Below are 52,669 nucleotides of genomic sequence, written 5' to 3' on the forward strand. Positions count from 1 at the left end.
TAAAGCCTGGGGTGCCGATGGTTGCTGGTGTTTTTATCATTAACACATCATTGGGTTTTACTGTGATTAATGCGCCTAAATTGCGCATATCTACAGAGCCGTCTTCACGTTCTTGTGGTTGCAGCAATCGCTCACGAGCTAAGGCAACTTTTCGGGTGATAATGGCATTTTCACCGTTAATGGCAGGTTTTCCACAGGCGATAACGCCTTCACAGCTTTCCCCTGGTGGTAAAATGGATAAGCGTTGTATAAGCGCCATAATTTTAGGCTTACTTAAGCCCATTTTTATTTTTTTACTTTTTAGGGTGTTGAGGATGTCCGGGAGGGTGATATCTTTACCTCCCCAAGCAGAGGTAATCTTCATGATAGCCTGCATTTTATCGTCTGTCACCGTAATGTTCACGGTGCCATCTTTGCGCTCGGCGATAGCAAAAAATAACTCATGATCTCCCGGTTTTTGTCCACACAGAGCATTGGTTTCTGTTATGGCTTTATTAATAACCGGTTCGATAGGGAAAAGCATCGCAAAGTTGGGTGCTTTAAGCAAAGCTTGAATGTCTTCTACTGACACCGGGCCATGAGTATTTGGAACTAACCTAAGCTCTGCTTTTGATTTATCTGCACTAAGCGTAATGACTGAGGGCTCTAACATAACATCCTTTGTTTTCTATTTTTTTGTTTTTATTTTTTATCCACGATCAGGCTATAGAGTAACAATCAAAATGGTTAAATAATGTGAGACATTTTGCCTTTGAGCCAATTTAGCTGATATTGACGTCCATTTCCAGCAGTAAACCAGCATTAATGCTCATGTAAGTAGAGCTTATACTTATTATTTTCTGCAGGTACATTTACCTTGCCAAAGTAAGTGGCAATCGTGTCTGAATAAGGCAAATGTCGATTGGCGACAATCAACCAAATCCCTTTAGGTGCCAAACTCATGGCACTGTGCTTTACAAATTGCGTTGCAATATCTGTGGTGCTCGTTAAGCCATCATGAAAAGGGGGGTTAGAGATAATGCCATTAAATTGCCCTGTGATGTGATTAAAACCATCTGAAGCATAAACCGTTGCCTGCATGTTATTCGCAGCAAGTGTCAGTTGGCATGAGGCAAGTGCCATGGCGTTAATGTCGATGCATTCAATCTGTAGTTCTGGATTGGCCTTTAATAGCGCAGCACTTATTACTCCGGCTCCACAGCCAAAGTCTAATACTCGGCCTTGCAGGTTATCTGGCAAATGTGACAGCAGTAGCTCTGTACCCTGATCGAGGCGTTTTTCACTAAATACCCCTACAAGGTTACAAATGTGTAGCTGTCCTTGGGGGGTGTCTAATGCATACTGGCTCACCCAATCGCTGAGCAATAAGGGCGGCGCGCAGTGGCGTAAATAACTGGTGTAGAGCAAACAGTGGCGAGCATTGTCTTGTTTTATTGGTGCAGAAAAGTATTCTGGGGTTAGCTTGGCAATAGATTTAATTCCGCCTTTGTTTTCGCCGACCACCATCAATAAGCCATTGACATCTAAGTGCTGTGCAGCCAACTGTAGCAAGTAACCCATTAATGGTTTGGCTTTAGGAAAATAGATAATGACGCTGTCGAATTTTTTACTGGCGATAGCCTCTGGCAGTTGATGGCCAAAGTAGCAGCGCAAGTTGTCATTGGCATAAGGCAATAGTGTTTGATGATGATTAAAATCAAAGGCCAATGCGGTGACATGACGTGCCGATTCCAAGCATTGACTCGCAAAGGTATCAGCCTCGTAATTGAGTATTAACACATTTTGTTGCTGATATAGTTCGCTGTTTCTGATTAATGCTTGAGACGGATTCGTTAACACAGGTATTACTCGCGGTAAAATTAATGGTAAACAGCCTTCTAGTGGCTTGTTGATCTTTCAAGGTTGTGTTTGCAGCCAATGGTTGGCCATTGCTGCATATAAAATGGCTGCATATAAAATGGCGGCACAGACTTTGAGGTGTCGTTACGTTACACAAGAGTCGATAACGCCATAATATTCTAAACAAAACTGCCCTAAGTGGGCGGTTGAATAGGTGTTAACTTGAACCCCATTCAACCAGCAAAAATCAACCGGCCCTAGTTATTGTTGTGTGGCTGACTCAGGCAGTAAACTCAAGACTTTATTGGCTATGTCTGTGTTGTCCTGATGCCCACCAAACAGTCTTGCCCCTGGGCCAGATGAAAAGACCTGTACGTCAACCGCAGTATGACCTCCACTTGTCCAGCCTGTATTTGAGCGCACATCAATCAGTTGGCGAAGAGCCACAGTCAAAGGCTCATTGCCTTGCATACGTGCTTCATCTAATGCGGTTAATTCGGTTTCGCTTGGTTTAAAACCCATTAACTCAGCAACAAGGGGTTGCCATTGTTCGCTTGCTATAGCACGTGTGGCTATCTCATCTGGGCTTGCTTTGACTTTGTGAAGTACGTCAGGGTGCCATTCGTACTTATCATTAGCACCTACAGACAGTCCGCCAGTATTGTGGTCGGCAGTAATCACTACTAGCGTGTCTTTGCTTTCACGCACATATTGTTCAACTACTTCAATGGCGGCGGCAAACTCGTCCATTTCAGCCATTGCTGTCGCGATGTCATTACTGTGGCCAGCCCAATCGATTAAGCTCCCTTCAACTAACAATACAAACCCTTGTTGGTTTTGTGACAGCAGCTCGATGGCTTTCTGGGTCATTTTACTCAGCTTATGACCTTGTTTGTCGTTGATAGCCCAAGGCAATTGTACATCAGCAAATAATCCTAATACTTTTGGTCTTGTTACAGCCTCAAGTTGTGAAAACTCGTTGAGGTGTTGGTAACCTTTGGCGGTAAATTGTGCCAATAATGACTCAGAAAAATACTGCTGCCCACCACCTAAAATAACATCTGCATCTGTGTTTAAGTAAGCCTGTGCGATGTCTATGTAATTGCTGCGGCTTTCATTATGAGCCAAAAATGCTGCAGGTGTAGCATGGTTAACTTGTGATGTCACCGCAACACCAGTGGCTAAACCTAGTGCTTTGGCTTTTTCCATTAATGTTGGCAGCGGGCGCTTTTCAATGTCTACACTAATCGCACCATTATAACTTTTAAAGCCGGTTGCTAATGCTGTTGCAGAGGCCGCCGAGTCGGTTACATAACCGCTGACGGAAGCTGGGTAAGTACTCGACATTCCCACTAATAGCCGATCAAATACTGTTTGCTCGACTTCTTCTGTTTCGGGGTTATCTTTGTAGTATCGATATGCCGTGGTGTAAGCCGGCCCCATACCATCACCCACCATGATGATGATGTTTTTGGGTCTGGCAGGTCCTGCTGTTGGCACGTTACTGTTTAGTGAGCCTGTTACTGCCGCAGGACTTATCATTTCATCATTAGCCATTACGCTTGGCGCACAAAGGCAAGGTATTAACAATAAGTAGCTTACAGAGCGTTTACACGTCGCTAAAAAATCCATGATGAGTCCTAATAGGTTAAGCGTTAATACGCGCTTCAATGGCATCCATTAGCATGCCGGTAATATCAACATCAAAAGCCGCTTCAATTTCTTTGATGCATGTTGGGCTGGTGACGTTAATTTCAGTTAATTTGTCACCAATCACATCTAAACCGACAAAAATTAGGCCACGCTTTTTGAGTTCTGGCCCAATTGCACGGGCAATTTTCCAGTCGCTTTCTGATAACGGTTGTGCAACGCCACTGCCGCCAGCCGCTAAGTTTCCGCGTGTTTCGCCTTTCATTGGAATGCGGGCTAAAGCAAAGGGTACTGGCTCCCCATCAACCACTAAAATGCGTTTATCGCCTTGAGTTATCTCTGGAATAAAGGCCTGAGCCATTGCGTATTGCTGCCCATAATGGGTGAGTGTTTCAATAATCACCCCAAGGTTAGGGTCGTCTTTTTTCACACGGAAAATAGAGGTGCCGCCCATGCCATCGAGTGGTTTAAGGATAATATCTTGCTTGAGCTGATGAAACGCGCGGATACGTTTAGCATCGCGTGTCACAATGGTTTCGGGGGTGAATTCAGCAAACCATGACGTGAACAGTTTTTCGTTGGCATCGCGTAAGCTTTGTGGCTTGTTAACGATTAATACGCCTTCTTCTTCGGCGCGCTCTAACATATAAGTTGCGTAAATAAACTCGGTATCAAATGGTGGGTCTTTACGCATTAAGATGACATCAAGCTCAGACAGTGGCGTATCTGCTGCTTCACCTAGGGTAAACCAGTCATTGGCGTCTTGCTTAACGGTTAATGGACGCATGTTGGCCATGGCTTTGCCATTAACCATGGCTAAATCGTGCATTTCCATATAAAACAATTGATAACCACGTGACTGTGCGGCTAATAACATCGCAAAGCTTGAATCTTTTTTGATATTAATGTCGCGGATGGGGTCCATTACAATGCCGAGTTTAATCATGGGTATGTCCTTAAAGATATGGGGGATAACATTGGTGTAATATTAACCAATATCGCCAAATTTAACCTGTAACGCTGTAATTGCTGTTAGCGATGCAGTTTCTGTACGAAGCACTCTTGGACCAAGCAAAATATCAGTAAAGTGGTGAGTTTCTGTCATGGCAATTTCTTCTTCTGACAAACCACCTTCAGGGCCGATTAAGAGTCTGACTTTGTGATTATCTGGGTTTAATTGTAAGCCATTTATACCGTGAGAAGCTCGTGGATGTAAATTGAGTTTAACAGCTGTTGTTTGCTCTTCACACCATTGGGCTAAAGTCATCGCGGGGCGCACAACAGGTACAATACTACGACCGGATTGTTCACAGGCACTAATCACAATTTTTTGCCACTGTTGTAGTTTTTTATCTAGGCGTTCACCGTTTAATTTAACCCCGCAGCGATCAGAAAATAGCGGTGTAATAGTGGTAACACCAAGCTCTACTGATTTTTGTACCGTAAATTCCATGCGGTCACCGCGGGAGATCACCTGGCCTAAATGTAAGTCAAGTGGTGACTCACTCTGATTGGCCTCACAGCTTAAGACCGTGACAGTAATGGATTTCTTACTGACATCGGTAATTTCGGCTAAATAGTCATTACCGTCGCCATTGAATAAGCTGATGTTGTCGCCGTTACCCATGCGCAATACACGGCCAATATGGGCGACACCGTCGTCGTCTAATTGCACGGTTTGCCCCTGTTGTAAGTTGTCTATGGGCTGGTAAATGCGTGGAACTCTCATCAATGTCGACCTTATTTTATCAATGCTTCAAATACTCGCTGGATATTTAGCGCAGCAAGCCGTTATTTTGGCATTGTTTGAAGACAAAATCATTATGATTACCCTGAGTGGCAGCGATTAAGCTATCACGTTGGCATTCTGTGGCTGAAACCGGCTGCATTTTGTTCCATGCATTAAACAGCTTTTGCTGGCTGCGGCTAATTTGTAAGCCATAGGTTTGCTGCATATAAAGATAAGTGCGGGCAATGGGGCCACGTGATGGTGTTGGTGGCTGAACTTTACGACCTTTAAAGTCAACAATCATTGCGCATTGGCCATATTGATCTGGTTTGCCATTCCAGTCACTAAAGCGATAATTACTGCGATCGCCGTTCACTTCACCGATAGCGGGCACCAAATTATGTAGGTCAGCTTCCATCTTTTTAAACTGGTCATTATTTTTGCCGCAGTTTTTACGGCCGCCGTCTTGCCAGCATTGGAGCTGGTGGCCAAATTCCCATGCTGGCACCACATGTTCCCATTCAATTCTATTTGCCCGAATGATTTGTTTGCGTACTTGATAACCGCAGCTGGGATGATCCGCTTGCCATAACTTGCCACTGATGTTGATATCACAACCACAGTAAAAGGTGCTTAGGGGGAAGTGTTGCTGATATATCTTTTTTGCAATCGTTTTAGCTTGGCTAAAACTACGAGGATGCTCTGCTGCGTTGATTGTTGTTGAAAAAATGCCGCATAAAAGCGACACCCAAAAAATACTTGAGTGATAGTAAGATAAGCGCAAAATAAACCCTAAAAAATAAACAAAAAATTAATAGTGCGGAGTTAATCCGTCATTTTGCGCAGATGGTAAGGCATCGCTTGCGATGACGCAATTGATAATATCTTGAAGACTTTGTGACAATGCGTGCTATTTCACGGGTTGGAGAGTTTGCTTACAACGACGGCAACGATACTGTGTTTGCCCACGTTGAACCCGATTATGACGTCTAATGGAGAGTGAGGTATTGCCGCAGCCACAAAAATAGTCAAACTGTCGACCGCTTACGGATTGAACGTTGAGTTGATGAGTCGTTTTCGGCACGACTTTAAAGGCGGTCGTCATAATGCTTTGCCACTCTTTGCCATGAGGCTTTACCCGGCCAAATAGCTGGTAACACAATAGATGGCTTATTTCGTGAGGTACCACTTCGTTCAAAAACACCTGTGGATTTTCTGCTAATAGAACCGGATTAAAACGTAAGCGATTGGTTTGTAAATGAGCTGTGCCTGCGCTTTTACCGCGTAAAGTAAATTGCACAACAGGGCGTGCAAAGGCTCGGTTAAAGTGGCGCTCAGCGAGCTGATAATCACATTCTACCTTAGCTAATATTTGCAACTGTAAAGCAGACTTGGGGTGACTTTCTGCAATGTCTGCTTTGTGCATGTTAGTGCTCGCTTTTACGCTGGCTTTATCCTGAGAGGTTCGAGCACGCAGTGCAAGATTTAATATATTTTTAAGCATGTTTTCGTTTTGGGCCTGCGCCGTGTTTACTCAGCTGTTACGCATTAACCGTAAGCCAATAGTGGTGACTGTTATAAAGAGGTTGCTGCTGCGGCTATCATCGCTTTGATTTGCTCAACAATTTCAGCTTCAGTTTGGGCATCATACCCTTTAATGCGTGGCGTATGAATGTGGCCTACAGGTAAGTTCAAGTTAAATTGATCCCGTAGTAAAATACTGCGGTAGGATATTTCATTCGATAAATATCCACCACCCGATCCCTCCACCGAAATTTCATTTTGTAATTCCGCTAAAGATGATGCAGTAAATTGCCCACGAGAAAGGCTTCTGACTTGGCGGTTATCTTTTACTGTCCAGCGGCCTTTAACGGCTTGCATTTGTTCAACAGGCAATGAAAATTGCACAAATTCTGGTCCGTTAAGTTTGCCATCGTTTGATGTGCCGCCATTAAAGAGTGGCGCCTTAGGGTTGCGATGACTGGCCCCAGTTAATACGTTTAGATTGTCCGGTGCATCCGCGCTACGATTGCGGCCGGGAAAGCGTTCAATGTCAAAGTTGTCACGACCCATACTAATAGTAAAAAGCATGTCTAAACTATTATTACGGTAAAATGGGGTGAGTAAAGACTCGATAATGCCGTTATCAAAATCGTTGAACCGAACCGGAATCATCACGGTTTCAATTTGAGCCACTTTGCCATTGACGTTAAAACGATAACCGTCTAACGCAAGAGCCGCTAACCCAGATGGATTGCTTTGTCCTATATTGCGATCGAGAAAAAACGGGTCGAACCCTGTGACTAAAATATGAATATGAGTGTTGGGATCAAATTCGATGTCGCTAAAACCACGAGAGGATTTTTCTACCGCATTGACTAAAATTTCTCGCTGCCAATCAGCAATGTTAAACCCGGCTCTGTCTTGCTTAAGGGTGTTACGCATGCCGAGGCGGCTCCAATATAAAGAGCGATCGTCATCATGGCCAGATTGCACGTCGCGTACTGCTTGTTGCCATAGTCGATGGCCTTGTTGAGCGGCCATTTCCGTGACAGACAGTTCGTCTGTTGCTTGCTGTAGTTTAACCTCGAGGGTTTCGTTAATGGCTTGGTAACGGTTAACGACGTGTGGCAATGTCTGCCCCGCTTTAGATACACGCATTTCTTCAATGTTTTTTGGCAGTTGGCCTGCAGTGGCTGTATGAGATAAAGCGAAAAACACCACTGTACTTAACATAAGCAACGCGTTGCGATTAATCATCACGATTCCTTAAGGACTGCTATGCCCTTATTTGGGTTGTATTAAACAAAGTCAAAAACGAACTCTAATTGACAGTTATAACACAGTTGCTGTGTCGATTTAATAGGGAATATGGGACTCACTATTATTTAAGTTGCTGACTTAAATTGAATAAGTTTTGTGGCCGTTAAACTTTACAGTTTCTTTAATGTTAAGGCTGATATTGACTAGTAAAATGGCGTCAGTGAACCATAATGAAACCATAACAAGATATAGCTGAGACAGAGAGGTTTTATAAGTGTGTAGTTTGGTGGTTCTGGGGAGAAAACCAAGCTGAGCTTACTCTGTTGCAAATGTGCCATGGTTCTCCATTGCAAATGGTATTTTGTGGGGTGCTTTAATAGATGTGAGTCACTTTTCTGCATTTATATGAATGTTACATTGTTCGGTTATATCTATGGATAAGATGCACCAACTAATCGCTGATTAGTCATTGATGTGCTCACCGTATCGAAAGGATATCAACATGGAACCATTACTATTGGCAGGATTTCAGTGTAATGAGCTAAATGACGTACTTTCTCAACTGCAGTTTAAGCTTTATTACATTCAGTCATACAATAAACAACAAATACCTTCTGATTGCTCACTTTGCTTAATCGATTTACGTAAAGGCAACATCATCAATGAGATTAATTATTTGGTGAGAGAGTTAGACCCCACAATTCATATCATAGTGTTAATTGATAAACCTCAGCTAGACAATGCCGACATTACAACGTTTATTGCTCAATTTGCCTGGGATTTTTGTACCAGCCCTATTGATCCTGAAAGATTGGCAAAATGTTTGGGGCACGGTATTGGTTTGTCTAAGTTAAAACAACAGCATCAGCCCGCTGAAACTGATTCTCCCTGTAATGACCCTGAACAGCCCGTGACACAGTCAGCAGTTATGCAGCAGTTATTTAAGCAAGTTGAACGCGTTGCGCCTACTGATATTCCAGTGCTGATACGAGGCGAGTCTGGCACGGGTAAAGAATTAGTTGCTACCAAACTACACCAGCAGTCTACTCGAAAAAACGGCCCCTTTGTTACCGTAAATTGTGGCGCTATGGCCGCAGGTTTAGTGCAGTCGGAGTTATTTGGCCATGAAAAAGGTGCCTTTACTGGAGCAACGAGTAGTCGAAAAGGAAAAATTGCCCTTGCTGATGGTGGGACGTTATTTCTTGATGAAATAGGTGACTTACCTGCCGAGCTACAAGTTAATTTGTTACGGTTTTTACAAGAGGGCCTGTTTGACTCTGTTGGTGGCAGTTCACCTCAATCTAGCGATGTACGCATTTTAGCGGCAACCCATGTCGATTTAGAAAATGCCATTGATCAAGGTCAATTTAGATTAGATCTTTATTATCGGTTAAACGGAATTACGATTGAAACCCCAAGATTAAAAGATCGACGCGATGATATTATTGGTTTGGCAAATCGCTTTATTCGTATTTATTCAAACGAATATGGCTTTGCAACAAAACCGTTATCGCAATCAGCAGTCCATGCTTTATTAAATTATCCCTGGCCTGGAAATGTCCGAGAGTTAATTAACCGGGTGCGTCGAGCGGTAGTATTGAGCGACACGCAACAAATAAGCGCACAAAACTTAGAATTAGCAAACATCGATAAAAAACGACACATGGCGTTATCGCTTAAAACATTAAAAGACACTGCTGAGAAACAAGCTTTACAACAGGCTATCTTGATTGCTGATGGTCAGGTTGAGTTAGCGGCGAGTTATTTAGATATTTCTCGAGCCACTTTTTATCGATTAATGGACAAACACGGTTTACCACTCGTTTAACGTAAACTGACAGCCTACCTCTTATTTTATGTTTCAAGTCTTAATTTTAAGATTTTGCCCTAAAGAGAAATGTACCTCTAATTCAACCACCTAGCGTTTTATTATCTCATTTTTGAGACATATTTTTTTTGCCTTAAAATCTATCTATATGAAATGTATTGGTTTTTCATGCTGGCACGAGGGTTGCTATCTCTTGGTATCAAGTATGGAAGGAACATCTTATGGATATCATTAGCCCAGTACATTGTCGGTTGCTGCCATTGTCATTAACGCGACTAATGCAATTAAGTTTGCTGTTACTGACTGCGCAATCTCAAGCTGATGATTCGAGTTTGATAGGTTCGCATGTGGTACAAAGTGCTGCTGGTCGAGTGAGTATTAATCAGGCCGCTGGTCACTTTAATATTCAGTCTAACAGTCATGCATTGGGTCAACGTACTGAGATTAACACAATCAATTACACGCACCTGTCTCAATCCACTTCACTGTTAGAGGATGGTCAGGCACTTAATTCGGTGATTGAGAGTAAGGCATTTACTCAATTTCAAGGGTTAGCCAGTGTGAATCAAGTGAGCGGTGAGCTCAACATGCAGGCCAATATTGGCACAATTGCCATGGACTCCACACTCGAAACCATCATGGGCCAAGGCTTAAGTGATTCGGCGTTAACTCATGTGGCAAGCCGAGCTAGCCCGTCAACTTATCAAGTCTCACATTATCAAGCCGAAATTGCCCCAGACAGTTTTTTGGATGCACAAGGCGTCATGCAAATTAATCAGATTTCTGGCGATAAAAATATTGCCATTAACCAATTCTCGCTGCAGTTACCCAGTGGGAATTAACCATCATCGATCGGAGGAAAGGAAGATGAAACAGCTAACTCTAGTGCTAAGTATTGCAGCAATAATGAGTGGTTCTGCATATGCAAATGGAATGACAGAAACAGACAGTAGTGTTGAATTAGATAAAAAAGTAAAAGTAACCAAAAATTTAAGTTATGAAGGCGCCATAACCATAGAGGGTAGTATTTCTGCCAATGGGCTGGGTATGGCGGTAGTGGAAAATGTGCAAGAGTCCAGTGCCAACATGGTTGTTGACTACTACCATGAGAATGATGCGCAAATTACCGGTAACGCGTTTGAAAATTCAAGCGGTAATATTGGCGTAAACCAGGCAGCTGGTGAGTTTAATGCACAATCAAATTCTGCCGCGCTTGCAGCAATTGATGCCGGTTTTGCATTTGGCTCAGGTGATGCTGAAATTTTCAGTACCCAGGTTGGGGGATTTAATACAGTATGGAATGACGCTTCAACCAACACATCGACCATTGACGGCGCTTCATTTATGAATGCAACCGGTAACATAGGTGTCAATGTGGTTGCGGGGAGTAATAATCTGCAAGCCAACAATATGGCTGCATCGACGTATAGCGGTGCACTCGGTGAGGCGAGTGTCTCAAATGTTCAGCAAACCGGTCATAACTATTCAGATAATATTAGCGTGGTGCAAGGTTCAATAGAATATGCCCAGGTTAACCTTGATTTAAATGCAGAGGGCAGTTATGGCGGCACATCTGCTTTGGCTGAAGCATATTACCCTGAGGTTATTCTAGAAGGTAATGGTGAGCACAATTCTGGTCCGGGTGAAGTTGTTGGCCATATCGACTTTGATACCGAGAACCCTTCAGGTGCAGAAGTCATGACCTTTGATGAAGAAGGTGATTTAGCCCTAAATGGTACTGTGAGTGGTGTATTACCTTATTTTGTTGAAACCGTCACTCAACAAACCAGTAATGCTTCTTTGTTAGCGGGAACCGCTTTCCAAGGGGCATCGGGTAACATTGGTGTTAACTTGGCAAGTGGTACAGGTAATTTGCAGTCTAACAACCTGTCGTTAGCAACAATGAATGCGACTCCAGATCTTATTTCAGTTGAATAGCGCGCATTCTATCTAAACGTTATGAATAAGGCAGGGGGGTAACCCCCTGATTCATATTATGAGTAACACAACTTCAACGGTATTGGCCTTATTGATCTTGGTTGGCTTTGTTCTCCCGACTCGCTGTTTTGCTGCCAGTATCCCATTAACGGGAGTGGTGCCTGGTATGGGGACATACGCTAAGCCGATTCAAAGTATTCGTGAGCGCAAGTTTGAATATGTTATTGAACAAAAAACGGATTTTTCATGTGGCGCTGCGAGTTTAGCGAGTTTGTTAAAGTTTGCTTATGATCGCCATGACATTAATGAACAAAAAGTACTTCTGGGCATGTTAGAACATGCCGATTTAAGTTTGGTAAAAGAGCAAGGTTTTTCACTGCTTAACATGAAGCATTATCTGCAATCCCAAGGGTTAAGAGGGCGCGGCTATAAAGTCGGTGAAGCGGAGATGTCGTTGTTAAAAATCCCTGCAATTGTCCTGCTCAATGATGGGGGCTACAGCCACTTTGTGGTGTTTCGTCGCCATGATGACGGCGAGGTGTATTTAGGTGATCCCGCGCTGGGTAATCGGATTATGAGCATGGATGAGTTTAAGCAAAAATGGAATGGCGTGGTGTTTGTGGTGATAGGCCAAGATTATCGACGTGATAATCCATTGTTACACCCTCGAGCAAAACTGACATTCAGAGCGCTGGATCCGCTTTCACCTATGACCGATGCACAGTTACTCGAGTTTGGTTTTTCGCATTCAGATATGCTTTAAGGAGGAAGGTATGAAACTAAGCATGATGCTATTACTGACTATTGCTTCGCCAGCTATGGCCAGTTCACCTTCATTGACGGTATTTCAACACAGCCAAGTGTTAACCGATTTTGAATTAGACTCAATGAAAGGTAAATACACGAATAATGGCCAAGATTATTATTTTGGCTTACAAATGCAAACTCAGTTTATTCAAGATAATGGCGTTCAGCAGCAAGTGGGAATGCAAATTGAGGTGAGCCAAGTCAATAACCTACCATCAATCAATATTACCGTTAGCGATCCTCATGCCGTAGATAGCCAACAAGATTTTCAGCTCGATTCGTTAGGGCAATCAGCAGGTTTACAGCAACGCATTCAAATTGCGGGCAGCGACAATCTAGCGGTAAATGAGTTAGACATGGCTCAGGGACGATTAACACCGCTGCCACTGGGGATTCAGGTGTCTGTTGGTACCACGCTGGTTAGCCAAAATGGCAACACGACATTTTCTGTCAATGGCAATACCTTGGGTTATCAAGTTGAACTGGCATCGGGTAGTGCAACTCAAGGCATGAGCTATCAAAATGGCAATGGCCAGTTGGTGCAAAGCATTTTTATTGACGGACTCAGTCATGGTGTCATAAATCAGTCTACACTGAGGTATGACGGTATGCCTGTGGGACCAATAGAATCCAATATACTTGGTAGGCAAATCAGTGATTTAACTGCTTTCGGATTTTAATTCATTTTGTACAAGCCAAGGATGTATTTATGAATAAGAAATGGACCTCAGCTGTCGCAGTGGTATTGCCAAGTTTGTTAGCAATACCCGCGTACGCTGCAGACACTCATTCCCAAGTCTCCTCCGCTGCCACGCTATCTGAGCAAGACATTGCCGAACTTAAGCAGAAGCTGATCCAGTTGAATCAGCAAATTAAACTACAACAACAAACGATTAACCAGATGGCCCAGCAGGTTCTTAAACAAGAAGCATTAATAAGGCAGACTACTACGCCTACATCAAGCCAACAAACCGCTCCGCCGCAAGTTGCGCAACGACCACAAACTGAAAACACTCAACAAGCCTCAACAACACAAAACAGTGCTGAACGAAAAAAAGCACCAGACAGAGCAAGAAGTACTGATGACGTACTGCAAGAAGCCCATAATGTCTTTACCCGTAAGTTTACCGTTGAGCCGTCATTTACTTACAGTTATTACAGCCGTAAAGATCTTATTCTCAGAGGTTTTTTAGCCCTGGATGCGATTTTTTTGGGTAATTTAAATTTAGATCGCATTCGAACTAACACCACTCAATTTGATCTTACTACGCGTTATACATTAAATGATTATTGGCAATTCGAAATAGGCTTGCCCTACCTGTATCGCTGGAGTCAATATGATTCCGTTGGGGAAGGAAATTCTAGTCAACGTTATGAAACAGCAAAAATCAGTGGTGGCCAAATAGGTGATATGACCGCAGCCGTTTATTATCGCTTAAATACCGAATCCTATGATTGGCCTGATTGGGTGTGGAACGTCAAGGTTCGCGCCCCGACGGGAAGAGATCCATTTGGTATCGCACTGGAGACATCTGACACAGGTAATTTAACCTACCCGACTGAAATGGCATCGGGCTCGGGTGTGTGGAGTGTGTCTACCGGCTTTAGCCTAGCCAAAACTTTTGATCCGGCTATCGTCTTTTTTAACGTTAATTATGGCGCAAGTTTTAAAGAAAAATTTGATGATCTTTCTGGCGCAGCAGGCAAAAGCCCTGGCGAAATTGACCTGGGTAACTACTTTGATTACAGCTTAGGCTTAGCATTTGCCGTGTCTGAACGCATGAGTTTAAGCATGAGCTTTAATCAACGTTTTTACAGCAAAACGAAGCAAAGGCCTGAAGGCGGAGAATGGGAAAAAATCCCTCGAACAGACACGAACACCGCCAGTTTAGGTATTGGTGCAACATTAGCTTTGTCACCTAATTTGTCAATGGTGACCTCCATTGGTGCAGGTCTTACGGAAGACTCTCCAGACTATCAAATTAGTTTACGCTTTCCTTACCGTTTCTAGTCGCTGTTGTGCTTTGCTGGTTGAATTTTGTCTGAGTTAACAAGGTTTTTAGCCGAACCTTTCAGGCAGATTTTGTTGGCCATTTTTACTGCGTTATCGACTTTTTATGTAGAATAACGACACCTCAAGGTGTCTGCCGCGCACGTGTTTATGAGTCATGGCCAACAATTGGCTGCAAAAACCTTGAAAGATCAACCGACCCTAATTGATGCCCTCTAGCAGTAATATGGTGTGAGCTGTGCGAGGGCATAGCCCTGTGTTATCCCATCATCGAGTGCAACGATTCTTGGCTGGTATAGCGTTTTGTGAAAAAGTCTAAAAATGCGCTAATGTTTGTGGCAAGTTGACGTCTACTTGAATATACCCCATAGACTTTAAATGACTCCATTGGCCAGTCTTGTAAAATAGGTACAAGACTTCCTGATGCTAACTCTTGCTTACAGCTGGTGTTAGACAACATCGCTATGCCAAAATCATCGAGTGCCAATCGTTTTACCATACTGGCACTGTTTACTCGTACTTTACGTTTAAACGTAGCCATCATTTTACGATTCCCTTTGCCAAGTGGCCAAATGGGGGCAGACAAGGTGGTTCCCAACAATATACCGTCATGTTGAGCCAGTTCTTGTGGTGTCGCAGGGGTGTTATATTTTTTTATATAACCCGGGCTTGCGACTAAAATAGGTTGGCGCTCAAACAATAATCTGGCGACCAAATCTGATGATTGTAGGGGACCATATTTTATGGCGATATCGTAACCTTCACCCACGAGTCCTACATCGTTGTCGGTAAATTGAATGTCGAGTTCAATATTAGGGTATAGGCGCATAAAGCTGGAGCATAAATGACCAATGACGTCTTGGGAAAATGACACCGGAATGGCAATGCGTAATGAACCTGAAATATCAGTATGGGTATTCTCTATTATGGCTTTAGCGGCTTCAATTTCGTGACTAATAGAATCACAGTGCTGAAAAAACAATGCGCCAACTTGCGTTAGGCTTAAATTTCGGGTGTCTCGTTGTAATAATCGCACCCCAAGTTGCTCTTCTAATTGGGCAACTTTACGACTAATTGTTGATTTAGGTTGTCCGATGTCTCGTGCAGCTTGAGAGAAGCCTTTGGCTCTTACAACCGCTGCAAACAGCATCATACCGTTCAAATCGGGCATTTTAGTCTCACTGTCTCATTAATGGAACAAAGCGTCCATGGTAGTTTATATGGTAATTTGCCCACTAACAAAGTTATATTTACGAGCTATAAAAATTTCAGAGGCTATATAAGCAGAGGATCTAAGGATGACCAGCAAAAAGCAGCCCGCTAACAAAACTCAAGCACTATCGGCTGACCCACTTTTCTTACAAGCTGAACACTTGGCTAAAGATTTTTCATTATTTCCTGCTCATAACAAGCAGAGTTTATCTGAAGAGGTCAAAGGGCTATTAAGTGAAGACGCGATTCAAGCAAATTTAAAAAGTTTGGCGTCTTTGGATGTTGACGGTTATGTGGCTAAAGTAATTCAGCCAACATTAGATAAAAACCGCCATGGCGCGAAGCGTATGATTGCAGACTTAAAAGGCAAAATGATTGCTGAAAGTCATGCAGGTCCGTTTTATCGTGCTGAGGTTGAACTTAATTTTGGCACGCGTACTCGCCGTATTGGTTTTATTGCTCAAGAGCGTACAACCGCCAATGGTGCGTGGATGCCTGAGCATCATCTTGCTGCGTGTAAAGCGATCCGTCACTTTGCCCAGTTGTCTATGCCTATAGTGTACTTAATTGACACACCGGGCGCCGATGCCGGGGAAGTTGCTAACAGCCAAAACCAAGCTCATTCTATTTCTAAAGCCATCGCTGAAAGTGCCAACGTTGACGTGCCAACCGTGGGTATTGTTATTGGTGCGGGCTATTCAGGTGGTGCTATCCCACTTGCTGCGGCTAACATTTTATTGTCGGTTCGTGATGGTATTTTCAACACGATTCAGCCACAAGGTTTGCAAAGCATTGCGCGTAAGTACAACTTGTCATGGCAAGAGTGTGCTAAGTCTGTAGGGGTATCGCCAGAAGAGCTTTACACCTCTGGCTGTATTGACGGCATTATTGATTTTTCTCCGTCAGACAAAGACGAACGTCAGCACAATTTACGCCGCGCCATTATTAGTTCAATAGAAGCGGTTGAACGTGCTGCAATCAACTTTGTGCGCGACTCAAGCGACTTAAAAGAGCATTATGAACGCAGTTTACAGCGTTTTTTAACCCCTTCTAAAAACTTACTTACCTTAGAAAATAATACGGGTTTGTCGGTCGCAAGCGACCCGACGATGTACCACAATATTTTTGGTAGTGCTTATCGTTATTTACGTTACTTGACCCTGCGCAGTCGGATCCACTCGATTTCGCAAGAGCAATATGGCCGACTATCAAAAGTCAGTGTGCCTGAAGGTGACTTGTTAGAGCGTATTAAGCAAGAGCAGGAGCGGGTATTCCAGGCATGGTTAACGAACCCTGACAAATTGGTTTACGACGAAGAACTTAATAAGCTTTGGGCTACCTTTAGTACCAAACGTGGTGAAATTTCAACTGAACGTAATATGATTACGCGCTTTATTTTGGGTGAGCCAAAAGAAAACTACAAAAAAGCACGTAAAGCATTGTTATTTAACATTGGTTGGTCTTTGTATCACCGCTGGAAAAGTAACGCTGCTAACAACTTCAATGGCTTAATTAAACATTTAGAGTCGTTACCAAAGTCGGCGACTCAAGCACCATGGCCTGAGCTAAATCAACTGACGGTACTGGATATCGTTGTTAACGATGAATTGCGTGAAGATTTTATTTGGCAATGTCATAACGTGCTTATCTTTAACGCGTTATACGACAACGTAGTGGGCAGCCTAGCGTCGATTTCGAAAGAAGCGATGATGTCTAAAAGCTTGTCACGTGCATCGGTTGACAAATTATTGCACAAGTCTATCGACAATGCGTTATCGACTAACGACAAAGCTAACGACAAGAATAAGTTCTATAAGTGGCTTAAATACTTCATGGATCAGTCTAACCGTGCTGAGTTGCTAACACGTGTTGAACAATGGAAGAGCGTGGGTTTCCCACAGTTAAACGATTCATTATTCGTAATCTTGACTTACTTTTTCGAACGCTTATTACCTGAGTATTTTGACAGTGAAGAAGATCACGACAAATACACAGGCACCATTAACCCTGTGCGTATTGGTCGTCGTAAGGATTTCTGGAACCGCTTAACTATGGGTTACCAAGACTTACTGATCCAAAAAGTGCTTCGCGAAGAGAAAAAGCAAGGCAAAATGGGCTGGGAAAATGTCATCAAACATTTCTTTACGAAGTTTGATGAAATTGACGCCGACAAAATGTCAGCCAACTTGCTTAACTTCCCTGGTTTCCGTTTATCAATTGAAGATGCCATTGATAAAAAAATCCGTCCTTGCGGTTTAATAACCGGCTTAGCTGACTTTAACAACAACGGTGCTAAGTTACGTGTGGGGGTTGCGGTATCAAACACGGCTTTCCAAGCGGGTGCATTTGATATGGCCAGTGCTGAGAAATTCAGTGCGCTACTAATTGAGTGTGCTAAGCGCAAATTACCGGTTATTTGTTTTATTAGCTCCGGCGGTATGCAGACCAAAGAAGGCGCTGCTGCACTGTTTTCTATGGCTGTAGTAAACGACCGTATTACGCGCTTTATACGTGATAATGAATTGCCAGTATTGATGTTTGGCTTTGGTGACTGTACCGGTGGTGCACAGGCAAGTTTTGTGACTCACCCATTGGTGCAAACTTATTACTTGTCTGGCACTAACATGCCGTTTGCAGGGCAAATGGTAGTACCAGCTTATTTACCGTCAACAGCAACTTTATCTAACTATTTATCAAAAGTGCCGGGTGCGATGACTGGGTTGGTGCATAATCCATTTAGCGAAACACTAGATGCCCAGTTATCTGGTATTGACCCGTTAATGCCGTTACCAACTGCTAAAATTGAAGATGTTATCAGTAAGGCATTATCTTCACTTGTGCCAGAAGTCACCGAAGTGGTTGAAGAGATTGTACAAGACGATCCACGTGCCCTAATGAAGCCAATCGCGAAAGTGTTGGTGCATGCTCGTGGTTGTACAGCGGTTAAATTGATCCGTAAAGCACACGACAACAATATTAATGTTGTTTTAGTGGCATCTGATCCAGATATGACCTCTGTGCCCGCTGATATGCTTAAAGAAAACGATAAATTGGTGTGTATTGGTGGTAACACCTCAGATGAAAGTTACCTTAATGCTTACTCAGTATTAAAAGTGGCTGAATATGAAGATGTAGACGCATTACACCCAGGTATTGGCTTCTTATCAGAAAGCCCACAATTTGCTGCCTTATGTGTTAATAATGGCGTTAACTTTGTTGGCCCAAGCGTGCACTCAATGACGACCATGGGTAACAAGTCTAATGCTATCCATACTTCGCAAGCTCACAATGTACCGGTTGTACCAGGTAGCCATGGTATTTTGAGCAACGCAGAGCAAGCGGTTAATGTAGCTTCTGAGATTGGCTATCCCGTGCTGCTAAAAGCGGTACAAGGTGGTGGCGGTAAAGGTATTCAGGTAGTTAAACGCCCTGAAGACATGATTGGTTTGTTCCAAAAAACCTCTACCGAAGCAGCTGCAGCATTTGGTAACGGCGACCTGTACCTAGAGAAATACGTGACTTCTTTACGTCATATCGAAGTGCAATTGCTACGAGATAAGTTTGGCAATACCAAAGTATTGGGTATTCGTGACTGTTCGGTACAGCGTAACAACCAGAAAGTGATTGAAGAGTCTGGTTCTACAATGCTACCTGAAGAGCTTAAGCAACGTGTGATGGAGTATACTCGTGCGCTAGGTGATGCAACCGATTATATGGGCGCGGGTACGGTTGAGTTTATTTATAACCTTGATGCAAATGAAGTCTACTTCATGGAAATGAACACTCGCTTGCAAGTAGAGCATCCGGTAACAGAAGCCACTTCAGGTATCGATATTGTAAGTGCTCAGTTTGATATAGCTGCAGGACGTTCAATTGAGAAGCTAGAACCAGTGGAACAAGGTTATGCAATGGAAGTGCGTGTTACTGCCGAAAAAGCAGCCTTAGACAGTCACGGCATTCTGCAGTTAATCCCTAACCCAGGTAAAATTACTGAGTGTGTATTACCGCAGCGTGATGATGTTGAAATTATTTCGATAGCTGAGTCAGGTAAAGAAGTGTCGCCATATTACGACAGCTTAATTGCCCAAATCATTATCCGTGGTAAAGATCGTGCTGATGTGGTTGCTAAGATGTACGCCTATTTAGATAGCGTAGTGATTAAAGGCATTGCGACTAACATTCCGCTGTTGAAACAGATCCTTAAAGATCCAACGTTCAACGAAGGTGTGTATGACACTAACTACTTACCACGCTTAATGGCCGAGCTAGACATTCCAGCATTAATTGCTGAAATGGAAGCCGCGGCTGAAGCAATACCTGTCGATACTGAATCGTTACGTGTAGGTGAGAGTAACGAGCTTAAAGTATTGGCACAAGGAGCGGGTATTTTCTATACCTCACCGGCACCAGGTGAAGCTGATTTTGTTAAAGAAGGCGACATTGTGACAGTTGAGCAAACCTTAGCGCTGACAGAAGCGATGAAGATGTTCTCGCAGGTCACGTTAGCCGGCTTTAACCGTCAAACCGGTGTACTTTATCCAGAAGATAAAAAGTATCGAATTGAGCGTATTCTTAATAGTAACGGCCAACAAGTTTCACAAGGTGATTTACTGTTTGTAATATCCCCTGTCGAGGCTTAACGAAACCTTGTTAAGAGCTAAATAACATACCCGCCAATTGGCGGGTATTTTTTTGTCTCGGTTTTCTTGGTATGGACTACACTTTTGTGAGGATTGGTATAAATCGATTGTCCAACTATCAGTTTGATATAAATATCATTGAGTATCAGCATTGTTTAATAGCAAGGGAATGACATTACTTGGCTCATTGCAAATAGTTGTACTTATTTGCATTGTTTATGGGCTAGCCTCGGGCGCTTTTGCTTATGCACCAGCGGCTAATTCGGCTACTTTGAAAGAGGACCATGTGATCCGTTATTGCGTCGATCCTGATTGGTTGCCTTACGAGGCAATAATTGACGGGCGCCATACCGGAATATCGTCTGATTATTTAAGCTTACTGACAAAATATACCGATTTGAGTTTTGTGTTGGTCCCAACGTCATCTTGGCGACAGAGTTTAGCGTTACTGCAACAAGGTGAATGCGAGTTAACTCCAATGCTGAATCAAACGCCAAAACGTGATCGGTATTTGTTATTTAGCGATGTCTTTTTTAAATCTCCGAATGTCCTTGTGTCACTGAAAACAGAGCCCTTTTTACAAGGTTTTGAACATATTGGTCAGCGATCGCTTGCCATTCCTAGTGATTACCGGTTAGTTGAGTATATTCAGCAGTATTACCCTAGTATCGATACCGTGTTAACCCAAAGTGAGCGTGAAGGCTTGCAAAAAGTGGCTAAAGGCGAAGTCGATGTATTTGTTGGCTCAATGTTTTCAGTCAATGCTTACATTCAGCAACAAGGGTTAACCTCATTAAAAATTGCGGGCTGGGGGGGACCAGAAGACGAACTACGTCTTGGCGTTATACATTCTAAGCAAGGGTTGCTTAAAAAGATAAATGAAGGCTTAGCCAACATCACCCATGGCGAACATATTTCGATTTATAAAAAATGGCACAACATCACAGTGGTAGAAGACATTGATTACAGTGTGGTCTATCAGGTACTCGCTGCTCTAGGTGGATTCATCCTGTTTTTATTGTATCGCACGATCTGCATGGCTAAGTATAACCACCACCTCAGTGCAAAAAATAAAACACTGCAAAAATTGCAACATGAACTTGAGCAAAAAAATAGTGATCTGGATTTTTTGGCTCAGCACGATCCATTAACGAAGTTATACAACCGTCATTACTTTAACCAAACCTTTTTGAATGACGAACGGGCATATCGTAAGGATTGTGTCAGCTTAATCATTATTGATATCGATTTTTTCAAAGCGATTAACGATATGTACGGACATGCGATTGGCGATAAAGTACTGGTGCAGGTTGCACAAGTGCTTCAAGCATCTGTGCGTGACGGTGATGTTGTTGCCCGCTGGGGCGGTGAAGAGTTTGTGATTGTCTGTAAACATCTTGATTTACAAGGCGCGGCAGATCTGAGCCAGCGCATTGCAAAAGAGCTGACTCAGTTTTCGTTCCAGAACAATATTAAAGTCACGTGCAGCTTTGGTGTGGCACAACTTGGCGAAACTGAAACCATTCAAACCTGCTTTGAGCGCGCTGATAGTGCTTTATTTAAGGCTAAGCAATCGGGTCGTAATACCTACTGCTGTGCTTAGCCCAGCGATGTATAATACCATTTCCATTAATTATGTGACCAATCAGAGCCACTCAGACTTTTCAGTTTGAGGCGCATTGTTGAAAGAATGGTTATTCCCTTTTAAGGCGATGCAACAAAGAAATGGACAGTCTGAGTGGCTCCTACAAGGCGGGTTTCTGTGCCTTCTATACTGCTTAATAGCATTTTGACGTAAGACTGCATGGACGCAGGAGGCAGAACAACGCAGGAGCAGTTGTCGACGACTGCATGGACGCAGGAGGTAGAACAACGCAGGAGCAGTTGTCGAGAGCAACTATGCCTACAATCCTATTACTTGCCTAGAAGACACAGAATTCCCGCTGAATGACCAGATAATTGCTGGAATTGGTATAATTACGTTTGCTTTTAGGTTGGGATTTCAGTGCTGGTAGACCTCATTGGTCAGTACTGTTTAGCCAGCTACTCCGACGGTGTTGTAAGTTTATGTAGACAACACCATTATGCGGGTAAAAACCTTAGCACATTAGTGTCGGTGATTTTACCTGGCAATGTTACGATGGCATTTGCTTGTGATGATTTGAGCCATCGTTGATAAATTGATGAAATATCAGTTATACCCGTCCTCATTCATCATATTTAAGTGTTCTTAATCGACGATGATCGTGCGTTAATTCAAATAAAGTGCGCTTATTGACGTGTATTTTGAATCGAAAAGACATAATTCTTATTTTTTATCGTGAAATCTGCTTTGGTTAAAAAATAATCTATTATTTTTAATCTATTGTTTTATAGTAACTAACTAGTATTTTTTGATGTTTTTTTTGCTAAAAACAAATAAATATTGCAACAGCCATTTGCGCCCAGCAAGGTTCCAATTTACAATATGCGCCTTAATAACCTGATGTGCGGTGTGTCGGTTCCTTTTCGCATGCTCCGTCTACTTCTTAAACTAATCATTAAAGTTGAATCATGACCGAATTATCCAAATACAGAAACATTGGTATCTTCGCTCACGTTGACGCGGGTAAAACCACGACCACCGAGCGTATTCTTAAGCTAACCGGTAGGATCCATAAGATCGGTGAAGTACATGATGGTGAATCAACCACAGACTTCATGGAACAGGAAGCTGAGCGCGGTATTACCATTCAGTCAGCAGCAGTAAGCTGTTTCTGGAAAGACCACCGTTTCAACGTTATCGACACCCCAGGCCACGTTGACTTCACAGTTGAAGTATATCGTTCGCTTAAAGTGCTTGACGGTGGTATCGGTGTATTCTGTGGTTCAGGCGGCGTTGAGCCTCAGTCTGAAACTAACTGGCGTTATGCTAACGATTCAGAAGTTGCGCGTATCATCTTCGTAAACAAGTTAGACCGTATGGGTGCTGACTTCTTACGTGTTGTTAAGCAAACTAAAGACGTATTAGCGGCTAACCCATTGGTTATGGTTCTACCAATTGGTATTGAAGATCAATTTACTGGTGTTGTTGATCTATTAACTCGTAAAGCACACGTATGGGATGACTCTGGTTTACCAGAAAACTTCGAAATTCAAGACGTGCCAGCTGACATGGTTGACATGGTTGAAGAATACCGTGAAATGTTAATCGAATCTGCCGTAGAAATGGACGACGATTTAATGGAAGCTTACATGGAAGGTACTGAGCCTTCTATCGAAGACATTAAGCGTTGTATCCGTGCCGGTACTCGTACTATGCACTTCTTCCCAACATACTGTGGTTCTGCCTTCAAAAACAAAGGTATGCAGTTATTACTAGACGCAGTTGTTGATTACCTACCAGACCCAGTTGAAGTTGATCCACAACCATTAACTGACGAAGAAGGTAACGAAACTGGTGAATTCGCAATCGTTGATGCAGACGCGCCATTAAAAGCGTTAGCGTTCAAGATTATGGATGACCGTTTTGGTGCATTAACATTCGTACGTATCTACTCAGGCCGTATCAAGAAGGGTGACACCATCCTTAACTCTGCTACTGGCAAAACTGAGCGTGTTGGCCGTATGGTTGAGATGCAAGCCAACGAACGTAACGAACTTGAATCAGCACAAGCTGGTGACATTATCGCTATCGTTGGTATGAAAAACGTACAAACTGGTCACACTTTATGTGATGTTAAACACCCATGTACGCTTGAAGCCATGGTGTTCCCAGAGCCAGTTATCTCTATCGCTGTAGCGCCAAAAGATAAAGGCGGCAGTGAGAAAATGGGTATCGCTATCGGTAAAATGATTGCAGAAGATCCATCTTTCCGCGTAGAAACTGACGAAGATTCAGGCGAAACCATCCTTAAAGGTATGGGTGAGCTTCACTTAGACATTAAAGTAGACATCCTTAAGCGTACTTACGGTGTTGAACTAATTGTTGGTGAGCCACAAGTTGCTTACCGTGAAACTATCACTGCTGAAGTTGAAGATAGTTACACGCATAAGAAGCAGTCTGGTGGTTCTGGTCAGTTCGGTAAGATCGACTATAAAATCCGTCCAGGTGAAGCAAACACTGGTTTCGTGTTCAAATCATCAGTTGTTGGTGGTAACGTACCTAAAGAATTCTGGCCAGCGGTTCAGAAAGGTTTTGGTAGCATGATGAACACAGGTACTATCGCTGGCTTCCCAGTGTTAGACGTTGAATTCGAACTTACAGATGGTGCTTTCCACGCAGTTGACTCGTCAGCTATCGCGTTCGAAATCGCTGCAAAAGGCGCATTCCGTCAGTCTATCGCTAAAGCTAAGCCGCAACTTCTTGAGCCTATCATGAAAGTTGACGTGTTCAGCCCAGATGACAACGTTGGTGACGTAATTGGTGACTTAAACCGTCGTCGCGGTATGATCAAAGATCAAAACGCTGGTGTTACTGGTGTTCGTATCAAGGCTGACGTACCGTTATCAGAAATGTTCGGTTATATCGGTTCATTACGTACTATGACTTCAGGCCGTGGTCAGTTCTCTATGGAGTTCTCACACTACAGCCCATGTCCTAACAGCGTTTCTGAGAAAGTTGTTGCTCAGGTTAAAGAACGTAAAGCTGCAGAAGCTAAGAAGTAATTCTTACCTTTTCGCTAATAATAAACCGCTGCTTATGCAGCGGTTTTTTTATGCCTGCTATTTAGCGCTATCGTAAAATCAATGATGTTAACACCTTGCGCATTAATAAGTGACCACTCAGAATGCGTCCAGCGGTGTTAGATTAAGGCGTCGCGATACAGTCATTCGCCTTGTTTAAGCCCTTTTAAATTCTCGAAAACAGATTACTTACTCACGCGCAATGGTATAACCAGTAAGCATGATCACATCATTTTGCTGATGGGTATTAAATAAATCATAGAGATAAAAAAGCCGCTTGTGGTGTAAGCGGCAAAGTCAGTATCGGGGGGATATTAACTAATTAAAGGTATTCTCAACCAGTTGCTGCTTGTTTTCAGCTTGTGGTACATGGCATTGATCGCAAAAGTAATACATGCCATTTACTGTCCCTTTATCGTCTATCACATGTGATTTATCGACAGGCGTTGCTTTCATGCGTTTGGCTTTATCCCAGCTGTGACAAGTTAAACAGCCATTTTTATCCGCACTAATTGAGTAAGTGGCTTTGTGCGGAATAATCGGTGGCTGATGCACAAATGTGCGTTCAATTGATTTACCACGAGTTGGATACACTGGCATTTCATCAGCGGGTCTCACGTCTGTTACTTGCGTGTCACCTGCCAGTGACGACAGTTTTACCGTTTCAGGATTAGCATGTGCTTGCTGGCCTGAGTAAGTGCTAATCGCGAGCATTACCGCTGCTAAAGTGATTAATTTTTTCATAGCTGGCTCTCCACCTTAAGAGGAATTCTGTTCGAATATTTAGAATTAAATCGGTTTTCATATTGGAATACGCGCGGTGCACAAACATCAATACAGCGACCACAAAGGGTACAGTCACTGTCGAGTATAAGCGGTTGAGTACTGCCTTTTTTGAGCACGGGTTTTAACACCTGACGCTCAGGGCAAACAGTAAAACAGTCCATACAGTTATTGCATGCATTGGCCCGAACAGCAGCAATTTTTATGGGACTCATTTTACCGACCAATGAAAATAACGCGCCTGTTGGACACAAATGGCTACACCATGCTCGCTCAACGACAAAGGTGTCGAGCAAAAAAATCACAGCCAATAGCCACAATCCACCGCTTGCGCCAAACAATAACGCGCGGTAAACAATGGGGACTGGGTTTACCCACTCCCATACGGCAAGGCCGGTGAGAATAGGTAATATCAATACAAGTATTAGCATGTAATAGCGCCAGTTTTGCGCTATTTCGCTAGTGCGAGGCAGAGATAATGCTCGCCTTATCCAACTTGCCAAATCTGTGATGATATTGACTGGACATACCCAGCTGCAAAATACTCGTCCTCCAAGTAGGGCATAAATGCCGACTACAATGATGGCGCCGAGTAATAAGCTTAATTCTGGCCAGTGGCCACTCATAAGCACTTGCATTGTGGCTAGTGGGTCACTTAATGGAATGGTGTCCAGTAATATGCTGCTTGAGAGGTTTCCCTTAAATAGCCAAAGGCCAAAAAGTGGACCTGTAGCAAATAAACTCAGCACACTCAACTGTGACAATCTGCGTAAAATCAGCAAGCGGTGCGATCGCCACCACCCCAATTCATTCTGCGCAGATTGGCCAGTGTGTGCTGTGTGTTCAGAGGTTGAGCGATGTGTACTATTCATAGCGTCAACCCCTTGTTTAGCATCTCAAGTGTGGTTTCTTCGGTGTGTTGATAAGTGTCGTGGGCAGCAGATTTACCCAATGCAATATGGCTTGGTAATACTTTTATCACTGCTTGTTCTGTAACACATGCATGTTCACATTTACCACATCCTGTGCAAATTTCAGGGTTGATGGTAGGTAAAAACATGGCATGGTGGCCGCTTTTTTCATTACGTTGCAGTTCAAGCTTGATCGCTTTGTCGATTAGCGGGCAAACCCGGTAACAAACATCGCATCGTAAACCTCTATAGTTAAGACAGTTTTTCTCATCTATTAATACTGCTATACCCATTTTTGCATCGTCGATATGTTCTAGGCTGTGATCGAGCGAGCCACTTGGGCAGGCTTTAACACAAGGAATATCGTCACACATTTCACAAGGTATATTGCGTGCAGTAAAGTAAGGTGTGCCCGTTGCTGCACCGTCAAACCAGTGAGCCAGTTTAAGGGTGTCGTAGGGGCAAGCCTCTACACACAAGCCGCAGCGAATACAGGCAGAGAGAAAATCGTCTTCAGCTAATGCACCAGGCGGGCGAATAGCAAATGGGTCAAGTTGGCGTGATTGGGTGGCAACAGTTGTTAGCCCCAAACCAGCCATACCCATAACACAACTGGCTTTCGCTGTTGTGGCAAGAAATTGTCTACGGTTAATTCCGTTGACTCTTGCGAATTTGCTATTAGCTTTACTCATAAAGTCGCTTTCCGTTTGTGCACCTAGGTATCGATTAGGCTTTCATGACTTTTACTGGACACTTTTTGAAGTCTGTCTCTTTTGACAGCGGATCAGTTGCATCGAGTAATAGCTTGTTGACCAATTGCCGCGCATCGAAAAATGGCATAAAGACTACACCTCTAGGTGGCTTGTTACGGCCTTTGGTTTCGACACGTGTTTTGACTTCACCACGAGGAGAGGCAACCACCACTTCGTCGCCGCGTTGCAAACCACGTGCTTTTGCATCTTCTGGGTGCATAAATATTTGCGCGTCAGAGTAAGCGCGTTGCAGCTCTGGTACGCGAGCCGTCATCGAGCCTGTGTGCCAATGTTCAAGTACACGGCCAGTTGACATCCAAAGATCGAATTCTTGGTTTGGTTCTTCTGCTGCAAGCTCATAAGGCAGTGCAAATATCACTGCTTTACCATCTGGTTTACCGTAAAAGTTAAACCCTTCACCAGCCTTCACATAAGGGTCGCTACCTTCAACAAAGCGGCGTAACGTTTCTTTACCGTTAATGACGGGCCATCGTAGACCACGGTTTTCATGGTAATTATCAAAAGCGTCTAAATCGTGGGCATGACCGCGACCAAATTGGGCGTATTCTTCAAAAATGCCTTTTTGCAGATAGAAGCCAAAGTGCTCACTTTCATCGTTGTAAGCGCCTTTGCATTGCTCTTTGGGGTATTTATTCACTTCTCCGTTGGCAAACAATATGTCAAATAGGGTTTTGTCCGCATATTCTGGTTGTTTAGCCACTAATTCAGCAGGCCATACTTCAGACACCTTAAAGCGTTTTGAGAACTCTACTAATTGCCATAAATCAGATTTAGCGCCTTCTGGGGCTTTTACCTGTTGATGCCACATGTGTGTACGGCGCTCTGCATTGCCGTATGCGCCTTCTTTTTCAACCCACATTGCGGTTGGTAAAATTAAGTCTGCCGCCATGGCGGTAACCGTTGGGTATGGATCTGACACTACGATAAAGTTTTCTGGATTACGAAATCCTGGGTAAATTTCATCATTGATATTGGGGCCTGCTTGCATGTTGTTGGTGCACATGGTCCAGTAACAATTCAGCTTGCCATCTTTTAACATACGGCTTTGGAGCACCGCGTGATATCCAGGTTGTGCAGGTATGGTGCCGGTTGGCACTTTCCATAATTTTTCAGTGATTTCACGGTGTTTGTCATTATTAACCACCATGTCTGCTGGTAGGCGGTGAGCAAATGTCCCTACTTCACGTGCGGTGCCACACGCTGATGGTTGGCCGGTCAGTGAGAATGGACTATTACCTGGCGTGGCAATTTTGCCGGTTAACAAGTGAATGTTGTAGAGCATATTATTAGCCCATACACCACGTACGTGTTGGTTAATACCCATGGTCCACAAACTCATGACTTTTTGCTTAGGATCTGCGTAAACTTTGGCAAGTGAAATCAGTTTTTCAACGGCAACCCCGCTCATTTTTGATGCGTATTCTGCGGTATAAGTGCTGACAAATTTAGCGTATTCTTCAAAGCTAATTGGCTTAGCGCCACCATCACCAGGGTTTTTGGCTTTCTTCTCTAGCGGATGATCTGGGCGTAAACCATAGCCGATGTCGGTTACGCCAAGGGCAAAGTTAGTATGTTTACTCACAAAATCTTTGTTTACTGCATTGTTTTGGATAATGTAATTAGCAATGAAGTTTAAAATCACAAGGTCAGTTTGTGGTTTAAAAATCATTGGGTTGTCAGCTAAATCGAAGCTGCGGTTTTCGTAAGTTGATAATACATGCACTTTGGCATCTTTATGGCTTAAGCGACGGTCAGTTAAGCGGGCCCATAAAATGGGGTGCATTTCTGCCATGTTAGCGCCCCAAAGCACAAAGTTGTCACCGGCTTCAATGTCGTCATAGCAGCCCATTGGCTCATCAATGCCAAAGGTTCGCATAAAACCACCTACCGCAGATGCCATGCAGTGGCGCGCGTTAGGGTCAATGTTATTGGTTAAAAAGCCAGCTTTATGTAATTTTGCCGCAGCGTAACCTTCCCATATTGTCCATTGGCCTGAGCCAAACATCCCAACCGAAGTTGGACCTTTTTTAGCTATGCTGGCTTTCCATTTTTCAGCCATGGTGTCTAAAGCGACATCCCAGCTTACTGGCGTAAACTCGCCTTCTTTATCGTATTTGCCATTTTTCATTCTCAGTAATGGCGAGGTGAGACGGTCTTTGCCGTACATGATTTTTGATAAAAAGTAGCCTTTAATACAGTTAAGGCCTTTATTAACAGGGCTTTCTGGATCGCCTTTAGTGGCAACTACTTTGCCATTTTTTGTGCCAACCAATACGCTACAGCCTACGCCACAAAAACGACATGGGGCTTTGTCCCATGTAATGTCTGTTTTGCCTTCGGCGGCGTGGACCATATTAATTGGAATAGCGATACCCACAGCCGACGCTGCTGCAGCAGCGGCGTTGGCTTTTAAAAACTCGCGACGGCTTATGCTCATGGTGTTCCTCACTCTTAGAATGTTGTTCTTGGTGCGTGATAGTCATTGGAGGTGACGTGATGAAAATAAGTCTAGACCTTACTATTAGTATGGGTATACCTCTGAATGGGTATAGTGGTTAATAGTTGTGCAAGGTCACATTTTTTCGCGTGATGTAAATCTCACTTTAACAATTAGGCAATTCCTGTTTTAGTCATTGCTTGTAAAGCCTGTCTAGTTTGATGTGTAGCCAATATGCATGGTTTTAAATCGTGACAGACAGTTGGGCTGATTTTATGCAGATGATGATAAGCAGTGGAGAGTGTAGCGTGTGCTCTTTAGAGGTATTAGTTGTAACCGGTAAGTTCCATATACCCTTTACCCTGATGAGTACCATCGATGGTGATGGGACCTTCCCAGTACGGGGTGGAAACCAACATATCACTATTGGGGTTGCTGGCTTGAGTGGTGATGTTTATTGCTTCACTGTTAATGCGAATACGCCATGCGATAGGATGTTTACCGAGAGCCGTTTGTTGCCACTGTGTTGGCTGCATTTCGATATCGTTTGGATTGTCACGACTATTGATATTACGGCCGCTACCGTTTGCATACATGCGTCTGGCGCTGTAGAAATGATCTTGCTCTGTTTTCCCCCGCAATCTAAACACCATTAAGGTTGAGTCGTCATTCAGCCGCAGTGAAAACCAGTCCCAGCCTTGTTGTGCTTTAGTGAGAAATTGCGAGCTCCATTCTCGGTCTAGCCATGCTTTACCGCTGACTTTTTCGGTCACCCCGTGCCGAGTGATCTCGCCAGTGACGTCAATAAAAGGTTGGCTGTAATAATAGGACGCGACCGCTTGATCAGCACTTTTACTGCTAAAGCCTTTATCACCTTGTAATTGCAGTGGTTGTTGGCTAGTCAATTGCAGTTGGTAGCGAAAGTTGTTGTGGTGTACTGACAATTGAGCGGGGAATAGCTCATTTGATTGACTTAACCACTGCCAATTTTGCAGGCGAACCTGAAAAGGCGATGGATTGACACTAGCCAATTTAGGGTGACCTCGAGACCATTTTTCAGCAATGAGGTGTTCATTTGGGGACGTTATCGCGGCATGGGCCATATAGAGTTGATTCGTCTTCCAGGCATTATCATTGGCGGTTTGTAGTACATCTGGCGGTGTCATTCCAATGCGAAATTGCGTCCACTGTACGCCAACATCTTCACCTTTTGCCGTGGTTAAATTAGCGGTTAAGTACCACCACTCAATTTTAAAATCATTGTGGGCAGAATGATCTTGTGGAAACTGTAAGGTTTTACCTTTGATTACCTCACTGTAACCATCAGACGATTGGGCTGACATAGTGCTAATTGTGTTGGTTTTTTTTGGGGGGGTATCTGCTTGCGTGCAGGCCAATAATAACAGTGACAAACCGATTATCACCAAGCCTTGTTTGTACACTTTGTTAGCTGTAAAAAGGATCATAGCACTTCCTGTTGTAAGCTTGATATCAGTGGTTTTCTTGTTTGCCAATAAAGCGGCAGGCAGACGGCTAACAAGCAACTCACCACCGCAATCACCACCACTTGTATATAGGCGGCCCAATCCCAAATCATTGCGATACTCCAGCCAAAAGCCTGTAACGTGACTTTATGAATAAGTAAATAACCCAGTAATGCACCTGTGGGTAAGGCCACTAAGCAGGTTAATATTACAATGAATAGCATTTGCACTATTACCATTATCCGCAACTGATTACGGCTAACCCCCAGTGCATACAAGCGTGCAAGTGGTGCTTGTCTTGCTTGGGTGAGCATTACGCAGGCACTGAATAAACCAATAGCCGCTACCAGCAAGGTTAAGCTATTAAGTACCACAGTAATGGAGAAGGTTTTATTAAATATGGTTATGGCTTCGGTCTTTATCCGCTGCTGACTGTACATGTAAGCAGATGACAAATTAAGTTGCTGGCTAATGTTATTTTGTAATGTGGTGAGTTCGCCTTGGTAGGTGACCGCTAAACTGATGGGTTTAGCTGGCAATGGAGATTGTTGCCATAAGGGCTGACTCATAATGACCTCACCTTTAGGATTGCCATAATCGTAATAAATCGCGCCAATCGTTAAGGTATGCTCTTTTAGCTGTGATAGTTCAACCTTATCGCCAAGGTTGAGATGATATTTTATCGATAATGGTTCGCTTATCATCACGCTTTGTCCGGCGGTAAATGTGGGCCAAAAATCATCGGTGGTCGTTTTAAATACTGTGGTATCGGTGAGTGAAATATGATCCCGACTCACCAGATGGACAGGGATAAGTGTTTGCGGTGTTTCAGCTCGATTTAACTGACTGTCAACGGTCCATTGTTCATAAACGGCATCGACTTTAGTGTCGTTAGCGAGCAGTAAAACCAACGCGTCGATTTGATTTGGATTGGGCCTGATATACAAATCTGCATGCAGGCGAGCATCGAGCCATTTTTTTAGGGTGACTTCAAAACTCCCAACTAAGGTATTCATGGCGATATTGGCACATAACGCCAGTAAAATGGCCATCATGGCGAGGGCAAGCGGGGCGATAATTTCTTTGGTTTCGGCAATCACATATTGCCATAACCCCTTGGGCATAAATGGTGTGAGAAAATTAACGACCCAGTGTAGACATTGGGGTAATAATAATGGAATTGCCACGACCAGAATACCGAGTAACGCTAAGCTATGGCGGTATTGTGTGGTTAAAGTAAATGCCAAGGTGCACAGTAATAGTAACAGCACTGCGATGACAAACTGGCGGCGATGAATGATATTAAATTGTTTATTTTGTGGTTTTTTTTGTGCACCTTGTGCAAGGGGGGTATTGACCAAGCTGATTAACATCGGAATGCAGGCCGCAAAGGCGGCTGATAACGTCAGTACAAGTGCTTGAACAAACCAGTGCCATTGCCAATTGCCGGGTAAGAGTTTGGCACCGTATAACTGCTCTAACGTGATCGCTACCATAGGTTGTAGCCACTGTGATAGTTGCAAGCCAACAATAAAGCCTAATACACAGCCAATAAACACTAAGAGAATGAGTTCAATACTGAGTGCCAGCATCACGCTATGGCGATCTAAACCTTGTTGCATAATTTGCACAAACAATTTTTGCCGCTTCATTAAGCTATAGCGCACGCCGTTATAGGCAATAAATAAGCCGACAACAAACGCAAGCATGCTCATGGCGTCGAGGTTTAAATGAAAACTCGCCGTGAGTGCATTAAGCGATTCACCTTCACTGGATTGGGTTGAAAAGTGTAATTGACTGGCGTCAATACCTGCTTGAGTTAAGGTATCAGTTAAACGAGCGATAAGTTGGTTATCGGTTTGTGCATTATCGGCGCTAAACACCGCAATGTAACTCAGTTTTCCTTGCATGTTTAGCAAGGGCTGGGCGAGCGAAATATCGGCCAGTAACGCAGAGCCTAACCCCCAGTGGTCATCAATAGTGATAATGTCTAAAGCTAGCTTGTTTAGGGTAATGGTTTGCGACTGGTTTGTGACTTTATTAATGCGATCGCGCTGGCTTTGTGACATTAAGACTTTTGCTTGACCGCTGAGTAACTCAGCCAGAGGAATGTTCACCGAAATCACCGAACCAGTTGATTGCGCATCCTGTTTAGCCCCATTACTGATAGCCGCAATAATATCGCTGCTGCTAAGGCGCCATAACCGGCCTTGCTCATCTGTTGCAATACCTTCAATACTTGCAATCGTGTCAAAGCCTGCATTGGCTAAAGCAAAATAAATAGATTCATCAATGGTGTCTTGGGTCTGATGCGAGAGGGTGAGCCTGGCTTGTTTGCTGAGTAACTCTGATACATTGCCATAGCTTTGTTTGGCATTTTCGTTGGTGGCATAAACCCCTATCAATAGCGTGACGGCTAACATGATGCCTAACAAAATGGCGCTGGCTTGTAACGGCGCGTGACGGTAATGACTTGCAAATAATCGCAAACATAACACTAGGCGGCTGGTGGTAGACGACAGGGACGTCATGGACTTACCCCCGAAGCTTTTTATCGATAGCATTGACTACAATTTGCTGGTTTTCAACATGCCAGCGCTGCTGCATAAACTGGGCACATTCTTCACTGTGAGTCACCATTAAAATACAACAATTAGCTTGTTTGGCTAGGTCTGTGAGTAATTGCATCACCTGCATGCCGGCGGACTGATCAAGGTTACCGGTGGGCTCGTCGGCTAAAATGAGTTGCGGTTTGTGTGCTAACGCACGAGCAATGGCGACTCGTTGTTGTTGGCCACCAGAAAGGTTTTCAACACTACGGTCTAGCAGGGAGGTTAATCCAAGATGGTGGCATAATTCGTCACACCATGGGTTCCATTTCAGTTGGTTGAGCGCTAATGAAAATTGAATATTGTCGCGGACATTAAGGGGAGTGAGTAAATTAAATTGCTGAAATATCACCCCAAGATTTTGACGTCGATATTGGCTCCAGTGCTTGTCTTGCCATTGATTTACTGAACACATTCGGTTGTTTTGATAGATGAACATATCGCCACTGTCGATAGTTTCAAAACCGCCAATAATATTCAACAATGTGCTTTTACCACTGCCACTAGGGCCTGTTAGCGCAATAGTGTGTCCTTGTTCAAGTGTTAAACTGACGTTATTCAATACACTATGGAATGACTCGCCATCACGAAACCCCTTGCTGATGCTATTTAAGGTCACAATGCTGGTCATAGTTGCTCCATAACAAATCAGTTCAATCAACAAGTCATATTAATGCAGCTATCAAAGTGACTTAATGTGATCATAATAACAACAATATACGTGATATTTTGCGTCAATGTTCAAAAATAAAAAAGCGAACCTAAGGCTCGCTTTAATCATTAACTATCTGAATTAATTAAGCATCGGCTAATGAATAGGGCAACTCGATGATTGAGAGTTGTGAGCTTTCATCGTCTGCAATACGCAGCTTGGCTGTGTTTTCAGTATCGTTAGCTAATACGGCGGTAAGCAAGACATGTTCTCCTTGCTGTACGCACTCAATAATATTTCCTCCGCGGCGAAAACCCTCTTCTAAGGCGATGTCTAATTGAGTTTCGGTGCTAATAGTTTGGCTGGTTGTGCCAGATAAAATATACAGGGCGCGTTTATTACCCCCGCGGTATTTCATTCTGGCAATGGTTTCCTGGCCCATGTAGCAGCCTTTGTTAAAGCTGATGCCGTCAATGGCTTGTAGATTGCACATTTGTGCGACGTACTGGCCTGAATGATTTGCATCAATATTGGGGTATCCGGCTTTAATCTCTAATGCTTGCCATGCGCTTGCCGTCACTAATGGTTGTTGTGCCGCCTTAACGAACGCAGCAGCGTTGTCGTTAGCCAACACGACAATATAACGCTCGCCGTCACGCAGCACAGCGCCACCGTCAATAAGGGTTAATGCCGCGTTGATTTCACCAAACTGCTGGGTCATCAATGCCTGTGCGTCATGGCCTGCCACACCGATTATGTGGTACTGGCTGCTTACATTCGTCAGTTCTGCTTTACTGAATACCGCATATTTTTTTAATTGTGGTAAGTCAATGTCGAGCGTCGATATGGGCATTAACATAAACAAGCTGTCTGCAATGGCAAAGGTGCGAAAACTGGCTAACATCTTGCCTTTAGGATCACAATGCGCGCCCCATTTCCACTGATCAGCATTTAATGAGGTGATGTCGGTGGTAACTTGGCCATGAATAAAGCTACGTCCCTGTTCACCGGTCACTTCAATTAACCCCATGTGAGATAAGCTCGATAACATTAATGCTGGCGTGGTGCTGATGAAGTCCCAATCTGGTTGGCTTGCTGAGATGGTCATAACGATCCTTAACGAAAGAATAAGACGATATGTACTGAAGTGTAACGGAATAATAGAGTGCTCAAAAGAGGGATTAAGGTTTTAAAGCCAATAAAAAAACCACCTTGTGGACAAGGTGGCTTTTTAGGCAACACAGTTAACCCCAGTTAATCAGCTGTCAGCTTAAAACAATACTCGAGCACGAATAGTGCCTTCAATTGATTTAAGTTCAACTAAGGCTTCTTCAGCTTGATCAGAATCGACTTCCATTACCACGTAGCCAATTTCAGCAGTGGTTTGTAAGTACTGAGCCGCAATGTTAATGCCTTTTTCAGAAAACGCTTGGTTGATTTTAATCAATACACCAGGTCTGTTTTGGTGAATATGCAATAAGCGTGAAGTACCGCGATGCTGTGCAAGAGACACTTCTGGGAAGTTAACCGCAGACAGCGTCGAGCCGTTATCTGAGTATTTAACTAACTTACCTGCCACTTCAATGCCAATGTTTTCCTGTGCTTCAGCAGTACTACCACCAATGTGTGGTGTCAGTAATACATTATCTAGGCCGCGTAATGGCGAAATAAACTCGTCATCATTTGACTTAGGTTCAACCGGGAATACATCAATTGCCGCGCCAGCAAGGTGTTCTGACTTCAATGCATCAGCAAGATCGTCAATGTCCACTACCGTGCCACGAGACGCGTTAATAAAGAAAGCACCTTGACGCATTTTGGTAAATTCGGCTTTAGCAAACATGTCTTTGGTTTGAGCCGTTTCTGGTACGTGCAAGCTGACCACATCGGCTTTTGCGAGAAGTTCGTCCATAGAATGCACTTGTGAGGCATTACCAAGGGGCAATTTATCTTCAATATCAAAGAAAATGACTTTCATGCCTAGGGTTTCGGCCAAAATACCTAACTGAGTTCCAATATGGCCATAACCGATCACACCTAGGGTTTTTCCACGTACTTCAACACTGCCATTGGCGCTTTTTAACCAGCCGCCACGGTGTGAAATGGCATTGCGCTGAGGAATGCCACGCATCAGCATGATAATTTCGCCAATCACTAATTCAGCAACGCTTCGTGTGTTGGAAAACGGCGCGTTGAAAACGGGAATACCCAATTTTTCAGCAGTCGATAAATCGACTTGGTTGGTGCCGATACAAAAACAGCCAATTGCCACTAGTTTTTCTGCATGGTGTAATACCTCTGCAGTGAGTTGAGTACGGGAGCGCAATCCAACAAAATGAGCATCTTTAATCGAGGCAAGTAAATCCTCTTCGCCTAGTGAGGCTTTGTGATATTCAATATTGGTGTAACCGGCACGTTCTAGTACATCAACCGCAGTTTGGTGGACGCCCTCCAACAGCAGGATTTTTATTTTATCCTTGTCAAGCGAGTGTTTCGCCATGATATGGGTACCCTCTCATCATTAAATGGTGCTTATGCTATGCATATACTATTAGTGTTAATGCATATACTTATAGTTGTGATATAAATGCGGACTTCCGACGCAATGCCAAAGTAGCACTTTTTTTGGAGCTTGTGGAGGGCTAGATGGCTAAAGTAATATTTTAATTTTAGAACAATATCGCAGATGAGGAATTTAGGATGAAAATGCGCGCACTATGGATAGCGATTTACCTGATGGTGTTGTTGTGGTCGGTTAGCGATCCCAAAGATATGTTCACCTGGTGGTTAGAAGCCTTACCTGCATTAATTGCCCTACCTATTTTATTTTTTAGTCGTAAAAACTTCCCACTGACTTCGTTAGCCTATGGCTTAATTTTGGTTCATTGTTGTGTATTATTTGTGGGTGCTCGTTATACCTATGCTGAAGTACCATTATTTGACTGGTTAGCGCAGGTGTTGGGCAGCGACCGCAATAACTACGATAAAGTAGGCCACTTTGCACAAGGTTTTATTCCAGTGATTTTGGCGCGAGAAATTTTTATTCGTAAGCAAGTCATGCAAGTTGGTGCCTGGTGCCAATTTTTAGCAGTCTGTTTTGTATTGGCATTTTCAGCCTTTTATGAATTGATTGAGTGGTGGGTTGCCGCGGCGACAGGTGAAAATGCCGAAGCCTTTTTGGGCACTCAAGGTTATGTGTGGGATACACAATCTGATATGTTTTTAGCCCTAATAGGAGGCATAGTGTCGTTGTTAGTGTTAACTCCGCTACACAATAAACAAATTCAGCATATTAGTTATTAGCGCGCATCATGATGACAGCATTAGTCGTTTGTAGTGTACAAAGGGGATTGTTGTCAGTCTAATGAACTATTAATACTTTTGGCTGACATAACATCCCAATGAACTAGCAAAAATTGACTATGATTAGTGGTACTAAGTCGCTATTTTGGTCATTGAGTAATACGTAATGGTATTACCCACCTGTTGTTGCGGTGTGCGATGGGGCCGCAGCGGTAGATGTTGGTTTAGTGTTTTTACTCTAAATTGTTAAATATAAACAGATTATTTATTTTCCTAAGCCTTAATGCTAGGGTCTGTTGATCTTTCAAGGTTGTTTTTGCAGCGAGTTGTTGGTCTTTTGTACAAGGCAGAGACGTTGAAGTGTAGTATTCTACATAAAAAGTCGATAACGCAGTAAAAATGACCAACAAACGCTGCCCACAGGGTTCGGCTAAAAACGTTTTACTCTTTGTTGAACGATGCTTTACAAATAAAGAGTTGCTTAGGTGACTAGGCTACAATCCATTCGCCGCGATTAAAACGTTTTTAACTCGAACAAAATTCAACCAGCAAAGATCAACAGACCCTAGTCATAGCGTTTCTTTTTTGTATAGAATGGCGCTTAGGATGCGCTCAAGTATTTGTGAGCAAAATTAGCTTTTCAGGGAGAAGAGTGATGAGTTCTAATATCGATGAGTTGGTGTTTCTACATCAAATCGCAGCACCATGTCATTTGGCTATTTTAGCTGAGTCAATCGGTTTAAAAACCCGTATTATTAAGCACGTGTCAGAACTTGAGCTTGATAAAAATGCGAATAACTTTTATCTCATTTCACAAAAGGGTGCCGCGTTAGACGCAAAAGGTATTCCGTTAATCGTGTCACGGCTAGTTAATCATGTCCCAGTTGCATTATACCAGGTTGAACGCGGCTCATTAGATCAAGAGTCTGCATTATTACTTGGCGTACGCGGTTTGTTGTATAGCGATCAGCGGATGGATTTAATGTTAACGGGCCTGAGAAAAATGGTGTCAGATGAGCTGTGGTATGACAGACCGCTTATCAGTAAAATTTTTAGACGCCTAGTTCAGCAACTTGACACCAATACTGAATTACCCGAAGAAACCGAGGCGATTGTACAGCGACTCACTAATCGTGAACGTACGATTATCCAACTGGTGTCCAGTGGCGCGCGCAATAAAGAAATTGCTCAGCGCTTATGTATCAGCGAACACACAGTAAAGGCGCACGTGTCTTCTATTTTTAGAAAGACAGAGTCGCGTAACCGAGTCGAGTTACTTCGATGGGCGCAAACCTACCAAAGCCACTGTGAATTAGTGAGTTAAATCAAGATGGGTATAACATTGAGGAGCTTCGGCTCCTTTTTTGTATTTTGTTTATGTTTTCATTGAACTTTTTTTGTGTCGGTGTCAGTGTACAATAAGCAAAATTAAACTAAAACAAGCAAACTGATCAGTAGACTTTTTGTAAGTCGACTGAATTGATAACAATAAAAATGGACTGTAATTATGAGTATTTGGTTTAGCAACGTCACACTTGAAGATTGCGCACGTTTAGATGCCGGCATGCAAGGCAAAGGTACTTTAATGCAAACCTTAGGCATTAAAATCACAGAAATAGGTGATGACTACATGGTAGCGACGATGCCAGCAAATCCGTCGGTACACAATCCGTTAGGGATTGTACATGGTGGCGCCAATGTGGCATTAGCTGAAACGGTTGCCAGTTATGCAGCAAACTTCGTGGTCGACTTTACCCGCTATTATTGTGTTGGCCAGGAGATTAACGCGAACCATTTAAAAGCCTCACGCAATGGCGAGCTGACCGCAACAGCTAAACCGGTACACCTAGGCAAACGCAGCTCAGTGTGGGAAATATTAATTCGCAATAGTGCTGGTGAGTTGTGTTGTATCTCACGTATGACCGCTGCGGTTGTCGAGCGATAAGCGCTAAACAATATGCACAAACCGACTGCAGATCAAAGTTTTAGTCTTTTAAGTTTTATACTATACCTATAAGGTGCTTTACTTGATTAGTCGTCGCGAATATAGGTTTGTTCACTCGCGTTAATTATTTCTCTATAAGGAGAATCCATGGACAGTATCAATATCTGGGAATGGGTCGGTTATCTGGCTTCAGTTGTGGTGGCTATTTCGCTGATGATGTCAGACATTAAAAAGTTACGCTGGTGGAATTTAATTGGTGCCGCCTTATTTGTTGCTTATGGTTTAGCGATAGACGCGATCCCTGTGGCTCTGGTTAACTTTTTCATTGTACTGATTGATGTATATTACCTTGTAAAGCTATACCGAGAGCCCGCCGCGCCGCAAGAATAACTCGCGACAGCCTGTTGATGTTATTAAGCCAAAATGTACATTTTGGCTTTTTTATTGTTAATACCATTGCGCATAACTAACCTGAGCTCGGGATAAGGGATGAACTTATACTATTTAAAATCAACATGTTATCCATTCTCACTTTCAAGCTTGTCATTTGTTCTGCTAACAAGGCGAATTGACGCGTCAATAGCTAGCCTATTGTAAGTCGATTCAACGCAGTGAGCAGGGCAAAGGACTGTTTGAAAGGCATTTATTATCCCGAGCTCAGGTTAACTAACCTCAACTCTGGATAAGAGATGTATTGATAACGATATAAATCAATAGATTGACTAAAATCCACTGTCAAGCTTGTGACTTGTTTTGCTAACAAGGCGAATTAACGCGTCAATAGCTAGCCTATTGCAAGTTAATTTAACGCAGTGAGGAAGGCAAAGGACTGCTTGAAAGGCGTTTATTATCCCGAACTCAGGTTAACTACACTTCAAAGTCTCTGCTTTGTACAAAAGACCAACAATCCGCTGTAAAAATAACCTTGAAAGATCAACAGACCCTAGGTATGAACACTTAGCAAAGCGCTTAGCAAGTAGCTTTAATCTGTTAAACACCCCCCCTTGTTTTAATCTGTTTTATGAATTCAAATTTTTAAACCTAATCTCTTTTGTCGATTTTGGTCATCTGTTTTAATCGCTTTAATTAGTTAGGTTGCGCCTTTATTATCTGTTTATCGAATGATGAGTCGAGTGAGGGAAATCATCATGGCAACAATTTACGACTTAATTGAGCAGTGGTTAACAGACCAGGCATAGGAGCAATACATGAATCAAAATAACTATTTAACTAGCCAAAATGGTGCGCCAGTGGCAGATGATCAAAATTCATTGTCAGCTGGTGAGCGCGGGCCACTACTTTTACAAGATTGGCATTTAATCGAAAAGCTTGCCCATTTTAACCGCGAGCGTATTCCTGAGCGTGTTGTGCATGCAAAAGGTACGGGTGTTTATGGTACATTTACGTTAACCAAAGATTTAAGCGAATACACCATAGCTGATCATTTTAATGGTGTGGGTAAGCAAACTGAAACATTTGTGCGTTTTTCGACCGTGGGCGGCGAAATGGGCTCTGCTGATGCTGAACGTGATCCTCGTGGATTTGGTCTTCGTTTTTATACCGCTCGTGGTAACCACGATATTGTCGGTAATAACACGCCAACGTTTTTTCTTCGTGATGGTATTAAGTTCCCAGACTTTATCCACACTCAAAAACGTCACCCACAAACCAACTTAAAAGATCCACAAGCCATGTGGGATTTTTGGGCTCTTAACCCTGAATCATTGCACCAAGTGACTATTTTGATGTCAGACCGTGGTATTCCGGCTAACTATCGCCAAATGCACGGCTACGGCTCGCACACATTCTCATTTTGGAATGCTAAAGGAGAGCGTTTTTGGGTTAAGTTTCACTTTAAATCACAACAAGGTGTGGTGAATTTAACCGGCGAACAAGCCGATATCTTAAAGGGTATTGATCCTGACTCGTCACAGCGTGACATGATGGTGGCCATAAATGATGCAAATTTCCCGCGTTGGACTGTCAACGTGCAAATTATGCCGGAGGCTGAAGCAAATACGTATGCCATCAATCCATTTGATTTGACCAAAGTGTGGCCGCACAGCGATTATCCGCTTATTGAAGTGGGTGTACTTGAGCTAAATAGATTACCGCAAAACTACTTTGCTGAGGTGGAGCAGGTGGCGTTAGCGCCAAGTAACTTAGTACCCGGTGTTGGTGCATCGCCAGACAAAATGCTTCAAGCACGTTTGTTTTCTTATGCTGATGCACAGCGGTATCGTATTGGTACTAATTACAATCAGTTACCGGTTAACTGCCCACACGCAGCTAAAGCCAATCATCATCAACGTGCTGGAGCCATGGCGGGAACACACTGCCCATACCAAGGCAGTCAAACCGGTGGTGATGCGAGTGTGAATTATGGCCCTAATACTCAGGCTCCATTAACTGAAAATGTTGATTTTGCAGAGCCACCATTGCGTTTAGACGGTGAAGCAGCACGTTATAGCCGTTATAACCAGGATGATTTTACCCAAGCAGGTAACTTGTACCGTATATTCAGTGAAGAAGAGAAAGTACGATTAGTTGACACGATTGCAAGCACGCTAAGACAAACTACCTTGCCGGTTCAGCAAACAATGGTTGATCATTTTACTAAAGCCGATGCCGATTATGGCTTACGAGTGAAACAAGCATTAGCAAAGTAATGCCAATAGATAACTAATACAAAACAGGAAGGCTTGCCTTCCTGTTTTTTGTTTGGCCGTGATTTACGCTTGCACTGTGAGGGCCAAACTGACTAATGCGAGCTGTAATTGGCCGTATTGAGGGTGACGCCATAGCTGTGCGAGCTGTTCTGCAGACGTTAAATCCTGTTGCTTGTTATGCTGCTCAACTTGTGTTTTCACTAGATTTTTTATCACATGAAACAGATCTGCGATTGATTTGTCTGGCGTTACTTGCCAAGTAGCAGATCCTAACAGTTCAATACACTCAATCAATTGTGACCATAATGGATGATGCCCAAAGCCTTGTATAGCACATAGGCGCTGTTCAATTAATTGCCAACGCTCGAGTAAGTCTGCCATGGTTTTTTGTGCTGAGTGCGCATTGGGCTCAGAGGGAGGCAATTCAAAAGGGTCTAATGGTGTCGTTGCTACTGCTGTTGATTTTCCAGCAAGTTGGTAGCCTCGTTGGGCTTTACTGGCTTTGCCTAATCTTAATGGTACAGTTTTAGCTACCGCTATTGCTAACGATAAGAGTGCAGCAGGCGAACCTGATAGTAATTCAAATTCAAGTTCACAAATGGCTTCGCTCAAACTACCGGCAACAATCTTTCCTTGATCTAAGGCTATTTCGACAAGCGCATTTTGATGTTGAATATGCCAGGTCTGCCGTTGAAAATTGGTTTCAAAAATACATTCAAGAGAAGCGCTAAGCGCATCGATGGGTTGTGCTGCAGGCCAAATTTCGGCTGGAAACAATGACAGATCCGGTATTTTTTGAGCAATAGAGACATTATATTCAGGACGTGAATGGATGCCGCCAACGACACTGCCTGCTGTTTTTATCGTCTGTTCGAGTTGTTCGTTAAAGCCTCTGACTCGTAATCCCATATCCCAGCGACGCAATTGTAAGTCGTGCGTATCAAAATATCCGTTAGAGAGGTTTAAGGTTTTTTGTGGTACTGCATTAGGGAGTTCATTAAGCGTTTTAATCAATAAATCATGGTCTTGAGGCTGAAAGAATAGTTTTAACTCGATTTCTGCATTCATTTATTTTTACTCTAATTGTCATCAAATGTTCATTAATGCGTCATAATAGGTTCACAATGTCATATTGTTGTAATAAAAATATCTTAGGATGGCGTTGCTTGCATCATATATAATGCGCAACGATAACTGAGAACCTGTGTGTTACAAAATTAAAAAACACAGTTTCATTATGCGGACGCTTAGGTTAACATGCGCCCGCTTTTTCCAAACTGGAATTCATTAAATAGGTAAACGGCAATGCCAGTAAACTCTATTTTAGGTGTGTTTGCAAAATCACCTCTTAAGCCTTTAGAACTGCATATAGACAAAGTCAATGAGTGTGCATCACTTCTTGTTCCTTTCTTTGACGCAACCATTTCAGGTGACTGGGATGAAGCGGTAAAGATCCGCAAACAAATTAGTTTGTTGGAAAAAGATGCTGATTCACTAAAGCGTGAAATCCGCCTAACCTTACCCGGTGGATTGTTTATGCCAGTTGAGCGAACTGACCTGCTTGAGTTATTAACTCAGCAAGACAAGATTGCCAATACGGCAAAAGATATTTCTGGTCGTGTTATCGGCCGTCAATTAGTCCTTCCTCAGCCTGTCCAAGCTGCTTTCGGTGCCTATCTTAAACGTTGTTTAGATGCCGTGTCTTTAGCTAAGCAAGCTATTAACGAGCTCGACGATTTACTCGAAACCGGTTTCCGTGGTCGTGAAGTTGAGTTGGTTGCCAAAATGATCAATGAACTCGATATTATCGAAGAAGATTCTGATGATTTACAAATTCAAGTGCGTCGTCAGTTGTACGCATTAGAAGATGGTTTGAATCCTATCGATGTGATGTTCATGTATAAAATTATCGAATGGGTTGGAGGTTTAGCAGATCTTGCTGAGCGTGTCGGTTCCCGCCTAGAGCTAATGTTAGCTCGTAATTAATCACAAGGTTATCAAGGAAACAACATGGTTGATGTATTAGTCACCAATGGCCCAATGCTTATTATGCTTGCGGCGGTATTTGGATTTTTGATGGCGTGGGGTATTGGCGCAAACGATGTAGCCAATGCCATGGGAACCTCAGTAGGTTCTAATGCCATTACTATTAAACAAGCGATTATTATCGCAATGATTTTTGAGTTCGCCGGTGCTTTTTTAGCGGGCGGAGAAGTGACCAGTACTATCCGTAAAGGTATTATTGACGCAAGTTTCTTTACTGAAACACCTGAGTTATTAGTATACGGTATGATCGGTTCATTACTTGCTGCAGGTATCTGGCTGGTTGTTGCGTCAGCACTTGGTTGGCCGGTATCAACAACGCACTCAATCATTGGTGCAATTGTTGGTTTTGCTGCAGTGGGTGTCAACATTGATTCAGTTGCTTGGAGCGCGGTTGGCGGCATCGTGGGTTCTTGGGTTGTGACTCCAGCGATTTCTGGTTTTATTGCCTATATTATTTTCCAAAGTGTACAGAAACTGATTTTTGATACTGAGGATCCGCTAACCAATGCGAAGCGTTATGTGCCTTTTTATATGGCCTTAGCAGGCTTTGTGATGTCACTTGTGACCATTACCAAAGGCTTAAAACACGTTGGTTTGCACTTCTCAACCACAGAAGCTTATTTGCTAGCAATAGCGGTTGCAGTTGCAGTGGGTCTGTTTGGTAAAGTTGCAATTAGCCGTTTAAAAATGAGCGACAAAGCTGATTTAAAAACTCAATTTGGTAACGTTGAAAAAGTATTTGCGATATTAATGGTCGTGACCGCCTGTTGTATGGCATTTGCCCACGGTTCAAACGATGTTGCAAATGCGATTGGCCCATTGGCTGCTGTTGTTTCTATTGTTGAAAGTGGCGGTGTTATTGGTTCTAAAGCGGTATTAAACTGGTGGATATTACCTCTTGGTGCAACGGGTATTGTGTTAGGTTTGGCTATTTTTGGTCAACGAGTAATGCAAACTATTGGTAAGAACATCACTCACCTAACCCCTAGCCGTGGTTTTGCGGCTGAACTTGCAGCAGCGTCAACTGTTGTGTTGGCATCAGGTACTGGTTTACCTATTTCAACTACGCAAACACTGGTTGGTGCGGTATTAGGTGTGGGCATGGCTCGTGGTATTGCAGCCATTAATATTGGTGTAGTGCGTAACATTGTTGTGTCTTGGGTTGTGACCTTACCAGCAGGTGCTGCACTATCAATTGTGTTCTTCTACATTATCAAAGCTATTTTTAGCTAATTTAATGTAAAGCTGCACACATTTGTAAAAATATGAATGGTTAAATGCGTTTAAGAAGGAAGTCATATGACTTCCTTCTTGCATTCAGGGCATTTAATAAATAGCATGACACCAAGTTTACAGTGTTGGGATAATTAACGTGTTAAGACTGCTTTCAATCTTTATTTTAGTGCTTGCGCCAAGTGGTGTTTTTGCTGCGCCAGCAGAACCAGATTATATATCTGATGATGTATTTACTTATTTACATGGCGGACCAGGCAAAGAATTTCGAATTATTGGCAGTGTGGAAGCAGGCCAACCCGTGACAAAACTCGATAACACTGAAGGTGACTATACCCAAATTATCGATCATAAGGGTCGTGAAGGTTGGGTATTAGCCAGTTTAGTCACTGACAAGCCTAGTTTTCGCGTTCGTTTTCCTGATATGGAGGCGCAGTTAAGACAGGCTAATGAACAGTTAAATAAAGAATCATTTAGTACAGATAATACCGCTGAGTATTTGAAACTGGCTAATGAGAAAGTCGCAGAACTCACCAGTTCTTTAGCGCTTGCCATTAAGCAGCGTGATGAAGCTCAATTAAAAATTGCTCAAGTTGCAGAAGATCAACGCTATGAGTTATGGCAACAAGGTGGATTAATTGCTGGGTTAGGGGCGCTTATCGGTATTATTTTAGTGTACTTGCCCCGTCCACAGCGTCGTAAGCGCAATCGTTGGATGTAAATCTACAAGCGGTTATTCATCCAGTTAAAAAAGCCAACGATTAAAACGTTGGCTTTTTGTTTAATGCATGCAGATTAACAATCTATGCAATAATGCGGCTTATAACCCATCTGTTATTTATTCTTTAAAATCATTGCCTTAAAAGTTATTTTTTGTTGGTAACAACTTTTAACAATAACTATCTTTATATTTTTCAATAATCTAAATCAAACAGCGTCAATCGTGCTTATATCTATTGTGTCCAAGTTCACATTTTGGAGGTATAATCGCCGAAAAATCAGATCGTACATTGTATACAAAATAAAATATTCGTAAATACAGTGTCCATTTAACCACCCAATAACCATCTTTAACCTGACCCGATGGAAGCGAATACTATGTTCAAAGCGAGTGAAGTACTGGACGGCCGCTACGACAATGCCACCCTTGATGAACTGTTTATGGCAGTAACACATAATTACATTGTCGACGAAGAGCAATACCTGTCTGAATTAATTAAGCTTGTGCCATCGTCTGAACAAGACATTGAGCAGGTCACGCGTAGAGCCCATGAGCTTGTGACTAAGGTTCGTCAATTTGAGAAAAAAGGCCTGATGGTCGGTATTGATGCCTTTTTACAGCAATACAGCTTAGAAACCCAAGAAGGCATTATTTTAATGTGCTTGGCAGAAGCGTTATTGCGTATTCCTGACGCGGCAACAGCAGATGCGTTAATTGAAGATAAATTGTCGGGTGCAAAGTGGGATGAGCACTTAAATAAAAGTGGCTCATTATTGGTTAATGCATCGACTTGGGGCTTAATGTTAACAGGGAGAATTATTAAACTCGACCGTAACATTGATGGCTCACCGAGTAATCTGCTCAAGCGCCTGGTTAACCGTATTGGTGAGCCAATGATCCGCCAAGCTATGTTGGCGGCGATGAAAATCATGGGTAAGCAGTTTGTCTTGGGCCAAGACGTTTCTGAAGCGCTAAAAAATAGCGAAGCTAAACGCAAATTAGGGTATACCCACAGTTATGATATGTTGGGTGAAGCAGCACTTACCGCCAGTGATGCACAAAAATATTTTAACGACTACAGCAATGCTATACGTGACCTAGGCGCGCAGCAATACGACACATCTGATTCGCCAAGGCCTACTATCTCCATTAAATTATCTGCATTGCATCCTCGTTATGAAGTGGCCAACGAAGACCGTGTATTAACTGAATTATACGACACCGTTATTAGCCTCATAGTCCAGGCCCGCGAGCTAAACATCGGCATTTCTATTGACGCTGAAGAAGTGGATCGCCTTGAGTTATCGCTGAAATTATTTAAAAAGTTATATCAGTCTGATGCCGCAAAAGGCTGGGGATTATTAGGCATAGTGGTACAGGCATATTCTAAGCGTTGTTTACCGGTATTGTGCTGGTTAACTCGCTTGGCGAAAGATCAAGGTGATGAAATCCCACTGCGCCTTGTAAAAGGGGCGTATTGGGATAGTGAGCTTAAATGGGCGCAACAAGCTGGTGAAGCGGGTTATCCACTTTACACTCGTAAAGCCGGCACAGATGTGTCTTATCTTGCTTGTGCACGCTATTTATTGTCAGATGCCACTCGTGGAGCCATATACCCACAGTTTGCCACTCATAATGCGCAAACCGTTGCCAGCATTGATGCAATGGCAGGCGATCGTATATACGAATTTCAACGTTTACACGGTATGGGTCAAGAGCTTTACGACACTATGCTGGCTGAAAGCGGTGCAAAAACAGTACGCATTTATGCGCCAATAGGTGCCCATAAAGATTTACTGCCGTACCTGGTTCGTCGTTTGCTCGAAAACGGTGCCAATACGTCTTTTGTGCATAAGCTCGTTGACCCAAATACACCTATCGAAAGCCTAGTGGTGCACCCTTTGGTGACCTTATTAGGTTACAAGTCATTAGCCAATCAACACATCGTCAAGCCTGCTGATATTTTTGGTGCAGAACGTAAAAATTCTAAAGGATTAAACATGAACATTATTTCTGAATCAGAGCCATTTTTTGCTGCATTGGACACTTATAGCAATACCCAATGGACAGCGGGCCCACTTGTAAATGGCAAAACCTTAACCGGTGAGATGCACACAGTTGTTAGCCCGTTTGATACTCGATTAACTGTCGGTAGTGTCGCTTTTGCAGATGCGAATGCAATTGAACAAGCCATTGCCAGTGCCGATGCTGCATTTGCCGGTTGGGCTCGCACCCCAGTTGAAACTCGTGCTAATGCGCTGCAAAAACTGGCGGATCTGCTAGAAGAAAATCGTGAAGAATTGATTGCACTTTGTACCCGCGAAGCTGGTAAGAGCATTCAAGACGGTATTGATGAAGTCCGCGAAGCCGTTGATTTTTGCCGTTACTACGCAGTGCAAGCCAAGAAAATGATGGCTAAACCAGAATTGCTTCCGGGCCCTACAGGTGAGTTGAACGAGTTATTTTTGCAAGGCCGTGGCATTTTTGTGTGCATTAGCCCGTGGAATTTCCCATTAGCAATTTTCTTGGGTCAAGTATCTGCCGCCCTTGCTGCAGGTAACACAGTAGTTGCTAAGCCTGCTGAGCAAACCTGTTTAGTGGGTTATCGTGCGGTACAGCTTGCCCATCAAGCGGGTATTCCGGTTGATGTTTTGCAATTTTTACCAGGCACGGGGGCGGTTGTCGGTTCTGCAATCACCGCCGATGAGCGTATTGGTGGTGTGTGTTTTACAGGTTCGACAACTACTGCAAAATTGATTAACCGCACTTTAGCAAACCGTGATGGTGCGATTATTCCACTGATTGCTGAAACCGGTGGCCAAAATGCCATGGTGGTTGATTCAACATCACAGCCTGAGCAAGTGGTCAATGATGTAGTTTCTTCCTCATTTACTAGTGCTGGTCAACGTTGTTCTGCACTGCGAGTGTTATTTTTACAAGAAGACATTGCCGATCGCGTGATTGAAGTCATGAAAGGTGCCATGGAGCAGTTAGTCATTGGTAACCCAAGCTTGGTTAAAACCGATGTTGGCCCTGTGATAGATGCCAACGCCAAAGCAAATTTGAATGCGCATATCGATCATATAAGTCAGGTGGGTAAATTAATTAATAAACTTGAGTTGCCTGCTGGTACTGAACATGGTCACTTTGTTGCGCCAACCGCAGTTGAGATTGACTCAATTAAGTTACTTGAAAAAGAGCATTTTGGGCCTATTCTGCACGTTATTCGATACCAAGCTGCCGATTTAGCTAAAGTAATCGATGAAATTAACAGCACAGGCTTTGGTTTAACTTTGGGTATTCATAGCCGCAATGAAGGGCACGCTTTGTCGCTTGCAGATAAAGTGAATGTAGGTAACGTCTACATTAACCGTAACCAAATTGGCGCCGTGGTTGGTGTACAACCATTTGGTGGCCAGGGGCTGTCGGGCACAGGCCCTAAAGCGGGTGGCCCACACTATTTAACTCGTTTTGTGACTGAAAAAACACGCACAAATAACATTACCGCTATTGGTGGAAACGCCACCTTGTTGTCTTTGGGTGATGCAGACGAGTAGATTGATTGGTCATTTGGTTGAGCCCACTCATGGTAGTGGGCTTTTTTAGGTCAGTGCTTTGCTCGGGGTCTGTGGCACCACACTATTTTAACAATGACTGATATCCCCAAAGAAGGGGGCTTGAGCCATAGAAACTGCACAATAGTTGATTTGAGTTTGACTGCATCGCGCGCTCAACGTCAGTATTGCCTGATCTGTAACGAATGACATTTGCTCTATCTTAATACCATTGCGCATTAATAAGTGGCTACTCAGAATGCGTCCAGCGGTTTTTGATTAAGGCGTCGCTATGCAGTAATGGTTGTTCCCTTTCAAATAGCGAGAACGTAAAGCAAAAGCGGCTGGGGTATTCCTTTCTGGCGAGTGTTAAAAGGGCTTATACTGCGTTGCATGACTTCGAAAGAGAGTCACTATTCATTCAGTCATTCGCCTTGTTTAAGCCCTTTTAAATTCTCGCAAAGAGATCACTTGCTAACGCGCAATGGTATAACATCGTTTTATTGTGGCCACTCTGGCTGATTTTGTTCGATGCCTTTATCTTATTAAAGGTGCTGAACACTTGTCTGATCAGCAAATCAGCATTAGGTTAGTGTTATCTTAACTCAAGCTTAAGTTGCTGAGCTTTTTGCAAAACCACCTTGATAGATTAATAGGCCCGAGTTATTCAGCGTGCATGCAATGTAACTTAAGCTGCATATAAAACGATAAATTTTTGAATGTTATGTAAAATATTTGTAGCAGTTAGTGAGTTTTAGCATTAATTTTATTACGGAAGCAAAGAAGTCTAGACGTCTAGATTGACTTGGTTATGAAGTTCTCTTATTCTTGCACGACTTGTTAAGATGTGACTGCAATGTTTAGCTTACTTTAATTAGTGCTAAATAATCTATGATGACCGAGATTGTGTCGTACTCGCTTTTCTCATCCGACAACCCATAATCGTTAAGACAAAGAGAGACTACTTTGACCAAAGCAACTCCATCAACTAGCAAAGCAACCACTGGCCCAGCTTCGTTTGTCGCGCTATTACCTTTATTTGTGTTTTTAGGTTTATTCATTGGCGCTGGCTTGTATTTTCAAAGCCAAGGTGTTGATTACGCCTTTTATCAATTACCGAGTGTTATCGCCATTCTACCCGCGATAGTATTGGCGGTAATCCTGTCTAAACAGCATATTAATCAGGCCATTGAAACCTTCATTGAGGGGATTGGTCACAGCAATATTATTGCCATGTGTTTAATTTATTTGCTTGCAGGAGCCTTTGCTGCGGTGGCAAAAGCCACTGGTGGCGTTGATGCCACTGTCGCTTTAGGATTATCTTTTATCCCCTCTAATTTATTACTGCCAGGCTTTTTTGTGATTGCGGCATTTATTGCGACCTCAATGGGAACCTCTATGGGGACGATTGCAGCGGTGGCTCCGGTTGCATTAGGCGTTGCAGATCAAGCTCAAATTGACTACGCACTAATGGCGGGTGCGGTAATGTCGGGTGCATTATTTGGTGATAATTTATCGATTATTTCTGATACCACGATTGCGGCAACTCGAACGCAAGGCTGCGACATGAAAGATAAATTTCGTGAGAACTTAGTGTTTTCTATTCCTGCGTCAATCATCACCTTGGTGTTATTTTCTCTTGCAGGTCAGGGCCAGGCAGATATTGCTGCGCAAGACATCGACGTGTTAAAAGTTATCCCGTACCTAACCATTTTAGTGCTTGCTGTCGTGGGGCTTAATGTTTTTGTTGTGTTGTCATTAGGTATTGTACTGGCCGGTGCCACAGGGGTGTTTACCTCGGAATATACTGTTATCCAAATGGGTAATGATATTTATACTGGCTTTACGAATATGCAGGAGATTTTTATTCTGTCGATGTTAGTCGGCGGATTAGCAGCGTTGATGCAACAACAAGGCGGGTTAACTTTTGTCAGTCAGTTAATTGAAAAGTTAATTAGCCGCTTTTCAAAAGCCAATGGCGATGCATCAACTCGCGCTGCTGAATTAGGCATGGCGGCTATTGTTGCTGCAACCAATACTTGTGTGGCCAACAATACGGTATCGATTGTTGTAACCGGTGATATTGCCAAAGAATTAGCCGAAAAGCATGGCGTTACACCTAAGCGTGCAGCAAGTGTTCTCGATATTTTTGCCTGTATTATTCAGGGGCTTATCCCACATGGTGCACAGGCATTACTTATAGCATCTGTGTTTACTATTAGCCCACTAACAGCGGTTTCTAACGCCTGGTATTGCATGGTGTTAGCACTTACTGCTGTGGCTATTGTTGTGATGCGCAAACGTACCTAAGCTCAATTGAAGTGATAGTACTAAGCAGCACAAAAATGTGAGCATGCTGATTAACCTCAACTCTGGATAAGAGATGTATTGATAACGATATAAATCAATAGATTGACTAAAATCCACTGTCAAGCTTGTGATTTGTTTTGCTAACAAGGCGAATTAA

38 protein-coding genes and 1 pseudogene (1 of these 39 only partly in view) are annotated in these 52,669 nt (G+C 43.2%); 19 read left to right on the forward strand and 20 right to left on the reverse strand.

The window, feature by feature from the left end; genetic code table 11:
* The 8 genes from L2703_RS07510 to L2703_RS07545 all read right to left on the reverse strand — a co-directional run.
* Nucleotides 1-652, reverse strand: the 5' portion of a protein-coding gene (locus L2703_RS07510; RefSeq protein ID WP_248970494.1) for a flagellar assembly protein A. The gene continues 1,016 nt to the left of window position 1, outside the view; the window shows 652 of its 1,668 coding nt (coding positions 1-652); it begins with the start codon at nucleotides 650-652; its stop codon lies off the left edge, out of view.
* 149 nt (nucleotides 653-801) lie between these two features.
* A complete protein-coding gene (locus L2703_RS07515; protein WP_248970495.1) occupies nucleotides 802-1,839 on the reverse strand; it encodes a methyltransferase in 1,038 nt (345 codons plus the stop codon).
* Nucleotides 1,840-2,100: 261 nt separating this feature from the next.
* Entirely contained in the window at nucleotides 2,101-3,381 is a 1,281-nt protein-coding gene (locus tag L2703_RS07520; RefSeq protein WP_248970534.1) for an alkaline phosphatase, read from the reverse strand.
* Between the two features lie 106 nt (nucleotides 3,382-3,487).
* Nucleotides 3,488-4,435, reverse strand: coding sequence for a glutathione synthase (gene gshB, locus L2703_RS07525; RefSeq protein ID WP_248970496.1), 948 nt, complete (start codon nucleotides 4,433-4,435; stop codon nucleotides 3,488-3,490).
* 42 nt (nucleotides 4,436-4,477) lie between these two features.
* A complete protein-coding gene (rsmE, locus tag L2703_RS07530) occupies nucleotides 4,478-5,218 on the reverse strand; it encodes a 16S rRNA (uracil(1498)-N(3))-methyltransferase (protein WP_248970497.1) in 741 nt (246 codons plus the stop codon).
* Nucleotides 5,219-5,264: 46 nt separating this feature from the next.
* On the reverse strand, nucleotides 5,265-5,975 hold the full coding sequence (locus L2703_RS07535) for an endonuclease (protein WP_248970535.1): 711 nt from the start codon (nucleotides 5,973-5,975) through the stop codon (nucleotides 5,265-5,267).
* Nucleotides 5,976-6,128: 153 nt separating this feature from the next.
* A complete protein-coding gene (locus L2703_RS07540; RefSeq protein WP_248970498.1) occupies nucleotides 6,129-6,722 on the reverse strand; it encodes a SprT family zinc-dependent metalloprotease in 594 nt (197 codons plus the stop codon).
* A 71-nt stretch (nucleotides 6,723-6,793) separates the two neighbouring features.
* The gene (locus tag L2703_RS07545; protein WP_248970499.1) at nucleotides 6,794-7,978 is read right to left on the reverse strand and encodes a C15 family peptidase; all 1,185 of its coding nucleotides are present in this window, start codon (nucleotides 7,976-7,978) and stop codon (nucleotides 6,794-6,796) included.
* 505 nt (nucleotides 7,979-8,483) lie between these two features.
* Between L2703_RS07545 and L2703_RS07550 the strand changes: the two genes are divergently transcribed.
* From L2703_RS07550 to L2703_RS07575, 6 genes are all read left to right on the forward strand, one after another.
* A complete protein-coding gene (locus tag L2703_RS07550; RefSeq protein WP_248970500.1) occupies nucleotides 8,484-9,809 on the forward strand; it encodes a sigma-54 dependent transcriptional regulator in 1,326 nt (441 codons plus the stop codon).
* Between the two features lie 221 nt (nucleotides 9,810-10,030).
* Complete coding sequence (locus L2703_RS07555; RefSeq protein ID WP_248970501.1) at nucleotides 10,031-10,651, forward strand: hypothetical protein; 621 nt, start codon at nucleotides 10,031-10,033, stop codon at nucleotides 10,649-10,651.
* A gap of 25 nt (nucleotides 10,652-10,676) precedes the next feature.
* Nucleotides 10,677-11,747, forward strand: a complete 1,071-nt coding sequence (locus L2703_RS07560; RefSeq protein ID WP_248970502.1) for a hypothetical protein — start codon at nucleotides 10,677-10,679, stop codon at nucleotides 11,745-11,747.
* A 58-nt stretch (nucleotides 11,748-11,805) separates the two neighbouring features.
* Entirely contained in the window at nucleotides 11,806-12,510 is a 705-nt protein-coding gene (locus tag L2703_RS07565) for a C39 family peptidase (protein WP_248970503.1), read from the forward strand.
* Nucleotides 12,511-12,520: 10 nt separating this feature from the next.
* Nucleotides 12,521-13,234 (forward strand): hypothetical protein, encoded by a 714-nt coding sequence (locus tag L2703_RS07570; protein WP_248970504.1) that lies wholly within the window; start codon nucleotides 12,521-12,523, stop codon nucleotides 13,232-13,234.
* Nucleotides 13,235-13,263: 29 nt separating this feature from the next.
* Nucleotides 13,264-14,565 (forward strand): transporter, encoded by a 1,302-nt coding sequence (locus tag L2703_RS07575; protein ID WP_248970505.1) that lies wholly within the window; start codon nucleotides 13,264-13,266, stop codon nucleotides 14,563-14,565.
* Between the two features lie 259 nt (nucleotides 14,566-14,824).
* Here L2703_RS07575 and L2703_RS07580 read toward each other — a convergent pair whose 3' ends face one another.
* Nucleotides 14,825-15,736 carry a LysR family transcriptional regulator gene (locus L2703_RS07580; protein ID WP_248970506.1) on the reverse strand — a complete coding sequence of 304 codons (912 nt, stop codon included), beginning with the start codon at nucleotides 15,734-15,736 and terminating at the stop codon, nucleotides 14,825-14,827.
* A 127-nt stretch (nucleotides 15,737-15,863) separates the two neighbouring features.
* Between L2703_RS07580 and L2703_RS07585 the strand changes: the two genes are divergently transcribed.
* The 3 genes from L2703_RS07585 (at nucleotide 15,864) to fusA (ending at nucleotide 25,064) form a co-directional block, all read left to right on the forward strand.
* Nucleotides 15,864-20,417: an ATP-binding protein gene (locus L2703_RS07585; protein WP_248970507.1), complete on the forward strand. Its 4,554-nt coding sequence runs from the start codon at nucleotides 15,864-15,866 to the stop codon at nucleotides 20,415-20,417.
* Nucleotides 20,418-20,568: 151 nt separating this feature from the next.
* Nucleotides 20,569-22,020, forward strand: a complete 1,452-nt coding sequence (locus L2703_RS07590; protein WP_248970508.1) for a diguanylate cyclase — start codon at nucleotides 20,569-20,571, stop codon at nucleotides 22,018-22,020.
* A 950-nt stretch (nucleotides 22,021-22,970) separates the two neighbouring features.
* Complete coding sequence (gene fusA / locus L2703_RS07595; RefSeq protein ID WP_248970509.1) at nucleotides 22,971-25,064, forward strand: elongation factor G; 2,094 nt, start codon at nucleotides 22,971-22,973, stop codon at nucleotides 25,062-25,064.
* 336 nt (nucleotides 25,065-25,400) lie between these two features.
* Here the strand turns inward: fusA and L2703_RS07600 are convergent, their stop codons facing one another.
* From L2703_RS07600 to serA, 9 genes are all read right to left on the reverse strand, one after another.
* A complete protein-coding gene (locus L2703_RS07600; protein ID WP_248970510.1) occupies nucleotides 25,401-25,826 on the reverse strand; it encodes a nitrate reductase cytochrome c-type subunit in 426 nt (141 codons plus the stop codon).
* On the reverse strand, nucleotides 25,823-26,737 hold the full coding sequence (napH, locus tag L2703_RS07605; protein ID WP_248970511.1) for a quinol dehydrogenase ferredoxin subunit NapH: 915 nt from the start codon (nucleotides 26,735-26,737) through the stop codon (nucleotides 25,823-25,825). Before napH ends, L2703_RS07600 begins: the two co-directional genes overlap by 4 nt.
* Nucleotides 26,734-27,468 (reverse strand): ferredoxin-type protein NapG, encoded by a 735-nt coding sequence (gene napG / locus L2703_RS07610; RefSeq protein WP_248970512.1) that lies wholly within the window; start codon nucleotides 27,466-27,468, stop codon nucleotides 26,734-26,736. Before napG ends, napH begins: the two co-directional genes overlap by 4 nt.
* A 34-nt stretch (nucleotides 27,469-27,502) precedes the next feature.
* Nucleotides 27,503-29,986: a nitrate reductase catalytic subunit NapA gene (gene napA / locus L2703_RS07615; RefSeq protein WP_248970513.1), complete on the reverse strand. Its 2,484-nt coding sequence runs from the start codon at nucleotides 29,984-29,986 to the stop codon at nucleotides 27,503-27,505.
* Between the two features lie 326 nt (nucleotides 29,987-30,312).
* Nucleotides 30,313-31,452 carry a lipocalin-like domain-containing protein gene (locus L2703_RS07620; protein WP_248970514.1) on the reverse strand — a complete coding sequence of 380 codons (1,140 nt, stop codon included), beginning with the start codon at nucleotides 31,450-31,452 and terminating at the stop codon, nucleotides 30,313-30,315.
* Nucleotides 31,449-34,001: an ABC transporter permease gene (locus L2703_RS07625; protein WP_248970515.1), complete on the reverse strand. Its 2,553-nt coding sequence runs from the start codon at nucleotides 33,999-34,001 to the stop codon at nucleotides 31,449-31,451. The genes L2703_RS07620 and L2703_RS07625 overlap by 4 nt, the downstream gene beginning before the upstream one ends.
* Nucleotides 34,002-34,005: 4 nt before the next feature.
* Complete coding sequence (locus L2703_RS07630; RefSeq protein WP_248970516.1) at nucleotides 34,006-34,710, reverse strand: ABC transporter ATP-binding protein; 705 nt, start codon at nucleotides 34,708-34,710, stop codon at nucleotides 34,006-34,008.
* 166 nt (nucleotides 34,711-34,876) lie between these two features.
* Nucleotides 34,877-35,839, reverse strand: coding sequence for a tRNA-modifying protein YgfZ (gene ygfZ / locus L2703_RS07635; protein WP_248970517.1), 963 nt, complete (start codon nucleotides 35,837-35,839; stop codon nucleotides 34,877-34,879).
* A 162-nt stretch (nucleotides 35,840-36,001) separates the two neighbouring features.
* Nucleotides 36,002-37,231 carry a phosphoglycerate dehydrogenase gene (gene serA / locus L2703_RS07640; RefSeq protein ID WP_248970518.1) on the reverse strand — a complete coding sequence of 410 codons (1,230 nt, stop codon included), beginning with the start codon at nucleotides 37,229-37,231 and terminating at the stop codon, nucleotides 36,002-36,004.
* A gap of 200 nt (nucleotides 37,232-37,431) precedes the next feature.
* Between serA and L2703_RS07645 the strand changes: the two genes are divergently transcribed.
* Nucleotides 37,432-38,034 carry a DUF2238 domain-containing protein gene (locus L2703_RS07645; protein WP_248970519.1) on the forward strand — a complete coding sequence of 201 codons (603 nt, stop codon included), beginning with the start codon at nucleotides 37,432-37,434 and terminating at the stop codon, nucleotides 38,032-38,034.
* A gap of 273 nt (nucleotides 38,035-38,307) precedes the next feature.
* On the opposite strand, the pseudogene L2703_RS07650 reads toward L2703_RS07645, so the two are convergent.
* Nucleotides 38,308-38,498: pseudogene (locus tag L2703_RS07650) on the reverse strand (hypothetical protein); the annotation flags it as partial.
* Between the two features lie 191 nt (nucleotides 38,499-38,689).
* Between L2703_RS07650 and L2703_RS07655 the strand changes: the two are divergent.
* From L2703_RS07655 to katB, 4 genes are all read left to right on the forward strand, one after another.
* Complete coding sequence (locus tag L2703_RS07655; RefSeq protein ID WP_248970520.1) at nucleotides 38,690-39,358, forward strand: helix-turn-helix transcriptional regulator; 669 nt, start codon at nucleotides 38,690-38,692, stop codon at nucleotides 39,356-39,358.
* 183 nt (nucleotides 39,359-39,541) lie between these two features.
* Nucleotides 39,542-39,979, forward strand: coding sequence for a PaaI family thioesterase (locus tag L2703_RS07660; protein ID WP_188957193.1), 438 nt, complete (start codon nucleotides 39,542-39,544; stop codon nucleotides 39,977-39,979).
* Between the two features lie 147 nt (nucleotides 39,980-40,126).
* Nucleotides 40,127-40,369: a YgjV family protein gene (locus L2703_RS07665; RefSeq protein ID WP_248970521.1), complete on the forward strand. Its 243-nt coding sequence runs from the start codon at nucleotides 40,127-40,129 to the stop codon at nucleotides 40,367-40,369.
* 818 nt (nucleotides 40,370-41,187) lie between these two features.
* Nucleotides 41,188-42,648: a catalase KatB gene (gene katB, locus L2703_RS07670; protein ID WP_248970522.1), complete on the forward strand. Its 1,461-nt coding sequence runs from the start codon at nucleotides 41,188-41,190 to the stop codon at nucleotides 42,646-42,648.
* Nucleotides 42,649-42,711: 63 nt separating this feature from the next.
* On the opposite strand, the gene L2703_RS07675 is transcribed toward katB, so the two are convergent.
* Nucleotides 42,712-43,716 (reverse strand): CYTH domain-containing protein, encoded by a 1,005-nt coding sequence (locus L2703_RS07675; protein WP_248970523.1) that lies wholly within the window; start codon nucleotides 43,714-43,716, stop codon nucleotides 42,712-42,714.
* A gap of 237 nt (nucleotides 43,717-43,953) precedes the next feature.
* Between L2703_RS07675 and L2703_RS07680 the strand changes: the two genes are divergently transcribed.
* From L2703_RS07680 to L2703_RS07700, 5 genes are all read left to right on the forward strand, one after another.
* Complete coding sequence (locus L2703_RS07680) at nucleotides 43,954-44,634, forward strand: TIGR00153 family protein (RefSeq protein WP_248970524.1); 681 nt, start codon at nucleotides 43,954-43,956, stop codon at nucleotides 44,632-44,634.
* A 24-nt stretch (nucleotides 44,635-44,658) separates the two neighbouring features.
* The gene (locus tag L2703_RS07685; RefSeq protein ID WP_248970525.1) at nucleotides 44,659-45,927 is read left to right on the forward strand and encodes an inorganic phosphate transporter; all 1,269 of its coding nucleotides are present in this window, start codon (nucleotides 44,659-44,661) and stop codon (nucleotides 45,925-45,927) included.
* Nucleotides 45,928-46,066: 139 nt separating this feature from the next.
* Nucleotides 46,067-46,648, forward strand: a complete 582-nt coding sequence (locus L2703_RS07690) for a TIGR04211 family SH3 domain-containing protein (protein ID WP_248970526.1) — start codon at nucleotides 46,067-46,069, stop codon at nucleotides 46,646-46,648.
* A 362-nt stretch (nucleotides 46,649-47,010) separates the two neighbouring features.
* On the forward strand, nucleotides 47,011-50,205 hold the full coding sequence (gene putA / locus L2703_RS07695) for a bifunctional proline dehydrogenase/L-glutamate gamma-semialdehyde dehydrogenase PutA (protein WP_248970527.1): 3,195 nt from the start codon (nucleotides 47,011-47,013) through the stop codon (nucleotides 50,203-50,205).
* A gap of 963 nt (nucleotides 50,206-51,168) precedes the next feature.
* Nucleotides 51,169-52,512, forward strand: a complete 1,344-nt coding sequence (locus tag L2703_RS07700) for a Na+/H+ antiporter NhaC family protein (RefSeq protein ID WP_248970528.1) — start codon at nucleotides 51,169-51,171, stop codon at nucleotides 52,510-52,512.
* Nucleotides 52,513-52,669: the final 157 nt, after the last annotated feature.

Origin of the sequence: Shewanella basaltis, assembly GCF_023283885.1 — a bacterium.
Lineage (GTDB): Bacteria > Pseudomonadota > Gammaproteobacteria > Enterobacterales > Shewanellaceae > Shewanella > Shewanella basaltis.

What these genes read in the sequence shown, in the direction of transcription:
- L2703_RS07565 (WP_248970503.1), top strand. Translation starts at nt 11,806, where the DNA reads ATGAGTAACACAACTTCAACGGTATTGGCCTTATTGATCTTGGTTGGC.
- L2703_RS07680 (WP_248970524.1), top strand. Translation starts at nt 43,954, where the DNA reads ATGCCAGTAAACTCTATTTTAGGTGTGTTTGCAAAATCACCTCTTAAG.
- napH (WP_248970511.1), bottom strand. Translation starts at nt 26,737, where the DNA reads ATGAATAGTACACATCGCTCAACCTCTGAACACACAGCACACACTGGC.
- L2703_RS07675 (WP_248970523.1), bottom strand. Translation starts at nt 43,716, where the DNA reads ATGAATGCAGAAATCGAGTTAAAACTATTCTTTCAGCCTCAAGACCAT.
- napG (WP_248970512.1), bottom strand. Translation starts at nt 27,468, where the DNA reads ATGAGTAAAGCTAATAGCAAATTCGCAAGAGTCAACGGAATTAACCGT.
- rsmE (WP_248970497.1), bottom strand. Translation starts at nt 5,218, where the DNA reads ATGAGAGTTCCACGCATTTACCAGCCCATAGACAACTTACAACAGGGG.
- L2703_RS07660 (WP_188957193.1), top strand. Translation starts at nt 39,542, where the DNA reads ATGAGTATTTGGTTTAGCAACGTCACACTTGAAGATTGCGCACGTTTA.
- L2703_RS07620 (WP_248970514.1), bottom strand. Translation starts at nt 31,452, where the DNA reads ATGATCCTTTTTACAGCTAACAAAGTGTACAAACAAGGCTTGGTGATA.
- L2703_RS07540 (WP_248970498.1), bottom strand. Translation starts at nt 6,722, where the DNA reads ATGCTTAAAAATATATTAAATCTTGCACTGCGTGCTCGAACCTCTCAG.
- putA (WP_248970527.1), top strand. Translation starts at nt 47,011, where the DNA reads ATGGAAGCGAATACTATGTTCAAAGCGAGTGAAGTACTGGACGGCCGC.
- L2703_RS07580 (WP_248970506.1), bottom strand. Translation starts at nt 15,736, where the DNA reads ATGCCCGATTTGAACGGTATGATGCTGTTTGCAGCGGTTGTAAGAGCC.
- katB (WP_248970522.1), top strand. Translation starts at nt 41,188, where the DNA reads ATGAATCAAAATAACTATTTAACTAGCCAAAATGGTGCGCCAGTGGCA.
- L2703_RS07585 (WP_248970507.1), top strand. Translation starts at nt 15,864, where the DNA reads ATGACCAGCAAAAAGCAGCCCGCTAACAAAACTCAAGCACTATCGGCT.
- L2703_RS07625 (WP_248970515.1), bottom strand. Translation starts at nt 34,001, where the DNA reads ATGACGTCCCTGTCGTCTACCACCAGCCGCCTAGTGTTATGTTTGCGA.
- L2703_RS07685 (WP_248970525.1), top strand. Translation starts at nt 44,659, where the DNA reads ATGGTTGATGTATTAGTCACCAATGGCCCAATGCTTATTATGCTTGCG.
- napA (WP_248970513.1), bottom strand. Translation starts at nt 29,986, where the DNA reads ATGAGCATAAGCCGTCGCGAGTTTTTAAAAGCCAACGCCGCTGCTGCA.
- fusA (WP_248970509.1), top strand. Translation starts at nt 22,971, where the DNA reads ATGACCGAATTATCCAAATACAGAAACATTGGTATCTTCGCTCACGTT.
- L2703_RS07570 (WP_248970504.1), top strand. Translation starts at nt 12,521, where the DNA reads ATGAAACTAAGCATGATGCTATTACTGACTATTGCTTCGCCAGCTATG.
- L2703_RS07545 (WP_248970499.1), bottom strand. Translation starts at nt 7,978, where the DNA reads ATGATTAATCGCAACGCGTTGCTTATGTTAAGTACAGTGGTGTTTTTC.
- L2703_RS07665 (WP_248970521.1), top strand. Translation starts at nt 40,127, where the DNA reads ATGGACAGTATCAATATCTGGGAATGGGTCGGTTATCTGGCTTCAGTT.
- L2703_RS07600 (WP_248970510.1), bottom strand. Translation starts at nt 25,826, where the DNA reads ATGAAAAAATTAATCACTTTAGCAGCGGTAATGCTCGCGATTAGCACT.
- L2703_RS07630 (WP_248970516.1), bottom strand. Translation starts at nt 34,710, where the DNA reads ATGACCAGCATTGTGACCTTAAATAGCATCAGCAAGGGGTTTCGTGAT.
- L2703_RS07550 (WP_248970500.1), top strand. Translation starts at nt 8,484, where the DNA reads ATGGAACCATTACTATTGGCAGGATTTCAGTGTAATGAGCTAAATGAC.
- L2703_RS07645 (WP_248970519.1), top strand. Translation starts at nt 37,432, where the DNA reads ATGAAAATGCGCGCACTATGGATAGCGATTTACCTGATGGTGTTGTTG.
- ygfZ (WP_248970517.1), bottom strand. Translation starts at nt 35,839, where the DNA reads ATGACCATCTCAGCAAGCCAACCAGATTGGGACTTCATCAGCACCACG.
- L2703_RS07575 (WP_248970505.1), top strand. Translation starts at nt 13,264, where the DNA reads ATGAATAAGAAATGGACCTCAGCTGTCGCAGTGGTATTGCCAAGTTTG.
- L2703_RS07560 (WP_248970502.1), top strand. Translation starts at nt 10,677, where the DNA reads ATGAAACAGCTAACTCTAGTGCTAAGTATTGCAGCAATAATGAGTGGT.
- L2703_RS07520 (WP_248970534.1), bottom strand. Translation starts at nt 3,381, where the DNA reads ATGATAAGTCCTGCGGCAGTAACAGGCTCACTAAACAGTAACGTGCCA.
- gshB (WP_248970496.1), bottom strand. Translation starts at nt 4,435, where the DNA reads ATGATTAAACTCGGCATTGTAATGGACCCCATCCGCGACATTAATATC.
- L2703_RS07655 (WP_248970520.1), top strand. Translation starts at nt 38,690, where the DNA reads ATGAGTTCTAATATCGATGAGTTGGTGTTTCTACATCAAATCGCAGCA.
- serA (WP_248970518.1), bottom strand. Translation starts at nt 37,231, where the DNA reads ATGGCGAAACACTCGCTTGACAAGGATAAAATAAAAATCCTGCTGTTG.
- L2703_RS07555 (WP_248970501.1), top strand. Translation starts at nt 10,031, where the DNA reads ATGGATATCATTAGCCCAGTACATTGTCGGTTGCTGCCATTGTCATTA.